General features: G+C 68.5%; 53 protein-coding genes, 1 other RNA gene and 3 pseudogenes (2 of these 57 cut by a window edge). 21 read left to right on the top strand and 36 right to left on the bottom strand.

The features are described from left to right. Nucleotides 1-672, bottom strand: the 5' portion of a protein-coding gene (nudC, locus tag AC07NF_RS14440; protein ID WP_494626900.1) for an NAD(+) diphosphatase. 270 nt of this gene lie to the left of the window's left edge; the window shows 672 of its 942 coding nt (coding positions 1-672); it begins with the start codon at nt 670-672; its stop codon lies beyond the left edge, outside the window. Nucleotides 673-744: 72 nt separating this feature from the next. Here nudC and ffs point away from each other — a divergent pair. The 4 genes from ffs to recR all read left to right on the top strand — a co-directional run bounded on the left by ffs (nt 745) and on the right by recR (nt 3,724). Then, nucleotides 745-842: signal recognition particle sRNA small type (gene ffs / locus AC07NF_RS14445), an RNA gene on the top strand. 82 nt (nt 843-924) lie between these two features. Continuing rightward, nucleotides 925-2,757, top strand: a complete 1,833-nt coding sequence (locus tag AC07NF_RS14450) for a DNA polymerase III subunit gamma/tau (RefSeq protein WP_494626902.1) — start codon at nt 925-927, stop codon at nt 2,755-2,757. A gap of 30 nt (nt 2,758-2,787) precedes the next feature. After that, nucleotides 2,788-3,117, top strand: coding sequence for a YbaB/EbfC family nucleoid-associated protein (locus AC07NF_RS14455; RefSeq protein ID WP_295114021.1), 330 nt, complete (start codon nt 2,788-2,790; stop codon nt 3,115-3,117). A 4-nt stretch (nt 3,118-3,121) separates the two neighbouring features. Further along, on the top strand, nt 3,122-3,724 hold the full coding sequence (gene recR, locus AC07NF_RS14460; RefSeq protein ID WP_494626904.1) for a recombination mediator RecR: 603 nt from the start codon (nt 3,122-3,124) through the stop codon (nt 3,722-3,724). A 108-nt stretch (nt 3,725-3,832) separates the two neighbouring features. Here the strand turns inward: recR and AC07NF_RS14465 are convergent, their stop codons facing one another. Further along, nucleotides 3,833-4,705, bottom strand: a complete 873-nt coding sequence (locus tag AC07NF_RS14465) for a Rossmann-like and DUF2520 domain-containing protein (RefSeq protein ID WP_494626906.1) — start codon at nt 4,703-4,705, stop codon at nt 3,833-3,835. Between the two features lie 150 nt (nt 4,706-4,855). On the opposite strand from AC07NF_RS14465, the gene AC07NF_RS14470 reads away from it, so the two are divergent. The 3 genes from AC07NF_RS14470 to def are packed head-to-tail and all read left to right on the top strand — an operon-like array spanning nt 4,856 to nt 6,861. Then, on the top strand, nt 4,856-5,008 hold the full coding sequence (locus tag AC07NF_RS14470; RefSeq protein ID WP_454718194.1) for a hypothetical protein: 153 nt from the start codon (nt 4,856-4,858) through the stop codon (nt 5,006-5,008). A gap of 54 nt (nt 5,009-5,062) precedes the next feature. After that, complete coding sequence (locus AC07NF_RS14475; RefSeq protein ID WP_494626908.1) at nt 5,063-6,331, top strand: DNA recombination protein RmuC; 1,269 nt, start codon at nt 5,063-5,065, stop codon at nt 6,329-6,331. Nucleotides 6,332-6,339: 8 nt separating this feature from the next. After that, nucleotides 6,340-6,861 carry a peptide deformylase gene (def, locus tag AC07NF_RS14480; protein ID WP_492815686.1) on the top strand — a complete coding sequence of 174 codons (522 nt, stop codon included), beginning with the start codon at nt 6,340-6,342 and terminating at the stop codon, nt 6,859-6,861. Here def and AC07NF_RS14485 read toward each other — a convergent pair. Then, entirely contained in the window at nt 6,858-7,679 is an 822-nt protein-coding gene (locus AC07NF_RS14485; RefSeq protein ID WP_494626910.1) for an APH(6)-I family aminoglycoside O-phosphotransferase, read from the bottom strand. The two genes, def and AC07NF_RS14485, sit on opposite strands and share 4 nt — an antisense overlap. Before the next feature lie 40 nt (nt 7,680-7,719). Beyond that, entirely contained in the window at nt 7,720-8,412 is a 693-nt protein-coding gene (locus AC07NF_RS14490; RefSeq protein WP_494626912.1) for an FMN-dependent NADH-azoreductase, read from the bottom strand. A gap of 86 nt (nt 8,413-8,498) precedes the next feature. On the opposite strand from AC07NF_RS14490, the gene AC07NF_RS14495 reads away from it, so the two are divergent. Beyond that, the gene (locus tag AC07NF_RS14495; RefSeq protein WP_494626914.1) at nt 8,499-9,398 is read left to right on the top strand and encodes a LysR substrate-binding domain-containing protein; all 900 of its coding nucleotides are present in this window, start codon (nt 8,499-8,501) and stop codon (nt 9,396-9,398) included. Here the strand turns inward: AC07NF_RS14495 and AC07NF_RS14500 are convergent. Genes AC07NF_RS14500 through AC07NF_RS14510 form a run of 3 tightly spaced genes read right to left on the bottom strand, consistent with a single transcriptional unit; the run spans nt 9,395 to nt 11,946 of the window. After that, complete coding sequence (locus AC07NF_RS14500) at nt 9,395-9,781, bottom strand: bleomycin resistance protein (protein ID WP_494626916.1); 387 nt, start codon at nt 9,779-9,781, stop codon at nt 9,395-9,397. The two genes, AC07NF_RS14495 and AC07NF_RS14500, sit on opposite strands and share 4 nt — an antisense overlap. Next, the gene (locus AC07NF_RS14505; RefSeq protein WP_494626918.1) at nt 9,778-10,257 is read right to left on the bottom strand and encodes a cupin domain-containing protein; all 480 of its coding nucleotides are present in this window, start codon (nt 10,255-10,257) and stop codon (nt 9,778-9,780) included. Before AC07NF_RS14505 ends, AC07NF_RS14500 begins: the two co-directional genes overlap by 4 nt. A gap of 45 nt (nt 10,258-10,302) precedes the next feature. Next, the gene (locus tag AC07NF_RS14510) at nt 10,303-11,946 is read right to left on the bottom strand and encodes a peroxidase family protein (RefSeq protein ID WP_494626920.1); all 1,644 of its coding nucleotides are present in this window, start codon (nt 11,944-11,946) and stop codon (nt 10,303-10,305) included. A 107-nt stretch (nt 11,947-12,053) separates the two neighbouring features. Between AC07NF_RS14510 and dapE the strand changes: the two genes are divergently transcribed. Beyond that, complete coding sequence (gene dapE / locus AC07NF_RS14515; RefSeq protein WP_494626922.1) at nt 12,054-13,202, top strand: succinyl-diaminopimelate desuccinylase; 1,149 nt, start codon at nt 12,054-12,056, stop codon at nt 13,200-13,202. 17 nt (nt 13,203-13,219) lie between these two features. Further along, nucleotides 13,220-14,140, top strand: coding sequence for a glutaminase (locus AC07NF_RS14520; protein WP_494626924.1), 921 nt, complete (start codon nt 13,220-13,222; stop codon nt 14,138-14,140). Here AC07NF_RS14520 and truA read toward each other — a convergent pair. Both truA and fmt read right to left on the bottom strand, forming a co-directional pair. After that, a complete protein-coding gene (gene truA, locus AC07NF_RS14525) occupies nt 14,137-14,880 on the bottom strand; it encodes a tRNA pseudouridine(38-40) synthase TruA (protein ID WP_494626926.1) in 744 nt (247 codons plus the stop codon). The genes AC07NF_RS14520 and truA overlap by 4 nt on opposite strands. Then, complete coding sequence (gene fmt, locus AC07NF_RS14530; protein WP_494626928.1) at nt 14,880-15,806, bottom strand: methionyl-tRNA formyltransferase; 927 nt, start codon at nt 15,804-15,806, stop codon at nt 14,880-14,882. Before fmt ends, truA begins: the two co-directional genes overlap by 1 nt. Nucleotides 15,807-15,903: 97 nt before the next feature. On the opposite strand from fmt, the gene AC07NF_RS14535 reads away from it, so the two are divergent. Continuing rightward, nucleotides 15,904-16,263, top strand: coding sequence for a cell surface protein (locus AC07NF_RS14535; RefSeq protein ID WP_494626930.1), 360 nt, complete (start codon nt 15,904-15,906; stop codon nt 16,261-16,263). Nucleotides 16,264-16,314: 51 nt separating this feature from the next. Here the strand turns inward: AC07NF_RS14535 and dapD are convergent, their stop codons facing one another. From dapD to AC07NF_RS14585, 10 genes and pseudogenes are all read right to left on the bottom strand, one after another. Continuing rightward, entirely contained in the window at nt 16,315-17,163 is an 849-nt protein-coding gene (gene dapD, locus AC07NF_RS14540; RefSeq protein ID WP_494626932.1) for a 2,3,4,5-tetrahydropyridine-2,6-dicarboxylate N-succinyltransferase, read from the bottom strand. Then, nucleotides 17,160-17,825 carry a pyrimidine 5'-nucleotidase gene (locus AC07NF_RS14545; RefSeq protein ID WP_494626934.1) on the bottom strand — a complete coding sequence of 222 codons (666 nt, stop codon included), beginning with the start codon at nt 17,823-17,825 and terminating at the stop codon, nt 17,160-17,162. Before AC07NF_RS14545 ends, dapD begins: the two co-directional genes overlap by 4 nt. Next, nucleotides 17,822-18,739, bottom strand: coding sequence for an acetylglutamate kinase (gene argB, locus AC07NF_RS14550; RefSeq protein ID WP_494626936.1), 918 nt, complete (start codon nt 18,737-18,739; stop codon nt 17,822-17,824). Before argB ends, AC07NF_RS14545 begins: the two co-directional genes overlap by 4 nt. Before the next feature lie 76 nt (nt 18,740-18,815). Beyond that, complete coding sequence (locus AC07NF_RS14555) at nt 18,816-19,088, bottom strand: SemiSWEET family sugar transporter (protein ID WP_494626938.1); 273 nt, start codon at nt 19,086-19,088, stop codon at nt 18,816-18,818. Further along, the gene (locus tag AC07NF_RS14560) at nt 19,088-19,555 is read right to left on the bottom strand and encodes a response regulator (protein ID WP_494626939.1); all 468 of its coding nucleotides are present in this window, start codon (nt 19,553-19,555) and stop codon (nt 19,088-19,090) included. The genes AC07NF_RS14555 and AC07NF_RS14560 overlap by 1 nt, the downstream gene beginning before the upstream one ends. 18 nt (nt 19,556-19,573) lie before the next feature. Continuing rightward, a pseudogene (gene lovK / locus AC07NF_RS14565) lies at nt 19,574-20,209 on the bottom strand (photosensory histidine protein kinase LovK); the annotation flags it as partial. A 250-nt stretch (nt 20,210-20,459) separates the two neighbouring features. After that, nucleotides 20,460-21,509, bottom strand: a complete 1,050-nt coding sequence (locus tag AC07NF_RS14570; protein ID WP_494626940.1) for a sulfate ABC transporter substrate-binding protein — start codon at nt 21,507-21,509, stop codon at nt 20,460-20,462. 63 nt (nt 21,510-21,572) lie between these two features. Beyond that, nucleotides 21,573-22,622, bottom strand: coding sequence for a sulfate ABC transporter substrate-binding protein (locus tag AC07NF_RS14575; protein WP_494626942.1), 1,050 nt, complete (start codon nt 22,620-22,622; stop codon nt 21,573-21,575). An 11-nt stretch (nt 22,623-22,633) separates the two neighbouring features. Continuing rightward, nucleotides 22,634-24,088 (bottom strand): OprO/OprP family phosphate-selective porin, encoded by a 1,455-nt coding sequence (locus AC07NF_RS14580; protein WP_494626944.1) that lies wholly within the window; start codon nt 24,086-24,088, stop codon nt 22,634-22,636. A 262-nt stretch (nt 24,089-24,350) separates the two neighbouring features. Further along, complete coding sequence (locus tag AC07NF_RS14585) at nt 24,351-27,644, bottom strand: autotransporter outer membrane beta-barrel domain-containing protein (protein WP_494626947.1); 3,294 nt, start codon at nt 27,642-27,644, stop codon at nt 24,351-24,353. A gap of 163 nt (nt 27,645-27,807) precedes the next feature. On the opposite strand from AC07NF_RS14585, the gene AC07NF_RS14590 reads away from it, so the two are divergent. Next, nucleotides 27,808-29,226, top strand: a complete 1,419-nt coding sequence (locus AC07NF_RS14590; RefSeq protein WP_492815665.1) for a sensor histidine kinase — start codon at nt 27,808-27,810, stop codon at nt 29,224-29,226. Here the strand turns inward: AC07NF_RS14590 and AC07NF_RS14595 are convergent. Continuing rightward, nucleotides 29,223-30,983 (bottom strand): methyl-accepting chemotaxis protein, encoded by a 1,761-nt coding sequence (locus AC07NF_RS14595; protein ID WP_494626949.1) that lies wholly within the window; start codon nt 30,981-30,983, stop codon nt 29,223-29,225. The two genes, AC07NF_RS14590 and AC07NF_RS14595, sit on opposite strands and share 4 nt — an antisense overlap. Nucleotides 30,984-31,372: 389 nt before the next feature. On the opposite strand from AC07NF_RS14595, the gene pstC reads away from it, so the two are divergent. Genes pstC through phoB form a run of 5 tightly spaced genes read left to right on the top strand, consistent with a single transcriptional unit; the run spans nt 31,373 to nt 36,418 of the window. After that, nucleotides 31,373-32,806, top strand: a complete 1,434-nt coding sequence (pstC, locus tag AC07NF_RS14600) for a phosphate ABC transporter permease subunit PstC (RefSeq protein ID WP_494626952.1) — start codon at nt 31,373-31,375, stop codon at nt 32,804-32,806. Next, nucleotides 32,799-34,097, top strand: coding sequence for a phosphate ABC transporter permease PstA (pstA, locus tag AC07NF_RS14605; RefSeq protein ID WP_492815662.1), 1,299 nt, complete (start codon nt 32,799-32,801; stop codon nt 34,095-34,097). Before pstC ends, pstA begins: the two co-directional genes overlap by 8 nt. A 58-nt stretch (nt 34,098-34,155) precedes the next feature. Further along, nucleotides 34,156-34,998: a phosphate ABC transporter ATP-binding protein PstB gene (gene pstB, locus AC07NF_RS14610; RefSeq protein WP_492816576.1), complete on the top strand. Its 843-nt coding sequence runs from the start codon at nt 34,156-34,158 to the stop codon at nt 34,996-34,998. Nucleotides 34,999-35,014: 16 nt separating this feature from the next. Beyond that, complete coding sequence (gene phoU / locus AC07NF_RS14615; protein WP_492815661.1) at nt 35,015-35,707, top strand: phosphate signaling complex protein PhoU; 693 nt, start codon at nt 35,015-35,017, stop codon at nt 35,705-35,707. Nucleotides 35,708-35,725: 18 nt separating this feature from the next. Continuing rightward, complete coding sequence (phoB, locus tag AC07NF_RS14620; RefSeq protein WP_291871959.1) at nt 35,726-36,418, top strand: phosphate regulon transcriptional regulator PhoB; 693 nt, start codon at nt 35,726-35,728, stop codon at nt 36,416-36,418. Between the two features lie 127 nt (nt 36,419-36,545). Here the strand turns inward: phoB and AC07NF_RS14625 are convergent, their stop codons facing one another. From AC07NF_RS14625 to AC07NF_RS14640, 4 genes are all read right to left on the bottom strand, one after another. Continuing rightward, nucleotides 36,546-36,911: an ankyrin repeat domain-containing protein gene (locus AC07NF_RS14625; protein WP_494655325.1), complete on the bottom strand. Its 366-nt coding sequence runs from the start codon at nt 36,909-36,911 to the stop codon at nt 36,546-36,548. A gap of 13 nt (nt 36,912-36,924) precedes the next feature. Then, nucleotides 36,925-38,538 (bottom strand): PAS domain-containing sensor histidine kinase, encoded by a 1,614-nt coding sequence (locus AC07NF_RS14630; RefSeq protein ID WP_494626958.1) that lies wholly within the window; start codon nt 38,536-38,538, stop codon nt 36,925-36,927. A gap of 131 nt (nt 38,539-38,669) precedes the next feature. Then, entirely contained in the window at nt 38,670-39,482 is an 813-nt protein-coding gene (locus AC07NF_RS14635) for a LytTR family DNA-binding domain-containing protein (RefSeq protein ID WP_494626960.1), read from the bottom strand. Beyond that, nucleotides 39,479-40,150 carry a DUF2306 domain-containing protein gene (locus AC07NF_RS14640; RefSeq protein ID WP_494626963.1) on the bottom strand — a complete coding sequence of 224 codons (672 nt, stop codon included), beginning with the start codon at nt 40,148-40,150 and terminating at the stop codon, nt 39,479-39,481. Before AC07NF_RS14640 ends, AC07NF_RS14635 begins: the two co-directional genes overlap by 4 nt. A 112-nt stretch (nt 40,151-40,262) precedes the next feature. On the opposite strand from AC07NF_RS14640, the gene purD reads away from it, so the two are divergent. Continuing rightward, nucleotides 40,263-41,543, top strand: a complete 1,281-nt coding sequence (gene purD / locus AC07NF_RS14645; protein WP_494626965.1) for a phosphoribosylamine--glycine ligase — start codon at nt 40,263-40,265, stop codon at nt 41,541-41,543. A gap of 22 nt (nt 41,544-41,565) precedes the next feature. Here the strand turns inward: purD and AC07NF_RS14650 are convergent. Further along, nucleotides 41,566-41,974, bottom strand: a pseudogene (locus AC07NF_RS14650) (VOC family protein). A gap of 228 nt (nt 41,975-42,202) precedes the next feature. On the opposite strand from AC07NF_RS14650, the gene AC07NF_RS14655 reads away from it, so the two are divergent. After that, nucleotides 42,203-43,285 (top strand): phosphotransferase family protein, encoded by a 1,083-nt coding sequence (locus AC07NF_RS14655; RefSeq protein ID WP_494626967.1) that lies wholly within the window; start codon nt 42,203-42,205, stop codon nt 43,283-43,285. 5 nt (nt 43,286-43,290) lie between these two features. Then, nucleotides 43,291-44,577, top strand: a complete 1,287-nt coding sequence (locus AC07NF_RS14660; protein WP_494626969.1) for a metal-dependent hydrolase family protein — start codon at nt 43,291-43,293, stop codon at nt 44,575-44,577. Nucleotides 44,578-44,586: 9 nt separating this feature from the next. Here the strand turns inward: AC07NF_RS14660 and AC07NF_RS14665 are convergent. The 6 genes and pseudogenes from AC07NF_RS14665 to AC07NF_RS14690 form a co-directional block, all read right to left on the bottom strand. Next, nucleotides 44,587-44,702, bottom strand: a pseudogene (locus tag AC07NF_RS14665) (hypothetical protein); the annotation flags it as partial. 6 nt (nt 44,703-44,708) lie between these two features. Further along, nucleotides 44,709-45,716, bottom strand: coding sequence for a tetraacyldisaccharide 4'-kinase (lpxK, locus tag AC07NF_RS14670; protein ID WP_494626971.1), 1,008 nt, complete (start codon nt 45,714-45,716; stop codon nt 44,709-44,711). Beyond that, nucleotides 45,713-46,972 (bottom strand): 3-deoxy-D-manno-octulosonic acid transferase, encoded by a 1,260-nt coding sequence (locus AC07NF_RS14675; RefSeq protein WP_494627579.1) that lies wholly within the window; start codon nt 46,970-46,972, stop codon nt 45,713-45,715. Before AC07NF_RS14675 ends, lpxK begins: the two co-directional genes overlap by 4 nt. Then, a complete protein-coding gene (locus tag AC07NF_RS14680; protein WP_494626973.1) occupies nt 46,942-47,946 on the bottom strand; it encodes a cation diffusion facilitator family transporter in 1,005 nt (334 codons plus the stop codon). Before AC07NF_RS14680 ends, AC07NF_RS14675 begins: the two co-directional genes overlap by 31 nt. Before the next feature lie 31 nt (nt 47,947-47,977). Continuing rightward, nucleotides 47,978-48,679, bottom strand: coding sequence for a lysophospholipid acyltransferase family protein (locus AC07NF_RS14685; RefSeq protein WP_494626975.1), 702 nt, complete (start codon nt 48,677-48,679; stop codon nt 47,978-47,980). Continuing rightward, nucleotides 48,676-50,481 (bottom strand): ABC transporter ATP-binding protein, encoded by a 1,806-nt coding sequence (locus AC07NF_RS14690; protein WP_494626977.1) that lies wholly within the window; start codon nt 50,479-50,481, stop codon nt 48,676-48,678. Before AC07NF_RS14690 ends, AC07NF_RS14685 begins: the two co-directional genes overlap by 4 nt. A gap of 144 nt (nt 50,482-50,625) precedes the next feature. On the opposite strand from AC07NF_RS14690, the gene AC07NF_RS14695 reads away from it, so the two are divergent. Further along, on the top strand, nt 50,626-51,291 hold the full coding sequence (locus tag AC07NF_RS14695) for a tyrosine-protein phosphatase (RefSeq protein WP_291871968.1): 666 nt from the start codon (nt 50,626-50,628) through the stop codon (nt 51,289-51,291). Between the two features lie 128 nt (nt 51,292-51,419). Here the strand turns inward: AC07NF_RS14695 and AC07NF_RS14700 are convergent, their stop codons facing one another. The 5 genes from AC07NF_RS14700 to AC07NF_RS14720 form a co-directional block, all read right to left on the bottom strand. After that, on the bottom strand, nt 51,420-51,653 hold the full coding sequence (locus tag AC07NF_RS14700) for a DUF4170 domain-containing protein (protein ID WP_492102113.1): 234 nt from the start codon (nt 51,651-51,653) through the stop codon (nt 51,420-51,422). 20 nt (nt 51,654-51,673) lie between these two features. Then, entirely contained in the window at nt 51,674-52,453 is a 780-nt protein-coding gene (locus AC07NF_RS14705) for a 3'(2'),5'-bisphosphate nucleotidase CysQ (protein ID WP_494626980.1), read from the bottom strand. Next, nucleotides 52,450-53,781, bottom strand: coding sequence for a TldD/PmbA family protein (locus tag AC07NF_RS14710; RefSeq protein WP_494626982.1), 1,332 nt, complete (start codon nt 53,779-53,781; stop codon nt 52,450-52,452). Before AC07NF_RS14710 ends, AC07NF_RS14705 begins: the two co-directional genes overlap by 4 nt. A gap of 39 nt (nt 53,782-53,820) precedes the next feature. Next, complete coding sequence (locus AC07NF_RS14715) at nt 53,821-54,222, bottom strand: MAPEG family protein (protein ID WP_492815646.1); 402 nt, start codon at nt 54,220-54,222, stop codon at nt 53,821-53,823. Between the two features lie 83 nt (nt 54,223-54,305). Then, nucleotides 54,306-55,681: the 3' portion of a M14 family metallopeptidase gene (locus AC07NF_RS14720; RefSeq protein WP_494626990.1), read on the bottom strand. 454 nt of this gene lie beyond the right edge of the window; only the last 1,376 of its 1,830 coding nucleotides appear in the window; the start codon falls outside the window, past its right edge; the stop codon is at nt 54,306-54,308.

Genomic DNA, 55,681 nt, shown 5'->3' on the forward strand with positions numbered 1-55,681 from the left:
GCGGGCGCAGGCTTCCTCGATGGTCTCGCCGGGCTCGATGAAGCCGGCCAGGGCCGAGAACATGCCGGCGGGCCAGGCCGCCTGGCGGCCCAGCAGGCACTTGCCCTCGTGCAGGGCCAGCATGATCGCCACCGGGTCGGTGCGCGGGAAGTGTTCGGTTTCGCAGGCCGTGCAGATCCGCTTCCAGCCGCCGTCGCTGACCTCGGTCTTCTGGCCGCAGGCGCTGCACCAGCGGTGGCGGCGGCGCCATTCGAACATCGACTTGGCGGTGGCCAGGATGCCGGCGTCGGCCGGCGGCATGGTCGAGGCCACCCCGCGTAGCTCCTCAAAGCGCCCCAGGCCCTTCAGCGGACCCTCGGCGGGATCGGCCGCGCCCTCGACGTCGACGGCGAAGACCGCGATGTCCTTCCACAGGCCCATATATAGCAGGCGCTCGTTGCCGCCCGCCAGGTCCTGGGCCAGGTCCGCGCGCAGATAGGCGATCTGGACGCCGGTCGGCTGACCGTCTTCGCCCAGGACGTCCTCGACCAGCGGCTTGCCGTTCCACAGCGCCACGGCCAGGGATTCGGCGTCGGTCAGCTTTTCAGCCAGCCAGGCCTCGTCGCCGCGACGCTCGCTGTCGCGGTTCAACGGGTTGCCGGCGAAGGTGTTGGTGATGATCGAAAGGGCCATGCGCGACTCTCTAGCGCGGGTTGAATGACTCGTCAGCCTTGCATCCTTCGTCCGGAGTCGCGATATAGGCCTTGGAGATCGGCGCGGACGGAGTCCTTGCCAACCTGGTCAGGGCCGAGAGGCAGCAGCCACAACAAGATCACCTCTGGGTCGCTGTCCGGTCTCCACCTTCCCCTAAAATCTGTCAGCAGATGCGCGCGCAAGCCGGCGTAAGGCTTTTGCTGCGCCCTTCGCGCCACTACACTCGGAGTCATGGCCGACCACGACGACCTCACCAACGATTCCGCGCCGCCGTGGGACGAAGCGCCCACTGAACGCGACGAGAACACCGCCGATATCTTCGGCGAAGCGCCGCCCGCGCCGGCGGCCCGTGAAGAGTCGCGCCCCGTCGTCGAGTCTCCGCCCGAAGGCAAGGAGGGCGACGCCTACACCGTGCTGGCGCGGAAATACCGTCCGCGCACCTTCGAGGACCTGATCGGCCAGGAGGCCATGGTCCGCACCCTGGCCAACGCGTTCTCCACCGGCCGCATCGCCCACGCCTTCATGCTCACCGGCGTGCGGGGCGTCGGCAAGACCACGACCGCGCGCCTGCTCGCCCGCGCCCTGAACTACGAGACCGACACCGTCAAAGGCCCGTCCGTCGACTTGACCACCGAAGGCTACCACTGCCGCGCCATCATCGAAGGCCGGCACATGGACGTGCTGGAACTGGACGCCGCGTCGCGCACCAAGGTCGACGAGATGCGCGAGCTGCTGGACGGGGTGCGCTACGCCCCGGTCGAGGCGCGCTACAAGGTCTACATCATCGACGAAGTGCACATGCTGTCGACGGCGGCGTTCAACGCCCTGCTGAAGACGCTGGAAGAGCCGCCGCCGCACGCCAAGTTCATCTTCGCCACCACCGAGATCCGCAAGGTCCCGGTGACGATCCTGTCGCGCACCCAGCGCTTCGACCTGCGCCGGGTCGAGCCGGACGTGCTGGTCAAGCACTTCGACAAGATCTCGGCCAAGGAAGGCGCGCGGATCGAGATGGACGCCCTGGCCCTGATCGCCCGCGCGGCCGAGGGTTCGGTGCGCGACGGCCTGTCGCTGCTGGACCAGGCGATCGTCCAGACCGATCGCGGGGCCACGGTCACCTCGGCCGTCGTGCGTGACATGCTGGGCCTGGCCGACCGCGGCCAGACCATCGCCCTGTTCGAAAACGTCATGGCCGGCAAGACCAAGGACGCCCTGGAAGGCTTCCGCGCCCTGTGGGGCTTCGGGGCCGACCCGTCGGTGGTCATGCTCGATGTCCTGGACCACTGCCACAGTTCCGCGGTGTCCAAGGCCCTGGGTCCGGACGCCCTGTCGATGCCCAAGGAGCAGGCCGCCCGTCTGGCCGCCATCGGGGCCCACACCTCGGCCGGCACGCTCTCCAGGCTCTGGCAGATGCTGCTGAAGGCCCATGAGGAGGTGCGCCGCGCGCCCGACGCCATGGCCGCGGCCGAGATGGCTCTGATCCGGCTCTGCTACGCCGCCGACCTGCCAGGGCCCGAAGAGGCGCTGAAGGCCCTGCGCGACGGTTCGCCGATCGGCGGCGGTGGTCCGGGCGGCGGGGTCGCGGTTGGCGGCGGCGGTGGTGGTGGCGCGGTCTCGGCCCATGCGCCGATGACCATGGCCGCGCCGGGCGCCCAGGCCATGCCGGTGGTCGCCTCGTTCGACGACGTCATGGCCCTGATCGCGGCCAAGCGCGACATCGGTCTGCGCCTGGACGCCGAGCAATATATCCGTCCGATCAGCTTCCGGCCCGGCGCCATCACCTTCGAGGCCGCCCCCGGCGCGCCCGGCAACCTGGCCGGCCGCCTGGTCCGCTTCCTGAAGGAGGCCACCGGCCAGCCCTGGCTGGTCGCGGCCGAAGGCGGCGGCGGGGCCGAGAGCCTGATGGAGCGCCAGAAGCGCGAAGAGCGCGAGCAGATGGAGGAGATCAAGAAGGATCCCTTCGTCGCCTCGGTGCTTTCGGCCTTTCCGGGCGCCGAGATCATCGAGATCCGCAAGCTCCTGACGCCGGAAACCCCGCCGCTCGAGCCGGACGAGGAAGAGGGCTGAGGCCCGCTGTTTTGAAGTTGGAGTTCTAGGATGAAAGACCTCGGCGGCCTGATGAAGCAGGCCCAGGCCATGCAGCAGAAACTGGCCGACGCTCAGGCGCAGCTGGCCGTCAGCACGGTCGACGGCACGTCCGGCGGCGGCATGGTCACCGTCACCCTGATGGGCACGGGCGAGCTGGTGCGCGTGCTGATGGACGAAAGCCTGGTCCAGCCGGGTGAGGGCGAAGTGATCGCCGACCTGATCATCGCCGCCCACGCCGACGCCAAGAAGAAGCTGGACGCCAAGCAGGCCCAGATGATGCAGGACGCCGCTGGTCCCATGGCGGGCCTGATGGGCGGCATGCCTGGGATGAAGTTCTAACGACTTGGGAGCCTCCGCCGGACCCGAGATCGAGCGCCTGATCGCCCTGCTGTCAAAGCTGCCGGGGCTGGGACCGCGTTCGGGCCGGCGGGCGGCTCTGGCCCTGCTGAAGAAGCGCGACACGCTGCTGGCGCCCTTGGCGCTGGCCATGGCCGAGGCTCAGGCCAAGGTCCGCACCTGCTCGACCTGCGGCTCGTTGGACGTCACCGATCCCTGCTCGATCTGCGCCGACGGCAGCCGTGACCGACGGCTGCTGTGCGTGGTCGAGGAGGTCGGGTCGGTCTGGGCCATGGAGCGCGGCGGCTCGTTCCGTGGGCGGTATCACGTGCTGGGCGGCCTGCTGTCGGCCCTGGACGGCGTTGGTCCCGAAGCGCTGCGCATCGGCGAGCTGGCGGCCCGCGTGGCTGGCGGCGAGGTGGCCGAAGTGATCCTGGCCCTGCCGGCCACGGTGGATGGCCAGACGACCGCCCACTACATCGCCGACCGCCTGGCCCGCACCAATGTGCCGGTGACCATGCTGGCGCGCGGCGTGCCCGTCGGCGGCGACCTCGACTGGCTGGACGACGGCACCATCGCCCAGGCTCTACGCGCTCGGCGGCCGGCCTAGGCGGGGCCGTCCCCGCCCTTCGACAGGCTCAGGGTGAGGACTACTTTTGAAGCCGTATCAGTAGAAAACCTCATCCTGAGCTTGTCGAAGGACGAGGTTTTCGGCTCCTCAGTCGGAGACCGGTTTGGCCAACACCTTCGCCAAGGCCTCAAGGTCCAGCTCTGGGCTTTTGCGCCGCGACAGGTCTAGGGTCCGGCGGCCCAGTTCCAGATAGAGATCGAACAGCGCCGAGTCGTGAGCGGCGATCGCCTCGGCCTGCACCTTCACCGTTTCGGCGTCGCCGCGCGCGATCGGGCCGGTCAGGGCCTGGACAGGGCCGCGCTCCAGGATCGCGCCCAGGGCGTCGCGCAGGATGGGCGCGAGGATCCGCAGGCTGTCGGCTTGGCCGATCCCTGCCGCCGCATGAGCGTCCAGCGCCGCCTGCACCAGCGTCGTCAGGTAGTTCGACGCGAACACCGCGCCGGCATGATAGAGCCGCCGGTCGACAGTGGCCTCCAGGATCACCGGCTCGCCGCCGATCGCCCGCACAGCCGGGGCCAGGACGGCCAGCGCCGTCGCGTCGCCCTGCAGGGTGCACACCACACCCTCGAAGGTGGCGACCTCGCGGGCGGGATCGGCGAAGGCTTTGACCGGATGCAACGCTGCGAGGGCGGAGCCGCGCAACGGCGCCAGAGGCCCGAGGTCGCGAGCGCCGCTGCAATGGAAGATGACCAGCCCCGTCGGATCGACCTTCTCCACCAGCCGCGTCGCGACGCCGCCGATGGCCTCGTCGCGCACCGACAACATGACCGCGTCGCCGGGGCGCGGCGAGAAGGCCTCGAGGTCCATGACCTCGCCGTCGCCGATGAAGGCCCGGCCGGCCTTCGCGCTCTCCGCCGTGCGCGCCGCGATCCCGGCGATCTCGAACGCGCCGTGGTCATGGAACAGCCGGCCCAGGGTCTTGCCGACCGCGCCCGGTCCGATGATCCAAAGTCGGGCCATGCTGGCGCTCCTTGCGACGAGGCCGAGCATCTAGACCCTCGTCGCGTCCAGATCGAGAGCCGCCCGCTGACAGCGCCGCTTGGTCATGCCAAGCTTGGCGTACTCGCGTTCGGCGAACCGCCGCCGCGCCAGGAATGAGGGACTGATTTCATGAGCACGCCCGAAGACAAGGCTCCGGAAGCCGAAACCGAAGCGCCGCACCCGGCCAAGGTCGGCGTGGTGGACAAGGGCCACAACGTCACCGGTTTCGCCGGCGAGCCGATCAACGGCATGATCGCCGATCTCGCCGACGGCGACGACTGACAAGATACGGGCGGCGGCCTTTAAGCCGCCGCCGACTCCCGGTAAGAACGGAGCATGAACTTCTCCGATCCGTTCCTGATCCTGGCCATCGTCTTTGCTCTGGCCGCTGCCGCCTGCGCCCTGTGGGCGCTCACCGCGCAGAAGCGGGCCGCCAAGGCCGAGGCCGATGTCTGGAGACTGCAGGAGCGCGAACGCCTGCTGGAAGACCAGACCGCCACCCAGATCGAACTGATCAAGGCCCAGGCCGCCCAGAGCGCCAACGCCATCGCCGAGCAGCTGATCCGGCGCGCCGACGAGAACGCCAAGAGCCGTGACAACCTGGCCCAGGCCCGCCTCGAGGCCCAGCTGAAGCCCGTGGCCGAGACCCTGGCCAAGTTCGAGGCCCAGGTCACCGCCGTCGAGAAGTCGCGCGCCGAAGAGACCGGCGGCCTGAAAGCCCAGATCGCCGCCCTGCTGGAGGCCTCGACCGCCACCCAGGCCGAAGCGCGCAAGCTGTCGGCGGCCCTGCGTCGCGGGGCTGGCGTGCAGGGGCGCTGGGGCGAGCAGACTCTGAGGAACGTGCTCGAGGCCGCCGGCCTCAACAGCCGCTTCGACTTCCAGGAGCAATTCAGCGTCGACAGCGAGGAAGGCCGCCGCCGGCCCGACGTCAAGGTCACCCTGCCGGGCGGCGGGGTGTTCGTGATCGACGCCAAGTGCTCGCTGAACGCCTTCCTTGAGTCGCAGGAAGCGACCGACGATGTGCTGCGCGAGGCGGCCATGGTCCGCCACGCCCAGAGCGTGCGCAGCCACATGCAGGGCCTGTCGTCCAAGGCCTATTGGGATCAGTTCGCGGGCGAGGGCTCGCCCGACTTCGTGGCGATGTTCGTGCCGGGCGACGGCTTTCTGGCCGCTGCGCTCGACCGCTTGCCCGAGCTGATGGCCGAGGCCATGGACCGCCGCGTGGTGCTGGTGACGCCGACGACCCTGTTCGCGCTCTGCAAGGCCGTCGCCTATGGCTGGCGGGCCGAGGACCAGGCCAAGAACGCCGCCCGCATCGTCGAGGTCGGCCGCGAGCTCTACAAGCGCGTCTCGGTCATGGGCGCTCACGCCGGGGCCATGGGCAAGGCGCTGGAGAGCGCGGTGGGCAAGTACAACCAGTTCGTCGGCTCGCTGGAGAGCCAGGTCCTGACCCAGGCCCGCCGCTTCGAGGACCTGTCGGTCGACCACGAAGGCAAGAAGATCGATGAGCCGGGCGCGATCGAACAGGGGGTGCGGCCTCTCACGAAGTTGAGCGGGGCGGGACAATCTCCCACCTTGACGCTCGGAAATGAGACGCCTACCTGATCAGCGTTATGGCCATCCGTCGCATCCTCACCGTCGATAACGCCGCCGATCTGGCGACGCTGAAGAAGATCTCCACGCCCGTGGAGGCCGTCACCGATGAGCTGCGCGCGTTGATGGATGACATGCTGGAGACCATGTACGACGCCCCCGGCATCGGCCTGGCCGCCGTGCAGATCGGCGAGCCCGTGCGCGTCATCACCATGGACCTGGCCCGCGAGGGCGAGGAGCCGGCCCCGCGCTACTTCGTCAATCCCGAGATCCTGTCGAGCTCGGAAGACACCCTCGGCTACGAGGAAGGCTGCCTGTCGGTGCCGGAATATTTCGACGAGGTCGAACGTCCGTCCAAGGTCACCATCCGCTACCTGAACTATCAGGGCGAGACGGTCGTCGAAGAGGCCGAGGGCCTGTTCGCCGTCTGCATCCAGCACGAGATGGACCACCTGGAAGGCGTGCTGTTCATCGACCACCTGTCGCGCCTGCGCCGCGACCGCGCCATCACCAAGGTCAAGAAGGCCCGCCGCGCGGCCTAAGCCAGACGCTGTCTTGCGAGTGCATTGACCTCCAGGTCGATCGCCGCGCCGCGCTGGTCGTCGTCGCCGATGAACCAGGCCGCTGACAGGCCTGTCCAAGCCACGATCCATGCGAGGACACGGGTCGCTTCGACGCCTGTTTCCTCGGTCACGATCTTCAGGCGAGCTTCAAACCGTCCTGGCAGCGTCGCCACGGGTTGGGTCGGATCGTCCAGGTCCGGGTTCGTGAAGATGTTGGCGAAGTCGAAGGCGCGCTCGCCGACCAGGCCGTGCGGATCGATGGCCAGCCAGCCGCGATCGAAATCCAGCACATTGTCGTGGTGAAGGTCGCCGTGCAGCGGGCGGATGTCGCGTTGGTCCGCCAGCAGGAGGCGAGCCTGTTCGGCGGCGGGCTCGAGCGCCGGATGGTTGGGCGCCAGGTCGAACAGCGGCTGGAACCAGCGGTCGAGAGGGTTCAGTTCGGGCAAGGACGCTGAGCGCGGCGCATGCAGCTGCGCGGCGGTCTGGCAGAGGACGCGGCAGGCCTCGTCGTCCTGACCCGACCGCGCCATCTGGGCCAGGCTACGCTGGCCCAGGGCGCGCTCCATGAGCAACGCGCCCTCCGAGGCGGCGATGACCTTCGCCGCCCCTTGGCCGTTCCACCAGGCCATCAGTCGGTAGCCGGCCTGCTCGTCAGGGATCCTCGCGACCTTGAGCATCGCCGCTTCGAATCCTCGGCGGACAGGCAGCACCCAGCTGGAATGGGTGGTGATGAGCGCGCCGTCGGGGAGCAGGGTCCAGTCACGGAGATAGGGCGTGACTTCGGGTGGAATTGTCATGCCCCGTACTTGAGAAGGGCGGGCCGAAGGCGCAAGCGCCTCAGGCCGCCCGCGCCTGGTCCCGCTCCGCCGCCAGCGTCTCGGCCAGCGCGTCGACCGCCGTCTCCGCCTGCGCCAGCGAGGCGGCCAGACGCTCGTCCTGGAACTCGTCATACTCGACGGCGACCGTGCGCAGGTCGGTGATCCCCAGATAGGCCAGGGGCTTGGCCAGGCTGGGCGTGACCAGCTCCAGGTCGGCGACCCGTCCGCCGGCGTCGTAGCCGTAGTCGCCGCGCGCGGTCAGGACGACCAGGGTCTTGCCCTGGCCCGCCAGCATCGGCCAGTACGGCTCGCCCTCGCGGGAGCGGTCGAAGCCGAAGGTCAGGCCCACGCGGACGACGTTGTCGATCCAGGCCTTGAGCGGGGCCGGCGGGCCGAAGTTGTACATCGGGGCGCCGATGACAATGACGTCGGCCGCCTTCAGCTCGGCGACCAGGGTGTCGCTTTCGGACAGGACCTCGCGCATCCAGGGCTCGCGAGCGTGCGATGGGGTGAAGGCGGCGTGGATCCAGTCGCCGCTGACCGGGCGTGGCGGGCGCACGCCGACGTCGCGATAGCCGATCTCGTCTTCCGGCCGCAGCTGGCTCCAGCGCTGGACGAAGCGGTGGGTCAGGCGGCGGGTGTGCGAGCCGTGGCGGGTCTCGCCCGAGCGCCCCGAACGCGCGCTGGCGTCGATCTGCAGGACGGTAGTCATGGGTGTCTCCGAGGTGATGAAGGTTCATCCGTGGAGAGCGTTCTGCGCGCGTGACGGCGCGCTGACGAACGCGTAATCATCAGGCCATGGATGAGATCAATTCATCTTTCTCGCGCCGCCGCCTGCCGCTGGGGGCCCTGCGCGCCTTCGAGGCCGCCGCGCGGCTGGAGAGCTTCCGCCTGGCCGCCGACGAACTGTCCGTGACGCCCACGGCGATCAGCCACCGCATCCGCGAGCTGGAAGAGACGCTGGGCCTGAAGCTGTTCGACCGCCAGGTGCGGAAGGTCAGCTTGACCGTCGCCGGCCAGCGGCTGTTCCCGGTGCTGCGCGACGGCTTCGACGCCTTCGCCGAGGCGCTGCGGACCCTTTGTCCCGAGGAGGGCGAGACCGTCGTCACCCTGTCGGCCCTGGTCGGCTTCACCGCCCGTCTGCTGCTGCCGCGCATGGCCGAGTTCCGCGCCGCCCACCCCAACGTCCAGCTGCGGCTGCACGCGTCCGACGATACGGTGGACCTGCGCTCGGGCGCGGCGGACATCGCCATCCGCTACGGCTATGGCCCGTTCCCGGGCCTCAAGGCCGAGCCGCTGTTCGTCGAGACCTTCGCGCCGGTGTTCAGCCCCAACCTGGCCCTGGCCTCGCCCGAGGACCTGCGCGGCCAGCCCCTGCTGCATTGCGAGTGGCGGCACCCGGCGGCGGACACCCCGACCTGGGCGCGTTGGGCGCAGGTGGCGGGGCTGGCGGACCTGGATGCGACCCCACGCCTGGTCTTCACCGACGACAGCCATGCCTACCAGGCGGCGGTCGGCGGCTTGGGCGTGGCCATGGGCAGCCTCAGCCTGGTGCGCGACGAGCTGGAGACGGGCCTGCTGGTCCAGCCGTTCGGGCCCGTGATCGAGGGGCGGCCCTACCACCTGCTGCGCCTGCCAACCGCCTCGCGCGCGGTGATGGCCGTGCACGACTGGCTGCTGGCGGTGCTGAGGCCTTAGGCCTCGCCGAACTGCACGAACGAGATGCGGTTGCCGTCGGGATCGCGGACCTGGAAGTCCAGCCCGCCCCACGGCTGCTGGATCAGCGGCTGGACGAGGTCGGCGCCGGCGGCTTCGAACTCCGCGAACAGCGCCCGGACATCCTCGACCTGGATGGTCGCCAGGATCAGCGACTCCTCGCGCGCCGCCAGTTCGGCGAAGTTGGGCTCATCGACATGGCGCAGGTGCAGGCAGACGCCGTCGCGGCTGACCGCCCCGTAGAACACCGGCTGGCCGTGCAGGAAGTCGACCGCGAAGCCCAGGCGCTTGGCGTAGAACACCGCCGCCGCCTCGACGTCGCGCACGAACAGGATCGGCGTGACGCCGGTCAGGCGCGGGCTCATCGCTTGCGCCCCTGATCAGTCTGGTACGGTGTCCCGTCGCGGTGGCGATAGAGGTCCTCGCCGTCGCGCAAAACGAGATCGATGTCGGGATAGTCGCAGCCGTCGATGTCGGGGCGGCGCGAGCCGATCTCCAGCAGCAGCACGTCCTGGTCCGAGCGGTTCTGGAAGTGGTGGCCGTTGGCGACCCCGGCCTTGAAGCCCGCGCAATCGCCGGCCCGCAGCACCGTCTCTCCCTCATCCTCGACCAGCACGACTTCGCCCTGGACCACCCAGGTGAACTCGTCCTCGGCGGTGTGCCAGTGGCGCTGGCTGGACCACACGCCGGGCTCGAGCCGCAGCAGGTTCACGCCGAATTGGTCCAGGCCCACGGCGTCGCCCAGCTTGGTGCGGTGGCGGCGCAGGCAGGGCGCATTGAACGGCGCGGGATAGGCCGTGCCGACGCGGGTCGGGGCCGTGGTCAGGTCGATCTTGGGCAAGGGCGTGTCCTCCGCCCGCGTAGTTAAGCACGCCCCGAGGCCGCCTCAACCGACCCGCTGCACCTTGGCGTTCCGTTTCCACTCCGGACGGGTCATGCCGACGAAGGCCTTGCCGGGATCGGCGCCGTTACGGACCAGCAGGTCGTAGAGGCTGTTGGCGGAGGTAATCGCCGCCAAGCCTTCGCGGGTGAAGGCCTTGGTCTTGTTGCCCGGCTTGCCGTCCTTGTCCTCGTCGCCCCAGATGTTCTGCGACAGCAGCGGGTTGGTCAGGGCCTGGGAGAAGGCGTCGATGGCCACCATGCGCAGGATCAGCGGCGGCAGCGGCGAGTTGGCGGCCGTGTCCTCGGCGAACAGGCCGACATAGAGCTCGACCTTGTCGACATGGCCGTACTGCGCGCGCAGCTGGTCGGCGACGCCGGGGCGGGTGCTGATCTCCTCGAAGGTGGTCACGGCCTTCATGCCGTTGGCCACCCGATAGGCGTTGTAGGAGTCGATCTGGTTGGACCGCGCCTGCCGGATCGCCCGCACCTCGACGTCGTGCAGGTAGTCGGCGGTGTTGTGCGCGCCCAGCAGCGCCGCGGGCTGGGCGCTCATCCAGACATAGGCGTTGGCCAGGCCGTGGTCGGTCAGCTGGTCGCCGCCGAACTGCAGGTCCCGAGTCTTGAACGGCTGCCCTGCCCAGGTGATGTCCTCGGAGACCAGCGAGTGCCAGCGGTACAGCAGGCTGAACTCGGCGGTGATCCAGTTGGGCTTGTTCCACGGGCGCTTCCAGCCATCGTTGGGATAGGCCAGCAGACGGATGCGCGAGGGCGAGATGTGGTTGATGTACTCCTCGACCACCAGCTTGATGTAAAGGACGATCACCACATTGCGGGCGGTCTCGAACACCCGGTCGTCGTTCCAGTCGGGATTGGCCGCCGAGATCACGCCGGCCAGCCGGTTGTGCTCGCGCAGAAAGAGGGTCCCCATCATCATCGTGCCGACCGTCGAGTTGGCCCGGTCGCCGCCCAGCGCGAACAGCTGGCGCTTGATGTCGAGCGGCGTCGCCTTCCGCTCGGGCGCGCCTTTCTCGAGGTCGGCCGGAATGTCCTTGTCCAGGACGCCCAGCGGCGGATCCAGGTCGACGAAATCCTTCAGCACCACGCCATTCGCGTCATAGAGCGACGGCGGATATTCCTCGCCCTTGATCGTCTGCGACCTCAAGCGGCCGCGCTGGTCGGGCGACTTCAGGCGCAGGGCGTTGGTCTGGGCCTCGGTGCGGCCATACAGCGTGCAGAGGTCGATCTCGTGGTTGGAGGTGTTGCGGGCGCGATCCTCCTTGGTGGCGAACACCATGGTGCGGATGAAGCCGTCGGTCAGGTATTGAGCGAAGGCCGGGAACAGCATGGTCGACTTGGCGCAGTAGACCTGGGGCTTGCCCGCCGCCCGCGCGAACAGGCCGGCGGTGACGTCCTCGGCGGGAAACGGGCCAAGGTCCTTCGTCGGCAGCTGGCGGGCGCTGTAGGTGCGGTCGGTGAGTTCCGCCCAGCTGATGTAGGGGGTCTTGGTGCTCCACGGATGCGGACGGGGCCGGGTCTCGGCGACGATGCCATTGATCAGCAGGCCGCTGACCCAGCGGTGAAAGGCGGGCCAGACCGTGGTCAGCCAAGCAACGACCGGCTCCAACGCCGCGATCAGCCACGCCAGCATGTCGAACTCCCCCAAGGTCGATTGAATTTCGCAACGGTACAGCTTTTGCGGGAATTGTCGAAGGTTCAAGTTTGCGTCGTTCCGGCGCCGGGCCTAAAGGCATGGCCATGACCGAAGCCGCTCTCATTGACCCCGTCGCGCTTGCTCAAGCCCTGATCCGTCGTCCGTCGGTGACCCCGGCCGATGCGGGGGCGATGGACACGCTGCAGCGCCAGCTGGAAGCCCTGGGCTTTGCTTGCCGCCGCATGAAGTTCGGCGAGATCGAGAACCTCTACGCCCGGCGCGGCACGGCGCGGCCGAACCTGTGCTTCGCCGGCCATACCGACGTGGTGCCGGTCGGCGACGACGCCGCCTGGACCGCCGGGCCGTTCGAGGCCGAGATCAAGGACGGGGTCCTCTACGGCCGTGGCGCGGTCGACATGAAGTCGGCCATCGCCGCCTTCGTCGCCGCCGTCGCCAAGATCCCCGAGCATGCCGGCTCGATCAGCTTCCTGATCACCGGCGACGAGGAGGGCGTGGCCGAGGACGGCACGGTCAAGGTCGTCGAGGCCCTGGCCGCCGAGGGCGAGATCATCGACCACTGCATCGTCGGCGAGCCGACCTCGGCCAACCTGCTGGGCGACATGGTCAAGATCGGCCGGCGCGGCAGCATCAACGCCTGGATCGCGGTCGACGGAAAGCAGGGCCACGTGGCCTATCCGCACCGCGCCGCCAACCCGATCCCGGTGCTGGTCGACATTCTCTCGCGCCTGCAGAGCCGGGTGCTGGACGAGGGCTATACTGGCTTCCAGCCGTCGAACCTGGAGGTGACCACGGTCGATGTCGGCAATACCGCCACCAACGTCATCCCCGCCAGCGCCAAGGCCCGGGTGAACATCCGCTTCAATCCGGCCCACAAGGGCCACGAGCTGGCCAGCTGGATCGAGCAGGAGTGCCGCGAGGCCGCCGAGGGCTTCTCGGGCCGGGTCGAGGCGCTGTGCAAGATCAGCGGCGAAGCCTTCCTGACCGAGCCGGGCGCCTTCACCGACGTGATCGTGGCCGCCGTCGGCGACGCCACGGGCCGGGTGCCGGAGCTGTCGACCACCGGCGGCACCAGCGATGCTCGTTTCATCCGCGCCCTGTGCCCGGTGGTCGAGTTCGGCCTGGTCGGCTCGACCATGCACCAGGTCGACGAGCGCGTGCCGGTGGAAGAGATCCGCTATCTGGCCGACGCCTATGAGGCGCTGGTCAACCGCTACTTCGCGGCCTTCGCGTAAGACCTGGAGCGTCGGGCATGAAGGCGCTCTCGATCCCCGACGTGCTGGCCGAGGTGGCGGTGCTGGTGAAGCCGCACTTCGGCAAGGGCCGCACCGCCGACTACATCCCGGAACTGGCCGACGTGCCGGGGACCAAGTTCGGCATGGCCGTGCGCACGGTCGATGGCGGCGAGCACGTGATCGGCGACGCCGACGAGGGCTTCTCTGTCCAGAGCATCACCAAGGTCTTCGCCCTGGGCCTGGCCCTGAACCGCCTGGGCGACGAGACCTGGACGCGGGTGGGCAAGGAGCCCTCGGGCACGCCGTTCAACCACCTGTCGCTGCTGGAAGCCGAGCAGGGCGTGCCGCGCAATCCGTTCATCAACGCCGGGGCGCTGGCGATCACCGACATCCTGATGGACGTGACCAAGGACCCGGCCGCCCTGGTTCGCGACTTCGCCGGCTTCCTCTGCGACGAGCGGCTGGAGATCGACCCGACGGTGGCGGCGTCCGAGCTGGCCAACGCCTGGCAGAACCGCGCCATCGCCAGCCTGATGCGCGGCAAGGGCACGCTGACCCACGATCCCGAGGCCGTCGTGGCCGCCTATTGCCGCCAGTGCGCCCTGACCATGAGCTGCCGCCAGCTGGCCCGCGCCTTCCTGCCCCTGGCGGCGGGCGGCTTCTCGCCGGTGGCGCAGGAGACGGTGTTTCCCGAGCGCCTGACCCGGCGGCTGAACGCGCTGCTGCTGACCTGCGGGATCTATGACAGCGTCGGCAACTTCGCCTACCGCGTGGGTTTGCCGAGCAAGAGCGGCGTGGGCGGGGGGATCGTGGCGGTGGTCCCCGGCAAGGCGACGATCGCGGTGTGGTCGCCGGAGCTGGACCGCTTCGGCACCAGCGTGGTCGGCACGGCGGCGCTGGAGGCGTTCAGCCAGATCACCAACTGCTCGGTGCTTTAGTCGCCGTAGCCGACACCCACCAGATACAGCCCATCGGCTGGCGCGACCGGCCCGCACTCGCGGCGATCCTTGGCCTCCAGCGCGGCCTTCACGTCGTCCGGCGTCCAGCGGCCGGCGCCGACCTCGACTAGAGTCCCGGTCATCGACCGCACCTGCCGGTGCAGGAAGCTGCGGGCCTCGAAGTCCAGGTGGATCTCTTCCCCCACGCGCCGCACCCGCGCGACGTCCAGGGTCTTCACCGGGCTCTTGGCCTGGCAGTGCATGTCGCGGAAGGTCGTGAAGTCGTGCAGGCCGATCAGAGCTTGCGCGGCCGTGTGCATGGCGTCGGCGTCCAGGTCCTTCTTCACGTGCCAGACCCTGCCCTTGTCCAGCGCCGGCGGGGCGCGGCGGTTGAGGATGCGGTAGAGGTAACGGCGCTCATTGGCCGAGAACCGGGCGTGCCAGTCACCCTCGGCCACTTCCGCCGAGAGGATAGACACCGCCTCGCGGGTCAGGTGGGCGTTGAGGGCGTTCAGCACCGTCTGGGCGGGCCAGTCTTTCTCCAGGTCGACATGCACCACCTGGCCGGTGGCGTGGACGCCGGTGTCGGTGCGGCCGGCGGCGGCGATGCGCACGGTCTCGCCGCTGAACGCCGTCACCGCCGTCTCGATCGCGCCCTGCACCGACGGCAGCACGGCCTGGGCCTGGAAGCCGCTGTAGGGCCGGCCGTCATACTCGACGAGGAGGCGGTAGCGCGGCATCAGGCCAGCACGGTCCCGGCAGCGATGGGGAAGCCGCGCGTGAAGGTCTCGGCGTCCTGGACGCCCTTGCCTTCGCGCTGGGCCTTCAGGAGGCGCACGGAGCCGTCTCCGCAGGCGATCAGCAGGCCGTCGTCCAGAGCCGTTCCAGCAGGGCCCGAGGCGGTCTCGACGCGCGACAGCAGGGCTTTCACGCGGACCGGCCCCTTCTCCGACGGCGCTTCGAACCAGGCGCCGGGGAAGGGCGACAGGCCGCGGATGTGGCAGTCGATCTCGGCCGCCGGGCGGGTCCAGTCGATGCGGGCCTCGGCCGACTTGATCTTCTTGGCGTAGGTGACGCCCTCTTCGCTCTGCGGCGTCTCGCGGGCGCCGCCGCGTTCGATGGCGGCCAGGGCCACGGGCAGCAGCTGCGCGCCGGTGGCGGCCAACTTGTCGTGCAGGGTGGCGACGGTGTCGTCGGCCGCGATGACCACCTGCTGCGACATCAGGATCGGACCCTCGTCCAGGCCCTCGCTCATCCGCATGATCTGGACGCCGGTGACCGGGTCGCCGGCCATGATCGCCCGCTGGATCGGGGCCGCGCCGCGCCAGCGGGGCAGCAGCGAAGCGTGAAGGTTGAAGCAGCCGAACGTGGGCGCGTCGAGCACGGCCTTGACCAGGATCTGGCCGAACGCGACCACGACGGCGGCGTCCAGCTCCAGCGCCTGGAAGGCCTCGATCTCTTCGGCCGTCTTCATCGAGACCGGCGTGCGGACCGGCAGGCCCAGACCCTCGGCGAAGGCGTGGACCGGTGAGGTCTTCAGCTCCTGGCCGCGCCCGCGCGGGGCTGGCGGCTGGGAATAGACGGCGACGATCTCGTGGCCCGAGGCGACCAGTTCGGCCAGGCAGGTCACAGCGAAGTCGGGCGTGCCGAGGAAAGCGATGCGCATGGCGGGGGTTTAGACGCCTGAGCGTTCGGACGCAAAGAGGAGTCGGAACCTAGGCCGTGGCCCTCCGTTATCCAGCCGACTCAAAAGGAGCCCGACCATGCGTTCCAAGCTGATGCTGATCGTCGCCGCTGGTGCGGCCCTGACTCTCGCCGCCTGCTCGCAGGAACACGCCACCGAAGTGAAGGAAGGCGCGCAAGCGGCCGCCTCCGACATCAAGGACGCGGCCCACAACATCGCCAACGACCCGGATGTCAAGGAAGCCGGCACGGCGATCAAGGAAAGCACCAAGGAGACGGCCGGCGAGCTGAAGGAAGCCGCCGGCGAGGCCGCCGACAAGGCTGGCGAACTGGGCGCGAAGGCGGGTCAGGAAGCCAAGGAGGCGGGCACCGAGCTCAAGCACGACGTCAAGAAGGGCGCGGACGACAGCAAGCGCCAGCTGGACAAGGCCACGAACTAGTAAAGCCCTCCCCCGCTAGGGGGAGGATTTCTTGGGCTCAGCCCAGGAACCTTAGTCCCGCAGCAGGTCGTTGATGCTCGTCTTCGACCGCGTCTGCGCGTCCACCGTCTTGACGATTACGGCGCAGGCGAGGCCCAGGCCGCTCTTGGCGTCGGGGCGCGTGCCCGGAACCACGACGCTGTAGGGCGGGACCTTGCCGATGTGGACCTGGCCGGTCGCGCGGTCGATGATCTGGGTCGAGGCGCTGATGAACACGCCCATCGAGAGCACGCTGCCTTCGCCGACGACCACGCCCTCGACGACTTCCGAGCGGGCGCCGATGAAGCAGTTGTCTTCGATGATGGTCGGGTTGGCTTGCAGGGGCTCCAGCACGCCGCCGATGCCGACGCCGCCCGACAGGTGGACGTTCTTGCCGATCTGGGCGCACGAGCCGACCGTGACCCATGTGTCGACCATCGTGCCTTCATCGACATAGCCGCCGATGTTCACGAACGACGGCATCAGGATGACGTTCTTGCCGATGTGGGCGCCGCGACGGACGATCGCGCCCGGCACCGCGCGGAAGCCGCCAGCCTCGAACTGCGGAGCGTCCCAGCCGTCGAACTTGTTGGCCACCTTGTCCCACCACGGACCGACGCCGCCGCCCAGCGTGCCGGCGCGCATGACGGTGTTGGGGTTCAGGCGGAACGACAGCAGCACGGCCTTCTTCAGCCACTGGTGGGTGATCCACTCGCCGTCGACCTTCTCCGAGACGCGGGCCTTGCCGCTGTCGAGCAGCAGCAGCGACTCTTCCACGGCGGTGCGGACCGGACCGGTAGTGGCGGCCGAGACGTCGGCGCGGGCTTCCCAGGCGGCTTCGACTTCGGTCTGGAGGTCGGAGAGGCTCACGGTCGCGGTCATTGCGGGCTTCCTTGCAGGCGGGCCGAGTTCAGGAACTCAGGCAGGTCGTTGGTCCGGAAATGGACGTGTTCGGAGGTCGAGTCCTTGGCGTGGGCCCCGACCAGGATGGTGGTCATGCCCAGCCGCGCGGCCGGGACCAGGTTCTTTTCGCTGTCCTCGAAGAAGGCGGTCTTCGGCGGATCGATGGCGTGCAGCTTGCTGATCTTGTCGAAGGTGCTCAGCGAGGGCTTGGGGATGTAGTCGGCCGTCTCGATCGCGAAGACTTCGGAGAACAGGTCGCGCAGGTTCAGGTGTTTCAGCACCCGCTCGGCGTGGCCGACCGAGCCGTTGGTGAAGATGATCCGGCGACCCGGCAGGCGGGCGATGGCCTCGCGCAGTTCCGGGCTGGGGATCAGCTTGTCCATCGAGACGTCGTGCACCTCGTCCAGGAACGCCTTGGGCTCCATGCCGTGGTTGAGCATCAGCCCCGACAGGGTGGTGCCGTGCTCGGTGAAGTACTGCTTCTGCAGCGCCTTGGCCTCCTCGCGGGGGAGGCCGGTCATCCGCTCGACGAAGTCGGTCATCTTGACCTCGATCAGGCCCATGAACTCGCTTTCCAGCGGGTACAGGGTGTTGTCGAGGTCGAACAGCCAGGTGTCGACGTGGGAGAGGTCGGCGCTCATTGCGAGATGAGCGTGCCCGCGCCGTGTTCGCTGAACAGCTCGACCAGCATGGCGTGCGGACGACGGCCATCCAGGATGACCACGGCCTCGACGCCCGACTCGATGGCGTGGATGGCGTTTTCCAGCTTGGGGATCATGCCGCCGGTGGCCACGCCCGAGGCGATCAGCTCGCGCGCCGCGTCCACCGTCATCTCGCGGATCAGCTCGCCATTGCCGTCGAGCACGCCCTTGATGTCGGTCAGCATCAGCATCCGCTTGGCCTTCAGCGCGCCAGCCAGCGCGCCGGCGACGGTGTCGGCGTTGATGTTGAAGGTCTCGCCCGCGGCGGAGACGCCGATCGGCGCGATCACCGGGATGTAGTCGGTTTCCGAGGCCAGCAGCGTCTGGATGATGTGCGGATCGACCTTGGTCGGTTCGCCCACGAAGCCCAGGTCGACGGCCTGCTCGATATTGCTGTCCGGATCCTTCTTGGTCCGGGTCACCTTCTCGGCGGTGATCAGGCGGGCGTCCTTGCCCGACAGTCCCACGCCGCGCACGTCGGCCTCGGCGCCGGCCTGGGTGATCCAGCTGGCGATTTCTTTGTTGATGGCGCCCGACAGGACCATCTCGGCGACTTCCATCGTGGCTTCGTCGGTGACGCGCAGGCCGTCGATGAAGGTCGACTTGACGCCGGCCTTGTCCAGCATGCGGCTGATCTGCGGACCGCCGCCGTGCACGACCACCGGATGGACGCCCAGGAGCTTCAGCAGCACCGCGTCGGCGGCGAAGACCTTGGCCACGTCTTCCTGGCCCATGGCGTGGCCGCCGTATTTGATCACCACCGTCTCGCGGTCGTAGATCTGGATATAGGGCAGGGCCTCGGCCAGGGTCTTGGCTGTGGCCCAGCCGGCTTCCTCGGCGGCGACGTCGGTCAAGGCGGCGGTCCCTCGATACGTAAAATCGGCGCCTCGATAGCGGACCCCGCCCCCCCTGTCACGCAAAAGGGACCCATCAAGCCTTCTGGTCGAACCGCCATTTCATGATGAGAACCGCGCCCGACATCAGCAGGCAGGCGACGTTCGACGCAATGACTGGCCAGGCCTTGATCAGGAGGCCATAGGCGATCCAGCAGGCAAAGCCCGTGACGGTGACGATGTAGGTGCGCAGCGAGACGGACGAGGCGTCCTTCTCCTTCCAGATCTTGATGATCTGCGGCGCGAAACTGGTGATCGAAAGCAAGGCCGCGGCCGTGCCGACGACAGCGGCGACCGGCGGTACGGCCACTAGGCGGTCTTCGAGAGGACGTCGTCCAGACCCCACAGCGCGGCATAGGCCGGCGCCAGGGTCAGGCCCACCGGCACGGGACCGGGCACGTGGCCTTCGGTCAGGCAGAAGGTCAGGTAGTTGAGGGCGGTCTTCACGCCATGCTCGGAATACGGCTTGCCGATCACGCCGCAGGCGCCGGCGAAGTCGTCGGGCAGGCGCTTGACGTTGGCGGTCATGAACAGCGCCACGCCGCCGCAGTCCTGCGAGATCTTGCGGGCCACGTCGACGCCGGTCGGACCGTCGCTGAGGTGGACGTCCACCAGGGCCAGGTCAGGGTGCAGCTTCTCGGCGAGATCCACGGCCTCGTCCGAACTCATCGCGCAGCCGAGCGAGTGGCACCCCACTTCCTCGACGAGGTGTTCCAGCTCGATCGCCAGAAGCATCTCGTCCTCGACTATCAGCACATCGAGCGCACGACCGCTCATCAAGCTAACTCAACCTTCCTAGTTCGCCCCGTTCACGGGCAGCAGAACGACAACACGGACACCTGGTTCCGCATCGGTCGTCTCACTTTTGGCTTTCAACTGCTGACACAGCAGCTGAACGATGGTCAGACCGAACCCCGATGGTTTGGTGTCCTTGTCGAAACCAACGCCGTCATCGGTTATTTCGATCCTGAAATTCCCCTCTTCGCGGCGAACGCCGACGAAGATCTTGCCGCCGCGGCCCTCCGGGAAACCGTGCCGTAGCGCGTTGGTCAGCAGCTCGTTGACCACCAGGGCGAAGGGCGCGGCCTTGGAGGCGGGGATCTCGACCCGCTCCAGATCCAGTTCGATGCGGATGTCGTCGCGGGCGGCCGAGCCCATCAGGTCGGCGACCATGTCGCGGATGAAGGCCGAAACGTCGAAACGCTCCACATCCTCGCTCTGGAACAGGCGGCGGTGGACGGTGGCGATGGCGTTGACCCGGCCCAGCATGCCCTTCAGCGAGGCTTTCAGAGCGGGATCCTGAACGCGACGGTTCTGCAGCAGCAACAGGCTGGAGATGAGCTGCAGGTTGTTCTTCACCCGGTGGTCGACTTCGTGGAGCAGGGCGGTCTTCTGCTCCAGGGCTTCCTTCAGCTCGTGCGTCCGCGCCTCGATGATCGCTTCAAGATCCGCGGGGCTACGGCCCGTGGCCTGGCTGACATCGCGTACAGATTCCGAATAGTCGTCCATGCCTATGGTCAAGCTCCCACCACCCCGTTGACGCTCAACGTACCCGATCCTGTCGGGTTCCCAACATAGGTGGACGGCGAAATGAAAACGGCGGGAATCCTTCAAGGATTCCCGCCGCGCATCCGATGGCCTTACCCGTGCTTCCCGGAACGGGCAGGCCGTCAGGAAGCCGTTATTTCGGCTGGTAGATGCGGTCGAACACGCCGCCGTCGTTGAAGTGCGTGGCCTGGGCCTTCTTCCAGCCGCCGAAGGTGTCGTCGATCGTCACCAGCGGGATCTTCTTGAAGCGGGCGGCGTACTTGTTGGCCACGTCGGCGTTGCGCGGACGGTAGTAGTTCTTGGCGATCAGCTCCTGGGCCAGCGGGCTGTACAGGAAGTTGAGATAGCCCTCGGCGATGGTGCGGGTCTTGTGGCGGTCGACGTTCTTGTCGACCACGGCGACCGGCGGCTCGGCCAGGATCGACAGCGACGGGTAGGCGATGTCGAACTTGCCCGGCAGCTCGTCCTGGGCGAGGTAGGCCTCGTTCTCCCAGGCCAGCAGCACGTCGCCCAGGCCGCGCTGGGTGAAGCTGGTGGTGGCGCCGCGGGCGCCGGTGTCCAGCACGGGCACGTGCTCGAACAGGCTCTTCACATAGGCCTCGGCCTTGGCGGGATTGCCGCCCGGCTGCTTCAGAGCCCAGGCCCAGGCGGCCAGGTAGTTCCAGCGCGCGCCGCCCGAGGTCTTGGGGTTGGGCGTGATCACGTCGATGCCCGGCTTCACCAGGTCGCCCCAGTCCTTGATCTTCCAGGGGTTACCCTTGCGGACCAGGAACACGATGGTCGAGGTGTAGGGGGTCGAGTTCTGCGGCAGGCGCGACTGCCAGTTGGCCGGCAGCAGCTTGGCCTTGGCGGCGATCTCGTCGATGTCGTAGGCGAGGGCGAGCGTGACGACGTCGGCCTGCAGGCCGTCGATCACCGAGCGGGCCTGCTTGCCCGAACCGCCGTGGCTCTGGTTGATCACCAGGGTCTGGCCGACGCGCTTCTTCCAGTAGTCGGCGTAGGCGGCGTTGATGTCCTTGTAGAGCTCGCGCGTCGGGTCGTAGCTGACGTTGAGCAGGGTGATGGTCTTGCCGGCCTGGGCGTTGGCCAGGCTGGGCAGGCCGCCTGCGGCCAGGGCCGCGGCGCCCGCGCCGGCGCCGGCCAGCAGGCCGCGACGGGTGGTCTTGTTCAGGTCTTGGGTCATCACTGAAGCCTCTGTTTTTTCGGGCTGCCCGCCTGCCGCGAGCTTGCAATACGCCGTCCGCCGCTAGGCGGGCTTGTAGATTTGATCGAACACGCCGCCGTCATCGAAGTGCCGGACCTGGGCCTTGGCCCAGCCACCGAACTGCTTGTCGATCGTCACCAGCGGGATCTTGGGGAACTTGGATGCGTACTTGGCCGCCGCCGCCGGGCTGCGAGGGCGGTAGTGGTTCTTGCCGATCAGGTCCTGGGCCAGCGGGCTGTACAGGAAATTCAGGTAACCCTCGGCGATGGTCCGTGTTCCACGGCGGTCGACCACCTTGTCGACCACGGCGACCGACGGCTCGGCCAGGATCGAGATCGACGGATAGACGATCTCGAACTTGTCGGCGCCGAACTCTTCGCGGGCCAGGTGGGCCTCGTTTTCCCAGGTCAGCAGGACGTCGCCGATCTCGCGCTGGGCGAAGGTGGTCATCGAACCACGAGCGCCGCTATCCAGGATCGGAACCTGCGAATACAGCTGCTTGACGAAGGCCTGGGCGGAGGCTTCAGAACCGCCCGGGCGCTTGAGGGCATAGGCCCACGCCGCCAGATAGGCCCAGCGCGGCGCGCCGCCGGTCTTGGGATTGGGCGTGATGATGCTGACGCCCGGCTTCACCAGGTCGCCCCAGTCGGCGATCTTCTTCGGGTTGCCCTTGCGGACCAGGAAGATGATCGTCGAGGTGTAGGGCGCGGAATTGGCCGGGCGGCGAGACTTCCAGTTCTTGTCGATCAGGCCGCGCTTGGCGATCTGGTCGATGTCGTCGGCCAGGGCCAGGGTGACGACGTCGGCCTGCAGGCCGTCGATCACCGAGCGGGCCTGCTTGCCCGAGCCGCCGTGGCTCTGGCTGATCGTCAGGTCCTGACCGACCCGGCTCTTCCAGTACTTGGCGAAGGCCGGGTTGATCTCCTTGTAGAGTTCCCGCGTCGGGTCGTAGCTGACATTGAGCAGGGTGGCGGGCTTGGGAGCCCGGGCCTGCGCGGCGCCAGCCATGACCAGGGCCGCCGTTCCGGCTCCCGCCGCGATCAGGTCGCGGCGGGAAGGAACGAAGGACCGGGCGTTGCGGGACTTCGACATGAAGAGGTTCCTTAGAAGGCGAATTGACTGCGGAAGTTGACCGCCTGGTAGCTCTGGCTGAGGGCGGTGAGGCCGCCGGCCGGATCCTTGCGATCGATGTCGACATCCAGATAGTCGACCGAGAACTTGGTCACCGAGTTGGGGAACCAGTTCAGGCCGGCGGTCCAGATGGTCTGTTCGCCGCCGCGCACGCGGTCGCCGGCCAGGGTCGCATCCTCGTGGTGGTTCAGGTCCAGCACCGAGTAGCGAGCGGCCAGTTCCCACGCGCCCCACTTGCCGGCCTTCGGGTCGAAGGGGTTGGCGATGGCGGGGGCGTCAAAGGCGAAGGTGTTGGGGTTGTACTTGCGGGCCTCGCCCGTCAGCACCCAGCCGCCTTCCACATACCAGCCCGTGAACTTCGGGTTGGTGACGCCGGCGGCCGCGTTGCGGCGGTCGATCTTGTAGTCGAAGTACTCGCCCTGGATCAGCAGGCCCTTCTTCTGGGCCGCGGCTTCCAGGCCGAAGTGGCGGGCGCTCTTGGCGTCGATGCCGCCGGTGGTGACCAGCTGGGTCCCGTCGACACGCAGTTCCGGACGGTCCTGGATCGTGACGGCATAGGCGCCGGTCAGGGCCGCCGTCTGGGCCGGTGTGGCCACGACGCTGGCGTTGGCGCCGACATGGATCAGATAGTCCAGGCCCTTCACCGGGATGAAGGCGAAACGGCCCAGATAGCCCAGCTGCTCGTCGAAGGTCTGGCCGTCGCCGGCCTTGGCGCCCGAGACCGCGCCCGACAGCAGCCAGCGCTCCTGGACGATCTGGCCCTGCAGCGCGATGCGGCGATCGGCGCCGGCCAGGCCGCGGGCGGCTTCGGCGGCCGAAGGACGTTCCGGGAACAGCGAGCCGTTGGTCGAGGCCGCGTCCTCCAGGCCCAGGTTCGGGGCGTAGGCGCCGACCCGGATCTTGAAGGGGGCGTAGTTGTACTGGACGAACAGTTCCTGCAGCTGGCCGGCGCCGTCGGTGCCCGCGCCGCCGAAGTCCAGCAGGATCGAGTAGTCGAAATACTTGGCGAACTTGCCGTCGACGCCCAGGCGGGCGCGGCGGAAGTTGGTGCCGTTGTTCAGGTCGCGGGCGTTGCCGATCACGGCCGGCAGGCCCTTGTCCTGGAAGTACTGGGCGGCGTCCAGCTGCATCACCCCGTGCAGGGTGGCGCTGTAGGCGCCGTCGCCGGAAGCAATGGTCGGGCGGCCGGCCGCGATGCTGACGTTCGTGACGCTCTGAGCAGCGCGCACGTCCTTCAGGCTGGCGGCGGTGGCGGCCTTCAGGTCGGCGACCTGCTTTTGCAGGGTCTCCAGCTGGGCTTCCAGGGCGGCGATGCGGGCGGCGGCGTCGTCGGGCGTAGCGGTCTGAGCGTTCGCTACGCCGGCGGTCGCCAGCAGGGACACGCCGGCTATCAGCGCGGCGCGGAATGCAGTTCTGCCTAAGGTCATGTTTATTCCCCTTTCGGCGCCGCCGAGGCGGAACCGAACCTGCTAGGCCAGGGAAAACGATTATCCCTAGCCACGAAATCGAGATTAGGAAAACCGGCCTTGAGTTTTTCTGGAGGCGCGGCGAAATGTCGCGAAATACGCTGCGAAACTTCCGTCAAATCAGACACTTGAACGGTTAAAGATCCGTGGACGGAAAAAGCCGCCCCGGTTTCCCGAGGCGGCTTTCGTATTTCCAAAACTCAATTGAGGGGCGCTGGGAGCCTTAGAACATGGCCCGGCCGGCGAGGCGCAGGTTGTAGAGCTTCCGCTTCTTGGCGGCTTCGATACCGCCTTCCAGGGACAGGTAGGACATCGGCGTGCCGGCGCGCAGGGCGAAGCCCGCGGTCAGGGCGCCGTTCCGATCGTCCAGGGCGGCCAGGGTGAACGGGTTGCCGTTCGTGAAACGGGACACCGTGTCACCGATCGAGCCAGCCAGGGTCTGGCGATAGCCGACCCGCACTTCCGGACGCCACCAGACGGTCTTGCCGAAGTCGGCGCCGAACACCACCCCCAGCTCGCCCGAGAGACTGCTGGAAGTGCGCTTGTCGATGGTCTGGTTGAAGCCGTCGCCCGGGGTGGTCGAGATGACGCCATCCTTGATGTAGACGGCGTTGCGTTCCTCGCGCTTGCCTTCACGCAGCCAGACATAGTCCAGGCGGCCTTCGGGGCGGGCGAAGAAGCGACCAAACTTCTGCTCATAGGCTGCGCCGGCGAAGGCGTTGGCCGTGAAGCCGTTCCAGTCGGCGTTGTTGCCGACGTTCAGGTCGGCCGTGCCGTCGCCGTTGGTGTCGCGCGAGATGAAGCGACGATCGGCCTTGAAGAAGCCATAGCCCACGCCGCCGCCGGTGTTGAAGCGCCAGCCACCGACCGAACGACGCCAGTAGGCGCCGGTCTGGACGAACGAGGCGGTGGTCTGCTCGCCGACCTTGGCGACGGTGTCGTGTTCTTCGATGCTGACATAGGCCAGGGTCAGGCCCAGCGCGCCGCCGGCGTCGCCCATGGCCTCGTAGCCGCCGACGAAGCCGAAGGCCTGCGTATCCGAGCCCAGCGACTGGTCGGTGTCGCGACGGGTCAGGTTGTTGATTTCCTGCATCCAGATGCTGTCGGGACCGTAGCGATCGCCTGGATCGGGCCGATACATGGTGGCGGCCGAGATCTGCTGGTTGACCGACTGCAAAGCCGTGAACAGGCCGATCCCCTGGTCGGGCAGCATCTGGTCGTACAGGTCGCGGAAGCCGTCGCGGGTGTTCTCGCCCAGGAACTGGGTGGCCAGGGCCGAGTCATTGCCCAGGGCGGCGAACACGGCGTCATAGGCCGAGGTCTCGGCCCGGTTGAAGCCGATCTCGGCGGCGGTGCGGCGACGCACGTCGATATAGACGTTGTTGGTGTCGGCGCGGCTGGTGGCCACGTACAGGTACGGCGACTCGGCCAGCAGGCCGTTGCCGATGGTCCCGACATTGATGTTGCTGCCCTGGATCACCAGGAAGCTGGTCGGGGCCTTGACGATATTGGCCAGGCGGATGCCCAGCTCGGCGCCGGTGGCGATGTTGGTCGCGCCCGAGACCACCAGCTTGGTGTTCTGGCCCGCGGCCGGATCGGCCGAGAACAAGAGCTTGGACTTGGCGCCCATCGTCAGGCTGGAGACATTGATCGTGTCGGTGTTGACGATGCCCAGGCTGCCGTTGGCGATGGCGATGTCCAGCTTGCCGTCGCTGTCGTTCAGCTTGCCCAGGGCCACGCCGCCGCCGTCGATCGACAGGCGGTCCTGACCGGCGCCGAACGACATGTTGCCGACCAGGGTGCCGCTCCACAGGTTCAGCGTGTCGTTACCGCCGCCGAACAGCACGTCGCCCACCATGCTGGGGGCGATCGTGGTCGTGGTGGTGTCGGTGCTGGCCACGGTGTCGGTGGTCGGCCAGGTGGTGGTCGAGGCGTAGTCGGTCGGACCCGACTGGGTGAAGGTCACGCCCGAATTGTTGGCGCGCAGGTCCAGGGCGATGCCCTGGCCGACGGCCGTGACCGTCGCGGCCGTGCCGTCGGCCTTGAAGGCGGGCGCAGTGACGGCGGCGCGGATCGACCCGGTGTTGGTGATGGTCTTCAGCGTGCCGGCCTGGTCGAGGATGGCCACGGCGTCACCGGTCTCGCCGACGCGGCCGACGGTGATCGAGCCGGTGTTGCGGATGCTGGTGGTGGCCGAGCCCGCGCCCAGCACGACGCCGCGCGCCGAGGCGGTGACGCCCGAGCCGGCATAGGACGACGAGCTGGCGGCGATGGCGCCGCGGTTCAGCAGCTCGTTGACCACCGAGCCGGTGTTCAGGGCGATGCCGGTGGCGTCGGCCTCGAAGGTGGTGGCCTGGATCTGGCCGTCGTTGCGCAGGCCGTTCGTCAGGGTCGTCGTGCGACCGCCGCCCGCGCCGATCGACACGCCCGTGGCGGTGACGCCGTTATAGACGCCCGCGGCGCTGATCGCGCCCTTGGCCACCAGGCCGTAGGCGAGGTCGCCCGCGCCGACCGCGCCCAGGGTGACGTTCTTGTCGGCCGAGCCGATCTGCAGGGCCGGCGCGCTGCCGTACACGCTGATGCTGGACGAGCCCGAGGTGCTGGAGGTGATCGCGGTGGTGACGGTGTTGCCGTCCGTACCGACCTTGGTCGAGTAGTTGGCGCCCTGCAGCAGCACGCCGCCGGTCACGTCGCCCGCGACACGGACGGCCGGGCCGCCCTGCAGCAGGTCGTCGGCGTCCAGCTTGTTCAGCGCGTCCAGCGTGGTCGGGCGCGAAGTGTAGCGATAGCCGGTGGCGGTGGCGGTGCCTTGCAGCACCAGCGCGCCGTTGACGGTCGAATCGATGGCCTGGGCGACCGCGCCCTTGCCCTGGGCGGTGATCGAGCCGCCCATGGTCACCTTGCCGGTGACCGGGGCCGCGATGCGCACGCCATAGGCATTGTCGCCGACGACGCTGATCGTGCCCATATTGGTGACGTTGCCGATCACCGGGCCTTCCAGCAGCATGCCGGCCGAGTTGTTGCCTTCGATGGTGATCGTGCCGCCGACGCCGTTCTCGATATTGCCGGTGTGGGTCCCGGCGTTGGTCAGGCGGATACCGTAGCGGTTGGCCCCCTGGGCGAACGCACCGTCGATGTCGCCGTCCGAGTCGGTGTCGGTGGCCGTGTAGTCCTCGACCAGCGAGATCGTGCCGGTGTTGCTGAGGTTGCCGGTCTTGCCACCGATGATCAGCACGCCGACGCCGTCGTTCACGCCGGTCGTCGAGAGGGTCCCCTTGTTGGTGACCGAGTTGTTGCTGTCGATCGTGACGATCGCGCCCGTCGAGGTCGGCTTGATGGAGCCGTCCGCGGTGATGGCGATGTCATCCGCCGCAGATCCCGTCGCCGTGCTGGTGGCAATGGGCGTCGTACGCGCGGTGGAGACCGAGGTTTCCGCCATCGCGGCGAACCCCATAGCCAAGAGAGGAGCGGCCGCGACTGTCGCGACCAGGACCTTGCGCTGCATTACGTATGACACCCCAACGGAAACCGGCGCACCTAATTCGGGTCACGTTGCGGCGAAAATGCGGTGCATCTCGCTCGTGACACGTACTGAAACGTCATCCGTCTATCGCATGGCTTGGCGGGGCGCCATATCTGGATCGACGAATCGCCTCTCGCTTGAATCGGTGAGCCTCCACATGCCGCTGGCGAACACGCCCCCGGACAGCTCCGAAAGCCGCCGTGCGGGCGCATTCTGGCCTTCCATGATTGGGCCAGGCGTCATTCTGGGCCTGGCCGTGGTCGGCGTGGCCCAGCCCGTTCCGGCCGTGATCGCGGCCGTGGCGACCGGCGGCGCGGGCTGGTGGCTGTCGCGCCGGGCCGATGCGCCGGCGGTGATTCCCATTCCTGGCGGCCTGGTTCCGGCCGCGGTCGTCGAGGAAGTGCCGCCCTTCGCGGCGATTCTCGACCGCCTGCCCGATCCGCTGATGGTCATCGCCGCCGAGGAGGCCGACGACCTGACCGGCCGCCGCTTCCTGTTCGCCAACGCCGCCGCCCGCGATCTGTTCAAGATTCAGCACCAGGGCGCCTTGCTGGTCACCGCCGTGCGCAATCCGCGCGTGCTGGAGGCCGTGGACGAGGCCCTGTTCGGCAATGTCGAGGGCGTGGTCGAGTTCGAGACCGGCGGCGCCCAGGGGCGCGCCTGGCTGGCCCATGCCCGGCCGCTGAAGGAAAGCGCCGGCCGCTCGCGCCTGGCCCTGCTGGCCCTGCGCGACGAGACCGACGCCCGCCGCAGCGAGCGCACCCGCGCCGACTTTCTCGCTAACGCCAGCCACGAGCTGCGCACGCCGCTGGCCTCGCTGTCGGGCTTCATCGAGACCCTGCGCGGTCACGCCAAGGACGATCCGGGCGCGCGCGACAAGTTCCTGGCCATCATGCTGGCCCAGGCCGAGCGGATGTCGCGCCTGATCGACGACCTGATGAGCCTGTCGCGAATCGAGCTGAACGAGCACATCGCGCCGCTGGGCCGGGTGGACCTGGCCATGGCCGCCGTCGACGTGATCGACGCCCTGGCCCCGCAGGCCCGCGACAAGGGCGTGATCTTCGATCCCGTCCTGCCGCCGCGCGGCGGGGCGGTGATCGAGGGCGACCGCGACCAGATCATCCAGGTGATCCAGAACCTGGTCGACAACGCCATCAAATATACGCCCGAGGGCGAGACCGTGCGGGTCGAGATCTTCCCCGGCCTGTCCGCCGAGGCCGCCGCCGCCGCCCGCGACACGGCCGCCGCCCGCATGTCGCTGCTGACGCCCGACCACGACCCGGCCGAGCGCTACGCCGTGCTGCGCGTCACCGACAAGGGGCCGGGCCTGGCGCGCGAGCACCTGCCGCGCCTGACCGAGCGCTTCTATAGAGTCGAGGGCCAGAAGAGCGGCGAGCGCTCGGGCACGGGCCTGGGCCTGGCGATCGTCAAGCACATCATGAACCGTCACCGGGGCGGGCTGACGGTCGAGAGCGTCCAGGGCGAAGGCGCGACCTTCGGCGTCTACCTGCCGATGGCCAAGGCGACGTCAGCCCCCGCGCCGGTCCCGCCGCCAACGGCGACGGCCGAAGCTTAGAATTCGTCCCACTCGTCAGTCTTGACCGCCACGGCGGCCGAGCCTGGCCGGCTGATCGGCGCGCGGGCCGGGCGTGAGGCAGGACGGGGCGCATAGGCCGGGGCCGATTGGGCGCGGGGCGCGACGCTGGTCGTGAAGCGGTTGACCAGGGCCGACAGCTCGTTGGACTCCTGCCGCAGGCTGGCGGAGGCGGCGTTGGCCTCCTCGACCATGGCCGCGTTGCTCTGGGTGACCTGGTCCATGCGGTTGACGGCGGTGTTGACCTCCGAGAGGCCGACCGACTGTTCGCGTGAGGACTCGGCGATCTCGGAGATCAGGCCGTCGATCTGGCCGACCTTCAGGGCGATGGTCGACAAGGCCTCGCCCGTGTCGCCGACCAGGCGGACGCCACGCGCCACCTGCGAGGACGAGTTGGCGATCAGGATCTTGATCTCCTTGGCGGCCTCGGCCGAGCGCTGGGCCAGGGCCCGGACTTCCGAAGCCACGACCGCGAAGCCGCGACCGGCTTCACCCGCCCGCGCGGCTTCGACGCCGGCGTTGAGGGCCAGAAGGTTGGTCTGGAAGGCGATCTCGTCGATGACGCCGATGATGCTGGTGATCTGGCCGGACGACTTCTCGATCTCGCCCATGGCGGCCACGGCGTCGCCGACGATCTCGCCCGAGCGGGCGGCGTCGGCGCGGGCGGCGGTGGCGGCCTCGGACGCCTGCTTGGCGCCGTGGGCGCTACGGCTGACCGTGGCGGTGATCTCGTCGAGCGCGGCGGCGGTCTTTTCCAGGTTGGCGGCCTGCTGCTCGGTGCGCTGGGCCAGGTCTTCCGAGGCGGTCGAGATCTCCTGGGCCCCGGCCCCGACGCTCTGGGTGGCGTGGGCGACCACGCCCATGGCCTCGTCCAGCACCGACATGGCGGTGTTGAAGTCGTCGCGGACCTTGCTGAACTGCGGATCGACCGGATCGGCGATGCGATAGGTCAGGTCGTTCTGGGCCAGGTGCTCCAGGCCCTGGGCGATCTCGTTGACGGCATGGACGCGGCCGGTGACGACCGTGGCGAACTTCACGACCTTGGTGATGTTGCGCTTGTGGTCGAAGATCGGATTGTACGAGGCCTGGATCCAGACCTCCTGGCCGCCCTTGCCCACGCGCTTGAACTCGGCGGCCACGAACTCGCCGGCGTTCAGCTTGCGCCAGAACGCGGCGTATTCGGGCGAGGCGCCATAGGCGGCCTCGACGAACATCCGGTGGTGCTTGCCCTGGATCTCCGACAGGGCGTAGCCCAGCGCGCCCAGGAAGTTGTCGTTGGCGGTGATGATCTGGCCGTCGGGCGTGAACTCGATCACGGCCTGGGCGCGGCCGATGGCGTCCATCTTGCCGCGCTCCTCGGCGCTCTTGCGCTTCTCTTCGGTGATCACCGTGGCGATCTTGACGATGCGCGAGACGCGACCCCGCCCGTCGCGGATCGGGTTGTACGAGGCCTGGATCCAGATCTCGACGCCGCCCTTGCCCAGGCGCAGATACTCACGCGCGTCGAACTCGCCCCGGCCCAGCTTCTTCCAGAAGTTCGCATATTCCTCGCTGACCGCGTGGGCCGGCTCGACGAACATCCGGTGGTGCTGGCCGACGATCTCGTCGAGGCTGTAGCCCATGGCCGTGCAGAAGTTGGCGTTGGCCGACAGGATCTTGCCGCTGGGGTCGAACTCGATGGTCGCCAGCGACTTGTCGAGGGCGGCCAAGGTCTCCACGGCGTGCGAACGCTTGAACATCGTGCCGGCTTCCTGGGCGGTTGGGGAGGTTCGAGCGCGAACCTGCCCGTCCAGCTCTTCACCAAGTCCTAAATGAAGAAGCGCGACGTCCCCGCTTTGAGGGCGATGAAATCGCTCGCGATCGTTTTCTTTTTCTAGCGCTTTGAAATAACGCGGAAATTTAGAGGCCAAATCCAGATCGCGCATGGCGTGCGACGGGGTGCGACATATCGACCGGGGCTGTGACGTTGCTGAATCCCGACAGTCATCGGACAGCGGGCCGGGCGCTGTCGTCAAACTGTCACGGATCCGTCGCATAAGCACAGCGCCGGCCCGGCATAGATCGGGGCGGGGGAAGGTCAGCGATCCTGCGGGGCCTTCGACAACTCGCGACAAGATTAGCCTCACGCATGCTGACCTGGCTCTCGCTCCTCGTCCTGGCGCTGTTCTCCGGTGTGGCTTTCGCCGCCGGTCGCCGCCGCGCCGTGGCCTCCGCCGGAGGCCGCAAGCGCGTCCTCCACTCCCTGCCGGATTACTACGGGACCTATGCGGCCCTGTGGGCCGGCGTGCCGGCCGCGCTGCTGCTGCTGCTGGGCGCCGCCTTCGGTGGCCGCGTCGAGGACGCGATGCTGCAGTCCACGCGCCCCGCCGCCGTCCAGGCGCTGGAGCCGGACCGTCAGGCCGTCTTCTATAGCGACGCTCACGCGATCGCTTCGAAGCAGCCGCCGTCGGAAGTGACCTACGAAGGCGAGATCAAGGTCGCCCTCGACGCCAAGGTCGCCGAGGCCCGCCGCATCGAGACCGTGCTGAACATCGGCATGCTGGCCGGCGCCGGCGTGCTGGCCCTGGCCGGCTTCCTGCTGGCCTTCCCGCGCATCTCCACCGAATTCCGCGCCCGCAACCGGGTCGAGGGCTGGGTCAGCATCCTGCTGATCGGCTGCTCGGTCGCGGCCGTGCTGACCACCCTGGGCATCGTGCTCTCGCTGGTCTGGGAAAGCTGGCGCTTCTTCCAGAGCGTCAACCCGATCTCGTTCCTGTTCGGCACCGAATGGAGCCCGCAGATCGCCATGCGCGCCGACCAGGTCGCCTCGGCGGGCGCGTTCGGGGCCGTGCCGCTGTTCGCCGGCACCTTCCTGATCATGCTGATCGCCATGCTGGTGGCCGCGCCCGTCGGCCTCTACTCGGCGATCTACCTCTCGGAATATGCCGGCCGCGGCGTTCGCGGCGTGGTCAAGCCGCTGCTCGAGATCCTGGCCGGCGTGCCGACCGTGGTCTACGGCTTCTTCGCCGCCCTGACGGTGGGCCCGCTGTTCCGCGCCGGCTTCAACGCCATCGGCGCGGCCCTGCCGGCCGGTCCGCTGGCCACCTACCTGATGGAAGTCCAGAACCAGATGGCCCTGGTGGCCGGGGTGGTGATGGGGATCATGCTGATCCCGTTCGTCTCCTCGCTGTCGGATGACATCATCAACGCCGTGCCGCAGTCGCTCCGCGACGGCAGCTACGCGATGGGCGCCACCAAGTCCGAGACCGTCAAGAAGGTGGTCCTGCCGGCCGCCCTGCCGGGCATCATGGCCGCCATGCTGCTGGCCGTGTCCCGCGCCGTCGGCGAGACCATGATCGTGACCATGGCCGCCGGCCTGCAGGCCAAGATGACGGTCAACCCGCTCGACACCGTGACCACCGTCACCGTCCAGATCGTCACCTTGCTCACCGGCGACCAGGAGTTCGACAGCCCGAAAACGCTGTCGGCCTTCGGCCTGGGCCTCACCCTGTTCGTGGTGACCCTGACGCTGAACATCGTCGCCCTGCGCATCGTCCAGAAGTACCGGGAACAATATGACTGACGCCACCCTCGGCGCGGCCGCCCCGCGCTCCGCCGCTTCGGCAGCCATGGAAGCCCGGCTGAAGAAGCGCCACGCCGCAGAGCGGACCTTCAAGGCTCAGGGCATGGCCGCCATCATCGTGGCCCTGGTGTTCCTGGTCGTGCTGGTCGGCCGGATCGTGAGCCAAGGCTACACGACCTTCGAAACCCACACGCTGAACGTGCCGGTCTATCTGAACCCGGACCGCATCGACACGTCGGACCTCTCGGGCGTCAACTACGACTACATCGTCGCCGAGGCGGTGATGAAGAAGTTGAACATCCAGGACGACGATCTGGGCTCGGTCTCGACCAAGGTCCAGGACCTGGTGTCGCGCGACTTCGGCTTCCAGATCCTGAACAAGCTGAAGGCCGACCCCAAGCTGATCGGTCAGACGATCACCCTGACGGGTCCGCTGAAGGCGGACGCCGATCTCTACTTCAAGGGCGAGATCAAGCGCACGACCGCCGAAGGCGACCGCAAGCTGGACAACCAGCAGCTGGACTGGCTGGACAAGCTGGAAAAGACCGGCGCGGTCACCTCGGGCTTCAACTTCGCCTTCTTCACCAATTCCGACTCGACCGAGCCTGAACAGGCCGGCGTGCTGGGCGCGGTGGTCGGCTCGGCCATGATGCTGATCATCACCGCCCTGATCGCGGTGCCGGTGGGCGTGCTGGCCGCGACCTATCTGGAAGAGTTCGCCCCGAAGAACCGCTGGACGGACATCATCGAGGTCAACATCAACAACCTCGCGGCCGTGCCGTCGATCGTCTACGGCCTGCTGGGCCTGGCGCTGTTCATCAATTGGCTGAACGTGCCGCGCAGCTCGCCGCTGGTCGGCGGCCTGGTGCTGGCCCTGATGGCCCTGCCGACCGTGATCATCGCCACCCGCTCGGCGCTGAAGGCCGTGCCGCCGTCGATCCGCGAAGCCGCCCTGGGCGTCGGCGCGTCCAAGACCCAGACGGTCTTCCACCATGTGCTGCCGCTGGCCATGCCCGGCGTGATGACCGGCGCCATCCTGTCGCTGGCCCACGCCCTGGGCGAGACCGCGCCGCTGCTGATGATCGGCATGGTCTCGTTCGTGCCCGGCGTGCCGGAAGGCTTCACCGGCGCGGCCACCGTGCTGCCGGTCCAGGTGTTCATCTGGGAGAACGCTTCCGAGCGGGCCTTCCACGAACGCACCGCTGCGGCCATCATCGTCCTGCTCGTCTTCATGATCGTCATGAACGCCGCGGCCGTCATCCTGCGCCGCCGCTTCGAACGCCGCTGGTAGGTTTCACATGACCCAGATCCTGAACCCCAACGCTTCGCCCCTTCTCCGTGGACACGCCATGACCGTCCAAAGCCCCGACGACACCGCCCACACGCCGGTGATCCACACCACCGTTCCGCACGGCCACGCTTCGGCGGCGGTCGGCGAGGCCAAGATCAAGGCGCGCGACGTCAAGGTCTTCTACGGCGACAAGCAGGCGCTGTTCGATGTGAACATCGACATCCCGGGCAAGTCGGTCACCGCCTTCATCGGCCCGTCGGGCTGCGGCAAGTCGACCTTCCTGCGCTGCATCAACCGCATGAACGACACCATCCCGTCGGCTCGCGTCGAAGGCTCGATCGAGATCGACGGCAATGACGTCAATCTCAAGAGCGTCGACCCGGTGGTCCTGCGCTCGCGCGTCGGCATGGTGTTCCAGAAGCCGAACCCCTTCCCGAAGACCATCTTCGAGAACGTCGCCTACGGCCCGCGCATCCACGGCCTGGCCTCGTCCAAGGCCGACCTGGAAGCCGTCGTCGAGAGCAGCCTCAAGAAGGCCGGTCTCTGGAACGAAGTCGCCGATCGTCTGCACCAACCGGGCACCGGCCTGTCGGGCGGCCAGCAGCAGCGCCTGGTGATCGCTCGCGCGATCGCCGTGTCGCCGGAAGTGATCCTGATGGACGAGCCCTGCTCGGCCCTGGACCCGATCGCCACCGCCAAGATCGAGGAGCTGATCGACGAGCTGCGGACCCAGTTCTGCATCGTCATCGTCACCCACTCGATGGCCCAGGCCGCCCGCGTCTCGCAACGCACGGCCTTCTTCCACCTGGGCAAGCTGGTCGAGAGCGGCCCGACCGAGGAGATGTTCACCAATCCTCGCGACAGCCGCACGCAAGACTACATCACCGGCCGCTTCGGCTAAGCGGAAGGATCCCGAAATGACCGAACATACCGTCAAGTCGTACGGCGAAGAGCTGGCCCACCTGACCGCCGAAGTCACCCGCATGGGCGGCATCGCCGAGAGCCAGGTCGCCGACTGCATCGCCGCCATCGCCCGTCGTGACGCGCCGCTGGCCCAGGCCGTGGTCGCCGGCGACGAGCGCCTGGACGCCCTGCAGGGCGAGATCGAGCGCAAGGCCTTCCGCCTGATCGCGCTGCGCCAGCCGATGGCCGTGGACCTGCGCCACGCCGTCGCCGCCCTGAAGATCTCGATGAGCCTGGAACGCTGCGGCGACATGGCCAAGAACATCGGCAAGCGCGCCCTGATCCTGACCGAAGCCGATCCGATGACGGCCCTGACCCGCTCGATCGAGCGCATGGGCAAGCTGGTGCAAGGCCGTCTGAAGGACGTGCTGGACGCCTACACGACCTCGGACCTGCAACGCGCCATCGGCGTGTGGAGCCGCGACGAGGAAGTCGACGAGCACTACAACTCGATCTTCCGCGAACTGCTGACCTACATGATGGGCGATCCGCGCACGATCAACGCCTGCGCTCATCTGCTGTTCGTGGCCAAGAACCTCGAGCGCATCGGCGATCACGCCACCAACATCGCCGAGATCATCCACTTCGAGCTGACCGGCGACGAACTGGTGTCGCAGCGTCCCAAGCTCGACGTCGTGGCGCAGTAACCTAAGAGGCGACTTGAAGTGACTCCCTACGTTCTGGTGGTGGAAGACGAAGACGCCCTCGCCACCCTGCTTCACTACAACCTCGACAAGGAAGGCTACCGCGTTGGCGTGGCCGGTGATGGCGAGGAAGCCCTGATCATGGCCAATGAGCGGGCCCCTGACCTGGTCATCCTGGACTGGATGTTGCCCAAGGTCTCGGGCATCGAGGTCTGCCGCCGCCTGCGCGGCCGGGCCGAGACCCGCAACGTGCCGATCATCATGCTGACGGCGCGCGGCGAGGAAACGGACCGTATCCGGGGCCTCGACACCGGCGCCGACGACTATGTCGTTAAGCCGTTCTCGATGGTCGAGCTGACCGCCCGCGTCCGCGCGGTGCTGCGCCGCATCCGTCCGGGCCTGGCCGACGACCGCATCACGGTCGGCGACATCATCATCGACCGGGTCGCCCACCGCGTGAAGCGTGGCGGCAAGGAGATCCACCTGGGTCCGACCGAGTTCCGCCTGCTGGACTATCTGATGCAGCATCCGGGCCGGGTGTTCAGCCGCGAACAGCTGCTGGACGCCGTCTGGGGCTCGGACGTCTATGTCGAGGCCCGCACGGTCGACGTCCACATCGGCCGCCTGCGCAAGGCCCTGAACGGCAGCGCCGACGGTGATCCGATCCGCACCGTGCGTTCGGCGGGTTATTCGCTGGACCTGGACGCGGCTTAAGGCTCGGCGCCGCTCGTCTCCGTCAAAACGGGGCTCGATCAGCGGTCGATTTCAGACGAAGGCCCCGATCCTCATCCGAGGATCGGGGCCTTTTTCGATCGGAAACATCCCGCCGTGTCCGTCTCGCTCACCCCAGAATATCCAGCAGGTCGGTGTGACCCAGAAGGACGGCGAGTTGTCGTGGCGTCTCTCCGTCATCGCTGAGTTCCGTGAGCGAGGCCCCGCGTTCAATCAGCAGGATGGCTAAAGCGCGATGGCCTTCCGAGGCCGCCCAATGGAGCGCTGTCTCGCCGTCCTCGTTATGGGCATTCACATCGGCGCCCGCTTCGATCAACAGGCGGGCGGCCTCCAGGTCTCCCCAAATCGCCGCGACGTAAAGCGGAGTGCTGCCGCCTATTCCTCTCTGGTTCACGTCGCGCAGCGGAGCGTTGCAGAACTCTGCGACGTCCTCCATGCGTGCGAGGACATCAGCCACTCCGGAATAAGTTCCCATCGCTTCGGCTCGACTAAGGCGCTGCCTCTCGTTGCTCTTCCGCATGGGCCGCCATGTCAACCGCCGCGGCGATGCTCTCGAACAGCGCCGTCACGGTGATCGGCTTGGCCAGGTGCAGGTCGGCGCCGGCTTCCAGGCAGGCTTCGACCTGATGGGGCATGGCGTTGGCGGTCAGGGAGATGATCGGGATGCGCCCCGTCCCAGCGGCGGCCTCGCGCGCTCGGATGGCGCGGATCGCCGTCAGGCCATCCATGACCGGCATCTGGGTGTCCATCAGCACCACGTCGAACGGCTGGCTCGCGAAGGCCTCGACCGCGATGGCGCCGTTTTCGGCCACCACCAGGTCGGCGGTCTCGCCCAGCATCAGCTCCACCACGCGCTGGTTGGTCGGATGGTCCTCGGCCAGCAGCACCCGCAGGCGCTCGGCCGTCGGCGCCGGGGCGGGACGGCGCGCGGGGGCGGGGATCTCGGCCTGGGCCTTCTCCAGCCGGGCGGTGAAGCGGAAGGTCGCGCCGTGGCCCGGCGTCGAGTCGCAGGTGATGTCGCCGTCCATCAGCTTGGCGAAGCGCAGGGCGATGTTGAGGCCCAGGCCCGAGCCGCCGAACCGGCGGGTGATCGAGCCGTCGCCCTGGACGAAGCGTTCGAACAGGCTGGCCTGCACCTCGGGCGTGAAGCCCTCGCCGCTGTCGGCGACCTCGACGGAGAGCTCGACGCTGCCATCGACGTTTTCACGGGTGGCGGCGCGCACGGCGACCGAGCCTTCGCAGGTGAACTTGACCGCATTGCTGATCAGGTTGTTGACGATCTGGCCGATCTTCAGGGCGTCGCCGACCGCGCGCTCGTGGAAGTCGCCGGCGAAGTCGAGGCTGAAGGTCAGGCCCTTCTGGTGCGCCAGGCCCTCGAAGGTGGCGGCGGCGGCCGTCAGCCCGGCGCGCAGGTTGAACGGCGCGGGCTCCAGCTCGACCTCGCCGGCCTCGACCTTGGCCAGGTCCAGAATGTCGCTGAGCAGGGCGTTCAGCACCCGGCCCGAGCCCAGGATCACGTCCATCATCTCGCGCTGGCGGTCGGTCAGCTCGGTCTGGGCCAGCACCTGGGCCATGCCCAGCACGCCGTTCAGCGGGGTGCGGATCTCGTGGCTCATATTGGCCAGGAATTCCGACTTGGCGATGCTGGCGGCCTGGGCGCTCTCCAGCGCGGCCTCTAGGGCGGCGGCGGATTTCTTCCGCTCGGTGATGTCCTCGCTGATAATCAACAGCAGCTTCTCATCGCCCTCGCCGGGGATGCCGATCTTCTTGGTCTGCAGCCAGCGGTCGCCGTTGTGCGGGGTCTTCAGCGGCTCTTCGTCGATGACCCAGACGCGGTCGCTGTCCAGCACCTTGCGGTCCATCTCGGCGAAGAAGGCGGCCTGGTCGGCGGGGAAGAAGTCGGCGTCGTTGCGGCCGATCAGGGCCTCGCGCGGCACGCCCAGCAGTTCCTCGCCGGCGCGGTTGACCAGCACGAAGCGGCCGTCCTTGCCGTTCTTGACCACCAGCATGGCGGGCACGCTCTCGACCACGGCGTCCAGGAACGCGCGCGAGTGCAGGGCTTTGGTCGGGTGGGAAGAGCGGTCGTGTTCGTCGGCGGCCATGCGTGGCGTCGGCTTTCCTGCGGCGCTGCGGCCTTAAGGCCTTGAATGGATGCGTGAACTCAAAAACGCATAGTGCGTGGCGCGGCAGCGCTGACAAGCACCCCGGAGGCGAGCGGGACGATACGACGCAGTCAGCGGCCGAGGCGGCCCAGGACGTTCTCGCGATAGGTGCGGCTGGTCACCAGCTCGGCCCCGCTGGCCAGGATCAGCCGCCACGAGCCGTCCGACAGCGGCTGGGCCTCGCGCACATGGGCCAGGTTGACCAGGGTTGAGCGGTGGACGCGGGCGAAGAGGTGGGGGTCCAGGCGGGCCTCCAGGCTCTGCAGGGTGATGCGCAGCAGGCCCTCGCGCCCGGACCAGTGGACGACGACATAGTTGTCGGCGGCGGCGAACCACTCGACCGCCGAAGCCTCGACCGGCACCCGGCGCGAGCCGGCCATGACCATCAGCCGCTCGGGCGGCGCGGCGACGGCGCGGGCTTCGGCCAGAGCGGTCTCCAGCAGGGCGTTGCGGGCGCGGGCCTCGGCGGCCCGGCGGTGATGGACGGCGGCCAGACCGACGGCGACGATGGCGGTGTAGAGCAGGATGCAGACGGGAACTCTGCCCACGACCCGTCCGGTGAGGTTGGCGCCGCCGATGAAGGCCTGGTCGATCAGGCTCGACGCCAGCGCCTCCAGCGGTACGGCGATGATCCCGGCTAGGAACGCGGCCAGCAGTCCCTTCGGCCCGGCCCCGAACCGTCGCAGGATCAGCCACACCAGGCCCGCCGCCGGCAGCCAGGCGGCATAGACCGCGCCCTGCCAGAGCAGCGAGGTCGGCACATCCAGCACGATGCCGCGCTCGGCCGAGAATCGCCGCGCGAACCAGGCGGCGCTGACCGTGGTCGCCAGCCAGCTATAGGCGGCGAACACCCAGACCCAGGCCGAGGTCGGCGCGCGTCTCACGCGGTCAATGAGGCTCGCCGGCGCGTGGCCAGCACGACGATCCAGATCATCGCCATCGGTTGGAACAGCAGGGTCGGCCAGAGCTGGCTCCATGGCGTCGGCAGGAAGGTCAGGAAGTTGCCCGAGAAGGCGCTCATCACCGCGCCATAGGCGCTGAGCATCTTCACAAGATGCTCGTACGTCCAGAGCTCCGGCGAGAACGGCCAGTCCGTAGGCCGCATGAACCGCCACAGGTCCCAGCCGCCCATTGTGAAGGCGCCATAGACCAGGGCCATCGACACCGCGCCGTTGCGGCCGGTCTGGCCCGTGGCGACCAGGAACAGCACCCAGGCGCCGATGGCGATGACGAACAGGGTGAGGCCCCAGTCCAGCGCCGTCGCCCGCTGGCGCGGATCCAGGTCCGGCCGCTTGCGCCGCAAGACCCGCGTCCCGGAGAAGACCGTGATCGTCGCCGTCGCCGACAGGGCCGCGAAATAGGCGCTGAAGTGCAGCGCCGTCATGATCCAGGCGGCGGCCAGCAACACGCTCATCAGGACGACAAAGGTCCGCCCGGACCAGCGATGGGCGCGCGAACCCTTGCGGGTGAGGATCGGCAGCAGGCCGGCGGCGACCAGGGCGAAGCCGCAAGCGACGTGCAGGGCCAGGGCGGGGGAGAACAGCTTTTCCATGCCATGAGCCTTGGCCAGCCCCGGCCGGGGTCGCCATCGCCAAGGGGCGAATGACGGCCAGCGGGGGCGAACCGCTTGACCCGGGGGCGCGCGCACGCCACACCCCGCGCTCATGGAAAAGCTGACCATCCTCCTCGTCGGGTCCGGCGGGCGCGAGCACGCCCTGGCCTGGAAGATCGCCCAGTCGCCCCTGTGCGGCCGCCTCGTCGCCGCCCCGGGCAATCCCGGCATCGAAGCCGTCGCAGAGCTGCGGGCGGTCAAGGTCACCGACGCCGACGGTCTGGTGGCCCTGGCTCAGGAGATCGGCGCGGACCTGGTCGTCGTCGGCCCGGAATCGGCCCTGGAGGTCGGCCTGGCCGACAAGCTGGCCGTGGTCGGCATCCCCTGCTTCGGCGGCAGCCAGCGCGCCGCGCAGCTGGAGACCTCCAAGGCCTTCACCAAGGACTTCTGCCAGCGCCACGGTCTGCCGACGGCGGCCTATGGCGTGTTCGAGGACGCCGCTTCGGCCGGGACCTTCTTGGACATCCTGGACGCCCCATTCGTGATCAAGGCCGACGGCCTGGCGGCCGGCAAGGGCGTGGTCATCGCCGCGACCCGCGCCGAGGCCGACGCCGCCGTGGTCGACATGCTGGGCGGCCGCTTCGGTTCGGCCGGCGCCCGCGTGGTCATCGAGGAGTTCATGCACGGCGAGGAGGCCTCGCTGTTCGCCCTCTGCGACGGCAAGACCGCCGTGCTGTTCGGCGCGGCCCAGGACCACAAGCGCGCCTATGACGGCGACGAAGGCCCCAACACCGGCGGCATGGGCACCTATTCGCCGCCGCCCGTGCTGACCCAGGCCCTGATCGACCAGGCCTGGCGCGAGCTGATCGTTCCGACCGTCGAGGGCATGGCCGCCGAGGGCAATCCGTATGTAGGCGTGCTCTATGCGGGCCTGATGCTGACGCCCACGGGCCCCAAGCTGGTGGAGTACAACGCCCGTTTCGGCGATCCCGAGTGCCAGACCCTGATGCTGCGCCTCGAGAGCGACATCGTCCCGATCCTGCTGGCCTGCGCCAAGGGTGAGCTGGCGTCCGCCCAGCCGCCGAAGTGGCGCGAGGAAGCCGCCATCTGCGTGGTCCTGGCCGCCGAGGGTTATCCCGACGCCCCCAAGACCGGGGGCCTGATCCAGGACGCCGAGGCCGACTTCGGCAACGAAGCCGTGGTCTTCCACGCCGGCACCACCCGCGACGCCGAGGGCGCTCTGCGGGCGTCGGGCGGCCGGGTGCTGAACGTCTGCGCCCTGGGCGCGACCCTGCACGAAGCCCGCGACGTGGCCTATGCGGCGCTGGGGACGATCAGCCTGGAAGGCGGCTTCTACCGTAGCGACATCGGCTGGCGGGCGCTGAAGTCCTAAGGCCCAGCGCCCGCCGCCGGCGCTAGGTCCGGTGGGCGATTTCCACCAGGATCTCGCCGGGCGCGGTGACGTAGAAGCTGAATGCCCCACGCTGCACCGCGGCCTCGCCCACGGCGACGCCGCCTTCGCTCATGCGCCGGTGCAGGTCGCTGACCGCCGCTTCCGTCTCCAGGTGGAAGCCGATGTGGAACGGGTACGGCCAGGTCTGGGCGCCCGTGTCCTGCAACCGGCTGAGAACCAGCACCAATCCGGCGCTATCGCGCAGGATCGCGAGGCCGTTCTGGCCCAGCGTCCGCTCGTGGGTAAAACCCAGCCAGGTTTCGAAGAAGTCCCGCGTTGCGGCGATGTCGGGAACGGGCAGGTCGAGGTGGTTCAGGCGCATGGGCGCTCTCCTTGATGAGGGGCGCGGCGCACGGGGGCTTTGATAACATCGACAGGACCACAGATGCGCCGAGCCAACGGCGCGGGATTGCGCCGCCGTCTCGTCGCGGGTCCCTGCGCCGGAGGCGGGGTACAGGTTCCTCCGCGGTGCGGAGCGACCGGGCTTACCTAGGTTGGTTCCGGTCCTTGGCCCTTTTTCGACGCCGGGATTGTAGCGGGTTGCCTCCGCCGCGTCTGCCTCTAAACTCGGTTCAAACAAGCGTTGGGGAGTAGACGCCATGGCCGAAGCCGCCGAACAGTCCGCCCAGGACCTGAACTCGGGCACCAAGCCGGTCGACCCGCGCCACGCGATCGACGAAGCCAAGCTGGCGACGTGGCTGGAAGCCAATGTCGAGGGCTATGCCGGTCCGCTGGAGGTGCGCCAGTTCAAGGGCGGCCAGTCGAACCCGACCTACCAGCTGGTCACGCCGGCCAAGAAGTACGTCCTGCGTCGCAAGCCGCCGGGCAAGCTGCTGCCCAGCGCCCACGCCGTCGACCGCGAATACAAGGTGATCTCGGGCCTGAACAAGGCCGACTTCCCCGTCGCCAAGGCCTATGCCCTGTGCATGGACGAGGAGGTCATCGGCACGATCTTCTACGTCATGGACAATGTGGAAGGCCGGATCCTGTGGGACGGGACCTTGCCCGACTACCAGCCGGCCGAACGCCGGGCGATCTACGAGGCCCAGATCGACACCCTGGCGGCGCTGCACAATGTCGACTACGCCGCCGTGGGCCTGGCCGACTATGGCAAGCCGGGCAACTATTTCGCCCGCCAGATCGACCGCTGGACCAAGCAGTACAAGGCGTCCGAGACCAAGACCATCGACGAGATGGACAAGCTGATGGCGTGGCTGCCGGAGAGCTGCCCGGTCGACGACAAGACCTCGATCGTCCATGGCGACTACCGCCTGGACAATATGATCCTGCACGCCACCGAGCCGCGCGTGGTGGCGGTGCTGGACTGGGAGCTGTCGACCCTGGGCAATCCGCTGGCCGACTTCAGCTACTTCCTGATGAACTGGGTGATGCCGTCCGACCAGCGCGGCGGCCTCGCCGAGATCAAGGACCTGGAGGCCTATGGCGTGCCGACCATCCCGCAGGCGGTCGAGCGCTATTGCAAGGCCACCGGCCGCGACGGCCTGCCCGAGCTGGACTGGTATTTCAGCTACAACCTCTTCAGACTGGCCGGCATCTGCCAGGGCATTGTCGGCCGCGTCCGTGACGGCACCGCCGCCAGCGCCCATGCGCAGCTGATGGAGGCGCGCGTGCCGGTCCTGGCCAAGGGAGCCTGGGCCTTCGCGCAGAAGGCGGGGGCTTAGGCTACATGCGGAAACTGCTGTCGGGCGTCTGCGCCCTGGCTCTGGCCAGCGCGCTGAGCAGCGTCGCCTGCGCCGAAACCGTCTTCGTCCAGGCCGGTCGCCTGCTGGCCGATCCCGCCACGGGCAAGGTCGAGACGGCAAAGACCCTGGTGCTGGAGAACGGCAAGGTCGCGCGCATCGTCGACGGCTATGTCTCCGAGCCCGGCGGTAGGGTCGTGGACCTGAAGGACAGCTTCGTCCTGCCGGGTCTGATCGACAGCCATGTCCACCTGACCCACGAGCAGAACCCGAACGGCCGGCTGCAGGCCGTCACGCGGGGTCCGGCCGACGACGCCCTGGTCGGGGCCGGTTTCGCCCGCAAGACCCTGATGGCCGGCTTCACCACGGTCGCGGACCTGGGGGCCGACAACAAGGCCATCTTCGCCCTGCGCGAGGGCATCAAGCGCGGCGACGTGCCCGGCCCGCGTGTCCTCGCCGCCGGCTCGGCGGTGTCGGTCCATGGCGGCCATGGCGACGTCAACGGCTATAGCGAGGAGGTCATGCACGTGCTGCGGCCGACCTCGGTGTGCTCGGGCGCCGACGACTGCCGCCGCGCCGTGCGCGAGCAGGTCTGGCTGGGCGCCGACATCATCAAGATCACCGCCACGGGCGGGGTGCTGTCCAACACCGCCGCCGGCCTGAACCAGCAGTTCTCGGACGCCGAGCTGTCGGCCATCGTCGAGACCGCCCACCGCATGGGTCGCAAGGTCACCGCCCACGCCCACGGCGTCGACGGCATCAACAGCTTCTTGAAAGCGGGCGGCGACTCGATCGAGCACGGCACCTATCTGGACGCCGACAGCATCGCGGCCTTCAAGAAGAACGGCGCCTATCTGGTGCCGACCCTGATGGCCGGGGACTTCGTCTATCGGGTCGCCTCGGGGCCGAACAACTTTCTGACCCCCGCCCAGACCGCCAAGGCGCTGGACGCGGGTCCGAAGATGCTGGCCATGGCCCGCCGGGCGCATGAGGGCGGGGTCAAGATCGCGTTCGGCACAGACACCGGGGTCAGCGCCCACGGCGACAATGCCGGCGAGTTCGCGTTGCTGGTCAAGGCGGGGCTGACGCCGCTGGAGGCGATCCAGACGGCGACGGTCAATGCGGCCGACCACTTCTCGCTGTCGAGCGAGATCGGCAGCCTCACGGCCGGCAAGTCGGCGGACCTGATCGCGGTGAAGGGCGATCCGCTGAAGGACGTCACCGAGCTGCAGCGCGTGACGTCGGTGATCAAGGGCGGGGTGGTCTACAAGTAAGACTGAACAGATCCTCCCCCTAGCGGGGGAGGTGTCGACGAAGTCGACGGAGGGGGAGGAGGCCGGCTCGGCAGCACTTCCCCCTCCGGCCTTCGGCCGCCTCCCCCGCTAGGGGGAGGATCTTCGAGTATCTACAGCCCCACCTTCGCCAGCAGCTCCGCCAGCGCCGCTTCGTCGTCGAAGCGGGCGCGGACGGGCCACGGCGTGACCTTCTCGCGCCACTTGGCGGGCAGGCGCACCCAGTCCTTTTCGGTGGTGACCAGGCCGGCGTCATAGACCTTGGCGCGATCGGCCAGCATCTTCAGCGTGGCTTCGTCATATTCGCCGTGGTCGGGGAAGGGGGCGAAGTCGACCAGCTGGCAGCCGGCGGCGGTCAGGGCCTTCTCGACCTTCCAGGGCTTGCCGATGCCGGCGAAGCCGACCTGCGGGCCCTTGGGCACGGGAGCGGCGGCCTCGAGCCGCGCGACCAGCACCGGCATGTCGCCGAACTCGACCAGCAGGTCGAAGTCGGGCTGCTCCATGTCGACCGGCAGCAGCACGATCACTGCGTCGGCGCGGGAGAGACCCACCTTCAGCGGCTCGCGCATCGGGCCGGCGGGGAAGACCCGGCCGTCGCCGAACGGCCATTCGCCGCCGCGTGTCTCGCCGTCGACCACGACCAGGGACAGGGCTTTTTTGATGCTGGGGTTCTGGTGGCCGTCGTCCATGACGACAGCCTGGGCGCCCCGGCGCGTGGCGGTCTTGGCTCCGGCCACGCGGTCGACCGCCACCCACATCGGGAAGTCCTGGGCCAGCATCAGCGGCTCGTCGCCGACGTCCTTGGCGGTGTGGCGGGACGTGTCGACCTGGGTCGGCCCCTTCAGCTTGCCGCCATAGCCGCGCGACAGGCCGTGGGCGTTGACGCCGCGCTTGGTCAGGGTCAGCAGCAACTCGCGGACGATCGGGGTTTTGCCCGCGCCGCCCATGGTGACGTTGCCGACGCAGATCACCGGCGCGCCGACGATGGCCGGGGTGGTGCGGGCGATCCGGCGGCGGGTGGCGTCAGCCCAGATCCACGACAGCGGGGTCAAGAGGGCGCGGGTCAGCGGGGCCGGCCCGCCGTTCTTCACGTACCACCAGCGCGGCGTGCCGAGTTTCATGGGACCAGCTCGAGGATGCGGGACAGGCCGGCGCGGGCCTCAGCGTCGCGGGTGTCGACGAAGGTTCTAGCGCGGGCGGCGCGGGCCTTGGCAGCGGCGGGATCGGCGAGGTCGGCGGCGATCGTATCGCGCAGACCTTCGGGCGAAGTCATGACCATACCGCCGACGGCCTCCAGGCCCGCGAAGGCCGAAGCCCAGTTCTCGACGAACGGGCCGCTGATCGTGGGGCAGTCCAGCCGCGCGGCCTCCAGTGGATTGTGGCCGCCGATGTCAGGGACCAGGCTGCCGGCGATGACCGAGGTCCCGGCCAGGCGGAACCACAGACCCATCTCGCCCAGGGTGTCGGCGACGAGGATGTCGGCGCTGTCGGACGACTGGCTGCGCAGGACGGCGGAGAGGCCCCGCGCCTTGGCCAGCTCGACGATCGCCGGGCCGCGCTCGACATGGCGCGGGGCCAGGACGACCGGCGGGCGATCGGGCAGGGCGGCGATGGCGTCCAGGGCGATCTCGTCCTCGCCCGGATGGGTGCTGGCGATCAGCAGGGGCGGACGGCCAAAGCTGACGTCGCTGGCCATGGTCGGCAGTGGCGCTGCGCCGAACTTCAGGTCGGCCTCGCCGGCGACCTTGCCGCCCAGGGCCTCGATGCGCTCGTGAGCGCGGGCGTCCTGGGCCAGGATCAGGTCGAAGCCGGACAGCAGCTGGCGAGCGGCGTCGGGGCGCCTCTGCCAGCTGGCGAAGCTGCGGTCCGACAGCTTGGCCGAGACCAGGGCCAGGCGCGTTCCGGCGGCCTTGGCCTCCAGCAGGAGGTTAGGCCAAAGCTCGCTCTCTACGAACACGGCTAGGCTGGGCTTCCAGCGGCCGATGAAGCGCCGCGCCGCGCCGGGGGCGTCGACCGGGATGTACTGGTGGATCGCGCCGGCCGGCAGGCGCTTGGCCAGCAGGGCGGCCGAGGTGGTGGTGCCCGAGGTGACCAGCACCGTGACCTCCGGCCGCTCGGCCCGCAGGCGCTCGACCAGCGGCAGGATCGACAGGCTCTCGCCGACGCTGGCGCCGTGCAGCCACACCAGCGGGCCGTCGGGACGCGTGACCTCGGCGCGGGCGAGGCGCTCAGCCAGGCGCGCCGGGTCCTCCTTGCCCTCGCGGGCGCGGCCGGCCAGCAGGGCGGGGGCGATGGGTTCGAGAAGGCCCGTGGCGGCCCGGTAGAGGTTCAGGGCGCCGGGACGGATCACACGACGCCTTCGGGGGCCAGCGAGCAGTTGTGGGCGCCGTGGCTGGTCTCGACCTGGATGGTCACGTGGCCGATCTTGAAGCGGCTGGCCAGCTCGGCGCAGGCGTCGTGCAGGAACTGGTCGTGGTCCCCGTCCAGCGGACGGACGACGTGAGCGGTCAAGGCCGTCTCGGTCGTGCTCATCGCCCAGATGTGCAGGTCGTGGACCTCGCTGACGCCCGGACGGGCCGCCAGCCACTCGCGGACCTTGCCCGGATCGATGCCGCGCGGCGCGGCGTCCAGGGCCATGTCCAGCGAGTCGCGCAGCAGGCCCCAGGTGCCCAGCACGATGACGACGACGATGGCGAGGCTGACCACGGGGTCGATCCACAGCCAGCTGGTGAGGCCCATGGCCAGAGCCGCGACCACCACGCCGGCCGAGACGGCGGCGTCGGCGGCCATGTGCAGGAAGGCGCCGCGGACGTTCAGGTCGTCCTCCGCGCCTTTCATGAACATCAGGGCCGTGGCGGTGTTGATGGCGATGCCGATGGCGGCGACGATCATCACCGGGCCGGTCTGGACGGGCTCGGGCGCGCCGAAGCGGCGGACGGCCTCCCAGGCGATGGCCCCGACGGCCAGCAGCAGCAGGGCGGCATTGGCCAGCGAGGCCAGGATGGTGCCCTTGCGCAGGCCATAGGTGCGGCGGGCGCTGGGGGCGCGCTTGGCCAGCACGGCCGCGCCCCAGGCCAGCAGCAGGCCCAGAACGTCCGACAGATTGTGGCCGGCGTCGGCCAGCAGGGCCAGCGAATGGGTGATCAGGCCGGCGCCGGCCTCGACCAGCACGAAGCCCAGGTTCAGCGCCACCCCGATCGCGAAGGCGCGGCCGAAGTCCTTGGGCGCGTGATGGTGATGGCCGCCGGGGCCGTGGCTGTGTCCGTGGTGGTGGCCGTGACCGTGCGCGTGGTCATGATCGTGGTGATCATGGTCGTGCTTGTGGTCGTGTCCGTGAGCGTCGTGAGCCATGGGTCCTACATCCCACCAAGGGCGGGCCGGATCAATCTTCGACCAGTTGTTCGGCGCGGCGGGTGACAGCCGAGAGGCGGTCGGCCCATTCCTCGGCCAGCTGATCGGGATCATCGCCGCGTCCGGCGCCGGTCGGACCGTCCCAGACCATGGCGGCCTTGGCGAAGGGCAGGGGGACCATGGTGTTGTCCCAGGAGCCTAGGCGGATGCAGGGCTTGGCGGCCAGGCCGACGAAGATCACCGGCGCGCCGGTGACACGGGCCAGGGAGGGCGTGCCCTTCTCCATATGCTCGGCCGGGCCGCGCGGGCCGTCGGGGGTGATGGCGACGCCGCCGCCCTCCTTGACCCACTTGACCATGTCGCGGAAGGCCTGCTCGCCGTGCTTGTTCTTGGCCAGGTCGGTCTTCTTGGCCGAGGAGCCGCGGATGGCCGGGAAGCCCAGCTTCTCGACCGTGCGGGCGATGAACTCGCCGTCGTTGGAGCGCGAGATCAGGGCGCGCATGTCCTGGCGTTGGCTGAGATCCTGCGGCCAGCTGAGCGGCGACATCGGGATGCGCGAGTGCCAGAAACACAGGATCGCGCCGGCGCCGGTCTCGCGGCCTTGAGCCCAGACTTGTTCGGCCTGCTGCGCGCCCTCGACGGTCATGCGCAGGGTGCGGAACACCAGCTTGGAATAGCCGGCGAAGATCGAGGACAGCAGCCAGATCACGAACGGCGAACGCAACGGTCTCAAGCTTGCGACTCCGGCACGTGATCGAGGTCCTGGGCCTTGGCGAGACGGCTATAGAGGCCGCCGGCGCGGGCCAGTTCGGCGTGGGTTCCGGTCTCGACGACGCGGCCCTTGTCGATGACGTAGATGCGGTCGGCGTTCTTCACGGTCGACAGGCGGTGAGCGATCAGGATCGTCGCGCGGCCGGCCATCAGGCGCTCCAGGGCCGCCTGGACCTGGGCCTCGCTCTCGGTGTCCAGGGCGCTTGTCGCCTCGTCCAGCAGCAGGATCGGGGCGTCCTTGAGGAAGGCGCGGGCGATGGCGATGCGCTGGCGCTGACCGCCCGACAGGCGCGCGCCGGCCTCGCCGACGGCGGTGTCGTAGCCCTCGGGCAGCTCCAGGATGAAGTCGTGGGCGGCGGCCTGACGCGCGGCGGCTTCGATCTCCAGCTGGCTGGCGCCGGGGCGGGCATAGGCGATGTTGGCGCGGATGCTGTCGTCGAACAGGAAGGGCTCCTGGGTGACCAGGGCGATGCGATCGCGCAAGCTGGCCAGGGTCACCGAACGAACGTCGTGGCCGTCGATGGTCACCGCCCCGCCGTTCACGTCGTAGAAGCGCGGGATCAGGTTCAGGATCGAACTCTTGCCGCCGCCCGAGGGACCGACCAGGGCCACGGTTTCGCCCTTGCTGGCCGTGAGCGACACGTCCGACAGGGCCGGGATCTCGGCGCCGTACGAGAAGGTGACGTTGGTGAGGGCGATGGCGCTGTCGCTGGCCGGCAGGGCCTTGGCGTCGGCGGGGTCGACGATGGTCGGGGCCACGTCCAGGGCCTCGAACAGGCGGCGGGCGGCGGTCAGGCCCTCGGCGAACACGGTCTGCAGGTTGGCGACCTGACGCAGCGACTGAGCGGCGATACCCAGCAGGATCACGAACTTCAGGAAGCCGCCGGGCGTGATCGGCGGCAGGGTCAGGGGGCCGACGACCAGCGTCCCGGTGATAGCGCGCCAGCCGGCATAGGCGAAGACGGCCGCGATCACGAGCTGTGAGAAGAGCTCGGTGGCCGGGGCGGCCATGGCGCGGGCGTTGCTGCCCTTGATCAGGTGGCGCTGGCGGCGCTCGACCACGGCGGCGACGCGGCCTTCCTCATAGGCCTCGCGGTTCTCCATCTTGACGATCTTGACCCCGTCCAGGCTCTCCATGATCGCCGTCGAGAGGTTGGAGGTCTCGCCCATGGCGCCCTTGGCGGCCTTGGTCGTGCGCTTGGAGAAGTGGCGGATGACGCCATTGACGCCCGGCACGATGATCAGCACCCCGGCCGCCAGGATCGGGTCGGCGCCGAGCAAGGCCCAAAGGGTGATGACGACGGTCAGGGCTTCGCGGACATAGTTGATCACGCCGGTGGTCGCCGCCTCGCGGATCAGGCCGGCGTCGTAGAGCACCGAGGCGACGTACGAGCCTGAATGGGCGCCGCGCAGGCGGGCCAGGTCGGCGCGGATCAGGCGGCCGAACAGGCGGGTCTGCATGTCGCCGACGACGCCGTTGCCGATGCGGTTGATCAGGCTGGCCTGGATGACCTGGAACACCCCGCGCGCCACGGCCAGGGCCGCGATGGTCAGCGGCACCCAGATCAGGGCGCCGGGCTGGGGATGGGCGATCAGCTTGTCGACGGCCGGCTCGACATACTCGCCCAGCATCACGGTCAGGCGGGCGACGATCACCGCGCTGATCATCGAGACCAGGAAGCCCTTCCAGCGGGGCTTCAGGAACTCGCGCCACATCCGGCCCATCAGGGCGCGGTTCGAGGGCTGGTTGTCCGGCGAGGTCATGCGGGAGGGGTCGGATTTCGTGCGAGGACTGTCAATGACTTGCGGGACGCACTTACGCGGAAAAGCGACGCCATGAGGGCGGGTTTTGCCTTTCGAGCGGCTTGCCCTTACCTAGGCGCGGAATTTCCGAAGGATCGCGCCCTCTTGGCCAAGTTCGACCTCGTCACGCCCTGGGGCCGGTTCAAGACCTATCTCCACTATCTGTGGAACGACCACGCCTATCTGCGGCTGGGTTTCTCGAACGCCCACTGGATCAGCCCCGAGATGGTCCGCGCCAACCAGCCCTGGCCGTTCCAGCTGGCCTGGTGGAAGAAGCGCGGCATCAAGACGATCGTGAACCTGCGCGGCGGGTTCGACGGCAGCTTCTACGCGCTGGAGAAGGACGCCTGCGAGCGCCTGGGCCTGAATTTCGTCGACTTCACGATTACCTCGCGAGAGGTGCCGATCCGCGAGCGGGTGCGGGGCGCGAAGGAGCTGTTCGAGACGATCGAATATCCGGCCCTGATGCACTGCAAGTCGGGCGCGGACCGGGCCGGGATCATGAGCGTGTTCTATGCCCACTACCGCCTGGGCCTGCCGATCCGCGAGGCGGTGGAGCAGCTGTCGCCGCGCTACCTGCACATCAAGCACGGCAATACCGGCGTGCTGGACTACGTGTTCGAGCAATATCTGGAGGTCGGCGAACCCAAGGGGCTGACGTTCAGCGAGTGGGTCGAGAGCGACGACTACAATCCCGTCGAGATGAAGAAGACCTTCCGGGCGAACATGCTGGGGAAGGTGCTGACGGATAAGATCCTGCGGCGGGAGTAGGCCGACTAGATGCTCCCCCGTGATACGGGGGAGCTGTCGCGAAGCGACTGAGGGGGCGAGCTGGACATATGCCGCGTTAGCCCCCTCCGGCCCTCTGGGCCACCTCCCCCGCTTGCGGGGGAGGATCTTTAGCCTTCGCTCGGATCCAGCAGCTTGTGCGCGTGGATGATGAAGTAGCGCGCATGCGCGTTGTCCACCGTCGCCTGGGCCTTGGCCTTCCAGGCCTTGTGGGCGTCTTCGTAGCTGGGATAGGCGCCGACGAACTCGACCTTGGACAGATCCCGGAATTCGATCCCGGCGACATCCTTCAGTTCGCCACCGACCACGATATGAAGAAGCTGCTTATCGACCATTTGAAGCATGTTCCTGCGAGGAATTATGTTTATGGCAGCTCGATATGCCCGACGCGTGACAGGATCAATGGCGCCAGCGTCCGATTTGCGCAAACCAGGCTCGGAACCAGCGGAACGGGGCGATTATAGGCGAAATCGCGACCTTTGTGGTCGCTGAGCCAGGCGCCGGCGCGGCGGCAGATGAGGTCGGCGGCGGCCAGGTCCCACTCGCTCTTGGGCGATAGGGCCACAGCGGCGTCGAAGGTCCCTGCGGCCACCAGGCACATGCGATAGGCGATGGAGTTGCGGCTCTCGATGCGCATTTCCGGCCAGGGCTCGCGCCAGGCCGGGTGGGCGAACATCTTGGCGTCGCCCAGCATCGCCGCGCCGAAGAGCTCGTTCGTGGCGCTGGGGGCGATGGGCTGGCCGTTCAGCGTCGCCGGACCATCGATGGTGGCGGCGTAGGTCTCGTTCAGTGCCGGAGCGTGGACGACGCTGGCGATCGGCTGGCCATTCTCCACGACCGCGATCGAGACCGCGAACCACGGCTTGTTCTTCATGAAGGCCACGGTGCCGTCGATCGGGTCGACGACGAACTGCCGGCGGGTGGTCAGGCGGGCCGGGTCGTCGGCGGTCTCCTCCGACAGCCAGCCATAGTCGGGCCGCTCGGCGGTCAACTCGGTCTTCAGCAGGGTGTCGACGGCCAGGTCGGCGTCGGTGACCGGCGAGCCGCCCTCCTTGGACCAGATCTTCAAGCCGCTCTCACGGGCCGAGAGCGCCAGCTCGCCGGCTTCCTTGGCGGCTTGAAGGATCAGGTCCAGGTCGTTCATTTGCCCGCGATCGCCAGGGCGTCGACCAGGATCGACGGACTGTTGCTGGCGCCCCGGAATTCCAGGTCCGAGCCGGGGATCAGGCGGGCATAGATGTCGATCAGGTTGCCGGCGACGGTGATCTCGGTGACCGGGCCGGTGCTTTCGCCGTTCTCGAACCAGACGCCCGAGCAGCCCACCGACCAGTCGCCGGTATTGCCGTTCAGCGAGGGGCCGAACATCGAGGTGACCAAGAGGCCCGTGCCCGCGTCCTTCATCAGGCCCGCCAGGTCCTGGGCGCCCGGCTGGAGCGTCAGGTTATGGGTCGAGACGCCCGAGGGACCCGCCAGGCCGCGCGAGGCGTGGCCGGTGGTCACCAGGCCCAGCTGCTTGGCCGAACTGGTGTTGAGCAGCCAGGTGGTCAGCACGCCGTCGTCGATCAGGCTGCGGACTTGCGTGGCCACACCCTCGTCGTCGAACGGGGCCGAGCCCAGGCCGCGCACCCGGTGCGGGTCCTCGGTCAGGTTGACGCCCTGGGCGAAGATCTGTTGGCCTAGCTTGTCCTTCAGGAACGAAGTCCCGCGGGCGATCGACGGACCCGAGATCGCGCCCAGCAGCGGGCCGATCAGGCTCATGGCCAGGCGGTTCTCGAAGATCACCGGGGCGGTGGTCGAGGCGATCTTGCGTGGGTTGAGGCGCGCCACAGCCTGGCGGCCGGCCTCCATGCCGATGTCGCCGGCGGCCGGCAGGTCGCCGAAGTGGCGGGTCGAGCGGCCTTCGCCGCCGCGCTCCATGCCCGCGCCCTCGCCGGCGATGGCCGAGGCCGACACCGAGTGGCCGGTGGCCGCGTGCGTGCCGTGGAAGCCGGCGGTGGTGACCAGCGACCAGCTGGACGAACTCCAGCTGGCCGAGCCGCCGTCGGTATTGGTGACGCCCTGGACCTCGCGGGCGTGCGCCTCGGCGATCCGGGCCTGGGTCTCCAGGGCTTCGGCCGAGGGCTCATAGGAGTCGATCAGGTCGAGGTCTGGGTAGGGACCCTTGGCCAGGCGATCGTGCTGGGCCAGGCTGGCGTAAGGATCTTCCGGGGCCAGGCGGGCCATGGCCACGGCGCGCTCGATCAGCTTGGCGCGAGCCTCGGCCGAGACGTCGGAGCCGGAGACCGTGGCGCTGCGCTGGCCGATGAAGACGCGCAGGCCCAGGTCGCGGGCCTCTTCGCGCTCGACCTCTTCCAGCTCGCCCAGGCGAACCGAGACCGAGAGGGATTGGCGCTCGGCGAAGACAGCTTCGGCCGCGTCGGCCCCGGCCTTGCGCGCGGCGGCGACCACGTCATGCAGCAGATTATCGTCCATGTCGGTCTTATGGACGAGGCCGGCCTAGGCCGGCAAGCGCTACCCGATGGCCGACAGCAGCAGCGCGACCCCCGCGAAGATGTAGGCGAGCCAGGTGGCGACCATGCCGATCGAACGGCCGATCGACGCGCCGCCGTTGGTGGACAGGCCGAAGGCGTGGATCGCGCGGCCGGCGAACAGCACCAAGCCGACGACATGGACCGTCAGCGGCGAGGCGCCGGCCACGGCCAGCACGGCCAGCGACGCGACGCCGGTCGGGACATATTCCGTGGCGTTGCCGAAGGCGCGGATGGCGCGGGCCAGCTCCGGGATGCCTTCGTCGCCCAGCGCCACCTTGTGCTTCTGGCGCAGACGCACCACCAGCAACGACAGGATCAGCAGCAGGAACAGGTGCAGGCCGGCCCAAAGCGCGGCCGCGTGACCCGAAGCAATCGTATCCATTCACTCAAACCCTAGTACGCCGCCCGCCCCCGAGCGTGGGCGCTATATGAGACTTTCCGACCACGGTCGGCAAGCCGACCCGCCTATCGCGCGATTTCGCGGGCGATCGGGTAGAGCAGATGATGGTCGTCGTAGAAGGGCGTGCGCTTGTAGAACCAGGCCAGGCGCGCGTCGGGATCGGCGGCGAACTTGGGCTCGGCGGCCAGCTTGGCCTCGAACTCGGCCTTCAGCGCCGGATCGGCGGCCAGCATCTTCTCGGCCAGCGGGGCGATGGCGTAGGGTTCGATATATTCGACCCGGCTGAGCACCTCCGGGACCATGCCCCAGGCGAAGAAGCTCTCGCTGGACTGCGGCTCCAGCAGCAGCACGATCAGATCGCCCAACGGCTGATCGGTCGGCACGCGCACCGAGCCCTTGGGGAAGGTCCAGGCGCGGCTCTCGGTCGTGACCTTGTCGACGCTGATCTGGACGTGGCCCTCGTTGGCGCGGGTCGCCAGCTTGGGGTCGACCAGGCGGATCATCTCGACCTGGACGCTCTTGTCGGCCGGCAGGGTCTCCAGCGTCACGCCGTGCAACTTCAGCCGCTCGATCAGGTCGGCGCGGTAGCTCGGCACATAGTAGGCGACGGGGCGCTTGAGGCTGAGCGTCGAGTGCGAGCCGTAGAAGGGCGTCTTCCAGATCTCCGGATCGGCCTCGCCCAGCCAGCGCACTTCCTTCCGGCCCGAGGCGGGGCTGTCGTAGGTTTCGTACTTGATGCCCTTGAAGTCGCGCATATAGGCCGGCTTGTCGTCGCCGACGAAGTTGGCCAGCACCTCGGTGGGACGCAGGGCGCTGTCGGACGCGATGGCGCCGCGCAGGTCGCCGCCCTTGTCGGCCAAGAGCTTCAGGGCCGTCTCGATGAAGACATAGGTGCCGAGCACGCGCTGGGCGTGGGGCTTCAAGCTATGGTTCTCGATCAGGATGGTCGGGACGTGAGCCGCTGCGCCCCAGCCGTTCGAGAAGCGCTCGCCGAGGCCGCCGTCGTTGAAACCGGCCTTGGGATTGTGCTCGTCGATGCCGAATACCAGCTCGCCCGGAATGTGGCCCTCGGCCTCCAGGTTCTTGTTCATGGTCGGCTTGAGAACGTCGTCCAGCCACTTGGCGATGGCCGGCGAGCGGTTCCACACGCCGTTCTCGCCGTTGAAGCCGTAGGTGACGTCGTACTGGTAATCCATGCCGTCGGTCACGTGGACGTCGACATAGAGATCGGCCCGATACTTGGCCTGCAGGCGCTTCAGGGCCTGCATCTCCGGCTGGTCCAGCTTCATGAAGTCGCGGTTGAGGTTCTGGTTGGTGGCGGTGTTGCGCCAGCCCTGGATGCGCGGCCCGCGCTGGTTGGGGCGCGAATAGGGGCCCGAGCGCTCGTGGCCGTCGACCGACAGGATCGGGATCAGGACCAGATTGACCTTGTCGAGCAGCT

The sequence above is a fragment of the Caulobacter sp. GW821-FHT10A06 genome (assembly GCF_059415805.1).

Coding starts and splice junctions, on each gene's coding strand:
- truA (WP_494626926.1), bottom strand. CDS start 14,880: ATGCCGCGCTACCGCCTCCTCGTCGAGTATGACGGCCGGCCCTACAGC.
- AC07NF_RS14485 (WP_494626910.1), bottom strand. CDS start 7,679: ATGACAATTCCACCCGAAGTCACGCCCTATCTCCGTGACTGGACCCTG.
- AC07NF_RS14450 (WP_494626902.1), top strand. CDS start 925: ATGGCCGACCACGACGACCTCACCAACGATTCCGCGCCGCCGTGGGAC.
- AC07NF_RS14625 (WP_494655325.1), bottom strand. CDS start 36,911: ATGGGAACTTATTCCGGAGTGGCTGATGTCCTCGCACGCATGGAGGAC.
- def (WP_492815686.1), top strand. CDS start 6,340: ATGGCCATCCGTCGCATCCTCACCGTCGATAACGCCGCCGATCTGGCG.
- pstB (WP_492816576.1), top strand. CDS start 34,156: ATGACCGTCCAAAGCCCCGACGACACCGCCCACACGCCGGTGATCCAC.
- AC07NF_RS14655 (WP_494626967.1), top strand. CDS start 42,203: ATGGCCGAAGCCGCCGAACAGTCCGCCCAGGACCTGAACTCGGGCACC.
- dapE (WP_494626922.1), top strand. CDS start 12,054: ATGACCGAAGCCGCTCTCATTGACCCCGTCGCGCTTGCTCAAGCCCTG.
- AC07NF_RS14465 (WP_494626906.1), bottom strand. CDS start 4,705: ATGGCCCGACTTTGGATCATCGGACCGGGCGCGGTCGGCAAGACCCTG.
- AC07NF_RS14510 (WP_494626920.1), bottom strand. CDS start 11,946: ATGCTGGCGTGGCTGATCGCGGCGTTGGAGCCGGTCGTTGCTTGGCTG.
- purD (WP_494626965.1), top strand. CDS start 40,263: ATGGAAAAGCTGACCATCCTCCTCGTCGGGTCCGGCGGGCGCGAGCAC.
- AC07NF_RS14630 (WP_494626958.1), bottom strand. CDS start 38,538: ATGGCCGCCGACGAACACGACCGCTCTTCCCACCCGACCAAAGCCCTG.
- AC07NF_RS14700 (WP_492102113.1), bottom strand. CDS start 51,653: ATGCTTCAAATGGTCGATAAGCAGCTTCTTCATATCGTGGTCGGTGGC.
- lpxK (WP_494626971.1), bottom strand. CDS start 45,716: ATGAAACTCGGCACGCCGCGCTGGTGGTACGTGAAGAACGGCGGGCCG.
- AC07NF_RS14590 (WP_492815665.1), top strand. CDS start 27,808: ATGCCGCTGGCGAACACGCCCCCGGACAGCTCCGAAAGCCGCCGTGCG.
- AC07NF_RS14560 (WP_494626939.1), bottom strand. CDS start 19,555: ATGAGCGGTCGTGCGCTCGATGTGCTGATAGTCGAGGACGAGATGCTT.
- AC07NF_RS14500 (WP_494626916.1), bottom strand. CDS start 9,781: ATGAGCCCGCGCCTGACCGGCGTCACGCCGATCCTGTTCGTGCGCGAC.
- AC07NF_RS14660 (WP_494626969.1), top strand. CDS start 43,291: ATGCGGAAACTGCTGTCGGGCGTCTGCGCCCTGGCTCTGGCCAGCGCG.
- AC07NF_RS14595 (WP_494626949.1), bottom strand. CDS start 30,983: ATGTTCAAGCGTTCGCACGCCGTGGAGACCTTGGCCGCCCTCGACAAG.
- AC07NF_RS14545 (WP_494626934.1), bottom strand. CDS start 17,825: ATGAGCGCCGACCTCTCCCACGTCGACACCTGGCTGTTCGACCTCGAC.
- AC07NF_RS14575 (WP_494626942.1), bottom strand. CDS start 22,622: ATGTCGAAGTCCCGCAACGCCCGGTCCTTCGTTCCTTCCCGCCGCGAC.
- AC07NF_RS14490 (WP_494626912.1), bottom strand. CDS start 8,412: ATGACTACCGTCCTGCAGATCGACGCCAGCGCGCGTTCGGGGCGCTCG.
- AC07NF_RS14470 (WP_454718194.1), top strand. CDS start 4,856: ATGAGCACGCCCGAAGACAAGGCTCCGGAAGCCGAAACCGAAGCGCCG.
- pstC (WP_494626952.1), top strand. CDS start 31,373: ATGCTGACCTGGCTCTCGCTCCTCGTCCTGGCGCTGTTCTCCGGTGTG.
- AC07NF_RS14680 (WP_494626973.1), bottom strand. CDS start 47,946: ATGGCTCACGACGCTCACGGACACGACCACAAGCACGACCATGATCAC.
- AC07NF_RS14715 (WP_492815646.1), bottom strand. CDS start 54,222: ATGGATACGATTGCTTCGGGTCACGCGGCCGCGCTTTGGGCCGGCCTG.
- AC07NF_RS14705 (WP_494626980.1), bottom strand. CDS start 52,453: ATGAACGACCTGGACCTGATCCTTCAAGCCGCCAAGGAAGCCGGCGAG.
- dapD (WP_494626932.1), bottom strand. CDS start 17,163: ATGACCGCGACCGTGAGCCTCTCCGACCTCCAGACCGAAGTCGAAGCC.
- AC07NF_RS14535 (WP_494626930.1), top strand. CDS start 15,904: ATGCGTTCCAAGCTGATGCTGATCGTCGCCGCTGGTGCGGCCCTGACT.
- AC07NF_RS14570 (WP_494626940.1), bottom strand. CDS start 21,509: ATGACCCAAGACCTGAACAAGACCACCCGTCGCGGCCTGCTGGCCGGC.
- AC07NF_RS14580 (WP_494626944.1), bottom strand. CDS start 24,088: ATGACCTTAGGCAGAACTGCATTCCGCGCCGCGCTGATAGCCGGCGTG.
- AC07NF_RS14690 (WP_494626977.1), bottom strand. CDS start 50,481: ATGACCTCGCCGGACAACCAGCCCTCGAACCGCGCCCTGATGGGCCGG.
- AC07NF_RS14495 (WP_494626914.1), top strand. CDS start 8,499: ATGGATGAGATCAATTCATCTTTCTCGCGCCGCCGCCTGCCGCTGGGG.
- fmt (WP_494626928.1), bottom strand. CDS start 15,806: ATGCGCATCGCTTTCCTCGGCACGCCCGACTTCGCTGTGACCTGCCTG.
- phoU (WP_492815661.1), top strand. CDS start 35,015: ATGACCGAACATACCGTCAAGTCGTACGGCGAAGAGCTGGCCCACCTG.
- AC07NF_RS14640 (WP_494626963.1), bottom strand. CDS start 40,150: ATGGAAAAGCTGTTCTCCCCCGCCCTGGCCCTGCACGTCGCTTGCGGC.
- AC07NF_RS14520 (WP_494626924.1), top strand. CDS start 13,220: ATGAAGGCGCTCTCGATCCCCGACGTGCTGGCCGAGGTGGCGGTGCTG.
- AC07NF_RS14455 (WP_295114021.1), top strand. CDS start 2,788: ATGAAAGACCTCGGCGGCCTGATGAAGCAGGCCCAGGCCATGCAGCAG.
- AC07NF_RS14475 (WP_494626908.1), top strand. CDS start 5,063: ATGAACTTCTCCGATCCGTTCCTGATCCTGGCCATCGTCTTTGCTCTG.
- AC07NF_RS14710 (WP_494626982.1), bottom strand. CDS start 53,781: ATGGACGATAATCTGCTGCATGACGTGGTCGCCGCCGCGCGCAAGGCC.
- pstA (WP_492815662.1), top strand. CDS start 32,799: ATGACTGACGCCACCCTCGGCGCGGCCGCCCCGCGCTCCGCCGCTTCG.